The sequence below is a fragment of the Neisseria iguanae genome, assembly GCF_003013245.1.
In the GTDB taxonomy this organism is placed as follows: domain Bacteria; phylum Pseudomonadota; class Gammaproteobacteria; order Burkholderiales; family Neisseriaceae; genus Neisseria; species Neisseria iguanae.
In genome coordinates this window covers 1-41,521 of sequence record NZ_PXYY01000013.1, presented here as the reverse complement: position 1 = coordinate 41,521, position 41,521 = coordinate 1, and the positions used below count along the sequence as shown (strand labels likewise).

At 47.9% G+C, this 41,521-nt stretch carries 56 protein-coding genes and 2 pseudogenes; 12 read left to right on the top strand and 46 right to left on the bottom strand.

The window, feature by feature from the left end; translation table 11 throughout:
- Positions 1-26: 26 nt before the first annotated feature.
- The 37 genes and pseudogenes from C7N83_RS03770 to C7N83_RS03605 form a co-directional block, all read right to left on the bottom strand.
- Positions 27-983, bottom strand: a complete 957-nt coding sequence (locus C7N83_RS03770) for an IS110 family RNA-guided transposase (RefSeq protein WP_106740742.1) — start codon at positions 981-983, stop codon at positions 27-29.
- 18 nt (positions 984-1,001) lie between these two features.
- Positions 1,002-1,289, bottom strand: coding sequence for a hypothetical protein (locus C7N83_RS03765; protein ID WP_106740740.1), 288 nt, complete (start codon positions 1,287-1,289; stop codon positions 1,002-1,004).
- 68 nt (positions 1,290-1,357) lie between these two features.
- The gene (locus tag C7N83_RS03760) at positions 1,358-2,521 is read right to left on the bottom strand and encodes a zonular occludens toxin family protein (protein WP_106740739.1); all 1,164 of its coding nucleotides are present in this window, start codon (positions 2,519-2,521) and stop codon (positions 1,358-1,360) included.
- Positions 2,518-2,811, bottom strand: a complete 294-nt coding sequence (locus C7N83_RS03755; RefSeq protein ID WP_106740737.1) for a DUF2523 domain-containing protein — start codon at positions 2,809-2,811, stop codon at positions 2,518-2,520. Before C7N83_RS03755 ends, C7N83_RS03760 begins: the two co-directional genes overlap by 4 nt.
- Before the next feature lie 3 nt (positions 2,812-2,814).
- Positions 2,815-4,281, bottom strand: coding sequence for an IgG-binding virulence factor TspB family protein (locus C7N83_RS14170; RefSeq protein ID WP_146135088.1), 1,467 nt, complete (start codon positions 4,279-4,281; stop codon positions 2,815-2,817).
- Positions 4,226-4,546, bottom strand: a complete 321-nt coding sequence (locus tag C7N83_RS15155) for a hypothetical protein (RefSeq protein ID WP_070654866.1) — start codon at positions 4,544-4,546, stop codon at positions 4,226-4,228. The genes C7N83_RS14170 and C7N83_RS15155 overlap by 56 nt, the downstream gene beginning before the upstream one ends.
- 122 nt (positions 4,547-4,668) lie before the next feature.
- On the bottom strand, positions 4,669-4,947 hold the full coding sequence (locus C7N83_RS03740) for a hypothetical protein (RefSeq protein WP_106740735.1): 279 nt from the start codon (positions 4,945-4,947) through the stop codon (positions 4,669-4,671).
- Complete coding sequence (locus C7N83_RS03735; RefSeq protein WP_106740733.1) at positions 4,947-5,402, bottom strand: hypothetical protein; 456 nt, start codon at positions 5,400-5,402, stop codon at positions 4,947-4,949. The genes C7N83_RS03740 and C7N83_RS03735 overlap by 1 nt, the downstream gene beginning before the upstream one ends.
- Positions 5,403-5,458: 56 nt before the next feature.
- A complete protein-coding gene (locus C7N83_RS03730; protein ID WP_106740731.1) occupies positions 5,459-5,677 on the bottom strand; it encodes a major capsid protein in 219 nt (72 codons plus the stop codon).
- Positions 5,678-5,763: 86 nt separating this feature from the next.
- Complete coding sequence (locus C7N83_RS03725; RefSeq protein ID WP_002237227.1) at positions 5,764-5,967, bottom strand: hypothetical protein; 204 nt, start codon at positions 5,965-5,967, stop codon at positions 5,764-5,766.
- 13 nt (positions 5,968-5,980) lie between these two features.
- Positions 5,981-6,292, bottom strand: coding sequence for a hypothetical protein (locus C7N83_RS03720; protein ID WP_106740730.1), 312 nt, complete (start codon positions 6,290-6,292; stop codon positions 5,981-5,983).
- Between the two features lie 13 nt (positions 6,293-6,305).
- Positions 6,306-7,607, bottom strand: coding sequence for a replication initiation factor domain-containing protein (locus tag C7N83_RS03715; protein WP_245911117.1), 1,302 nt, complete (start codon positions 7,605-7,607; stop codon positions 6,306-6,308).
- A 22-nt stretch (positions 7,608-7,629) separates the two neighbouring features.
- On the bottom strand, positions 7,630-7,860 hold the full coding sequence (locus tag C7N83_RS03710; protein WP_106740726.1) for a hypothetical protein: 231 nt from the start codon (positions 7,858-7,860) through the stop codon (positions 7,630-7,632).
- Between the two features lie 310 nt (positions 7,861-8,170).
- A pseudogene (locus C7N83_RS03705) lies at positions 8,171-8,353 on the bottom strand (hypothetical protein); the annotation flags it as partial.
- On the bottom strand, positions 8,350-8,667 hold the full coding sequence (locus tag C7N83_RS16720) for a hypothetical protein (protein ID WP_211296567.1): 318 nt from the start codon (positions 8,665-8,667) through the stop codon (positions 8,350-8,352). The pseudogene C7N83_RS03705 and the gene C7N83_RS16720, both read right to left, overlap by 4 nt.
- On the bottom strand, positions 8,564-8,983 hold the full coding sequence (locus C7N83_RS03695; protein WP_106740722.1) for a hypothetical protein: 420 nt from the start codon (positions 8,981-8,983) through the stop codon (positions 8,564-8,566). The genes C7N83_RS16720 and C7N83_RS03695 overlap by 104 nt, the downstream gene beginning before the upstream one ends.
- Positions 8,955-9,191, bottom strand: coding sequence for a hypothetical protein (locus C7N83_RS03690; protein ID WP_004520462.1), 237 nt, complete (start codon positions 9,189-9,191; stop codon positions 8,955-8,957). Before C7N83_RS03690 ends, C7N83_RS03695 begins: the two co-directional genes overlap by 29 nt.
- 2 nt (positions 9,192-9,193) lie before the next feature.
- Positions 9,194-9,358: a hypothetical protein gene (locus tag C7N83_RS03685; protein WP_106740720.1), complete on the bottom strand. Its 165-nt coding sequence runs from the start codon at positions 9,356-9,358 to the stop codon at positions 9,194-9,196.
- A 2-nt stretch (positions 9,359-9,360) separates the two neighbouring features.
- Positions 9,361-9,564 (bottom strand): hypothetical protein, encoded by a 204-nt coding sequence (locus tag C7N83_RS03680; protein ID WP_106740718.1) that lies wholly within the window; start codon positions 9,562-9,564, stop codon positions 9,361-9,363.
- A complete protein-coding gene (locus C7N83_RS03675) occupies positions 9,561-10,106 on the bottom strand; it encodes an N-acetylmuramoyl-L-alanine amidase (RefSeq protein ID WP_106740716.1) in 546 nt (181 codons plus the stop codon). The genes C7N83_RS03680 and C7N83_RS03675 overlap by 4 nt, the downstream gene beginning before the upstream one ends.
- A gap of 171 nt (positions 10,107-10,277) precedes the next feature.
- Positions 10,278-10,757, bottom strand: coding sequence for a Mor transcription activator family protein (locus C7N83_RS03670; RefSeq protein ID WP_106740715.1), 480 nt, complete (start codon positions 10,755-10,757; stop codon positions 10,278-10,280).
- 2 nt (positions 10,758-10,759) lie between these two features.
- Complete coding sequence (locus C7N83_RS03665; protein ID WP_106740713.1) at positions 10,760-11,158, bottom strand: gp16 family protein; 399 nt, start codon at positions 11,156-11,158, stop codon at positions 10,760-10,762.
- A gap of 167 nt (positions 11,159-11,325) precedes the next feature.
- Positions 11,326-12,255 (bottom strand): LAPAL motif-containing putative phage structural protein, encoded by a 930-nt coding sequence (locus C7N83_RS03660; protein WP_146135087.1) that lies wholly within the window; start codon positions 12,253-12,255, stop codon positions 11,326-11,328.
- A gap of 220 nt (positions 12,256-12,475) precedes the next feature.
- Positions 12,476-12,994 (bottom strand): host-nuclease inhibitor Gam family protein, encoded by a 519-nt coding sequence (locus C7N83_RS03655; RefSeq protein ID WP_106740709.1) that lies wholly within the window; start codon positions 12,992-12,994, stop codon positions 12,476-12,478.
- An 18-nt stretch (positions 12,995-13,012) separates the two neighbouring features.
- On the bottom strand, positions 13,013-13,216 hold the full coding sequence (locus C7N83_RS03650; protein WP_106740707.1) for a hypothetical protein: 204 nt from the start codon (positions 13,214-13,216) through the stop codon (positions 13,013-13,015).
- A 24-nt stretch (positions 13,217-13,240) separates the two neighbouring features.
- Positions 13,241-13,729, bottom strand: coding sequence for a hypothetical protein (locus C7N83_RS03645; RefSeq protein ID WP_106740706.1), 489 nt, complete (start codon positions 13,727-13,729; stop codon positions 13,241-13,243).
- Positions 13,726-14,229 (bottom strand): hypothetical protein, encoded by a 504-nt coding sequence (locus C7N83_RS03640; protein WP_245911115.1) that lies wholly within the window; start codon positions 14,227-14,229, stop codon positions 13,726-13,728. The genes C7N83_RS03645 and C7N83_RS03640 overlap by 4 nt, the downstream gene beginning before the upstream one ends.
- Entirely contained in the window at positions 14,211-14,651 is a 441-nt protein-coding gene (locus C7N83_RS03635) for a hypothetical protein (protein WP_106740702.1), read from the bottom strand. Before C7N83_RS03635 ends, C7N83_RS03640 begins: the two co-directional genes overlap by 19 nt.
- Entirely contained in the window at positions 14,648-14,980 is a 333-nt protein-coding gene (locus tag C7N83_RS15700) for a hypothetical protein (RefSeq protein WP_245911114.1), read from the bottom strand. The genes C7N83_RS03635 and C7N83_RS15700 overlap by 4 nt, the downstream gene beginning before the upstream one ends.
- Complete coding sequence (locus C7N83_RS14550; RefSeq protein ID WP_170064790.1) at positions 14,980-15,147, bottom strand: hypothetical protein; 168 nt, start codon at positions 15,145-15,147, stop codon at positions 14,980-14,982. Before C7N83_RS14550 ends, C7N83_RS15700 begins: the two co-directional genes overlap by 1 nt.
- A gap of 79 nt (positions 15,148-15,226) precedes the next feature.
- Positions 15,227-15,349: a hypothetical protein gene (locus C7N83_RS16530; protein WP_281256729.1), complete on the bottom strand. Its 123-nt coding sequence runs from the start codon at positions 15,347-15,349 to the stop codon at positions 15,227-15,229.
- The gene (locus C7N83_RS14545) at positions 15,346-15,501 is read right to left on the bottom strand and encodes a hypothetical protein (protein WP_170064789.1); all 156 of its coding nucleotides are present in this window, start codon (positions 15,499-15,501) and stop codon (positions 15,346-15,348) included. The genes C7N83_RS16530 and C7N83_RS14545 overlap by 4 nt, the downstream gene beginning before the upstream one ends.
- Before the next feature lie 99 nt (positions 15,502-15,600).
- A complete protein-coding gene (locus C7N83_RS03625; RefSeq protein WP_049343822.1) occupies positions 15,601-15,840 on the bottom strand; it encodes a hypothetical protein in 240 nt (79 codons plus the stop codon).
- A 27-nt stretch (positions 15,841-15,867) separates the two neighbouring features.
- The gene (locus C7N83_RS03620) at positions 15,868-16,110 is read right to left on the bottom strand and encodes an Arm DNA-binding domain-containing protein (RefSeq protein WP_106740701.1); all 243 of its coding nucleotides are present in this window, start codon (positions 16,108-16,110) and stop codon (positions 15,868-15,870) included.
- 15 nt (positions 16,111-16,125) lie between these two features.
- Complete coding sequence (locus tag C7N83_RS03615; RefSeq protein ID WP_106740699.1) at positions 16,126-17,040, bottom strand: AAA family ATPase; 915 nt, start codon at positions 17,038-17,040, stop codon at positions 16,126-16,128.
- A gap of 35 nt (positions 17,041-17,075) precedes the next feature.
- A complete protein-coding gene (locus C7N83_RS03610) occupies positions 17,076-19,073 on the bottom strand; it encodes a Mu transposase C-terminal domain-containing protein (RefSeq protein ID WP_106740697.1) in 1,998 nt (665 codons plus the stop codon).
- A 43-nt stretch (positions 19,074-19,116) separates the two neighbouring features.
- The gene (locus tag C7N83_RS03605) at positions 19,117-19,380 is read right to left on the bottom strand and encodes a helix-turn-helix domain-containing protein (protein WP_079453753.1); all 264 of its coding nucleotides are present in this window, start codon (positions 19,378-19,380) and stop codon (positions 19,117-19,119) included.
- 202 nt (positions 19,381-19,582) lie between these two features.
- Here C7N83_RS03605 and C7N83_RS03600 point away from each other — a divergent pair, with 202 nt between their 5' ends.
- From C7N83_RS03600 to C7N83_RS03580, 5 genes are all read left to right on the top strand, one after another.
- Complete coding sequence (locus C7N83_RS03600) at positions 19,583-20,296, top strand: S24 family peptidase (protein ID WP_106740748.1); 714 nt, start codon at positions 19,583-19,585, stop codon at positions 20,294-20,296.
- Positions 20,297-20,732: 436 nt separating this feature from the next.
- Positions 20,733-22,088 (top strand): prephenate-dependent tRNA uridine(34) hydroxylase TrhP, encoded by a 1,356-nt coding sequence (gene trhP / locus C7N83_RS03595; RefSeq protein WP_106740695.1) that lies wholly within the window; start codon positions 20,733-20,735, stop codon positions 22,086-22,088.
- Between the two features lie 222 nt (positions 22,089-22,310).
- Positions 22,311-23,048: a methionine ABC transporter ATP-binding protein gene (locus C7N83_RS03590; RefSeq protein WP_106740747.1), complete on the top strand. Its 738-nt coding sequence runs from the start codon at positions 22,311-22,313 to the stop codon at positions 23,046-23,048.
- Position 23,049: 1 nt separating this feature from the next.
- Positions 23,050-23,736 carry a methionine ABC transporter permease gene (locus C7N83_RS03585; RefSeq protein WP_106740694.1) on the top strand — a complete coding sequence of 229 codons (687 nt, stop codon included), beginning with the start codon at positions 23,050-23,052 and terminating at the stop codon, positions 23,734-23,736.
- 91 nt (positions 23,737-23,827) lie between these two features.
- Positions 23,828-24,778 carry a MetQ/NlpA family ABC transporter substrate-binding protein gene (locus tag C7N83_RS03580; RefSeq protein WP_170064788.1) on the top strand — a complete coding sequence of 317 codons (951 nt, stop codon included), beginning with the start codon at positions 23,828-23,830 and terminating at the stop codon, positions 24,776-24,778.
- A gap of 139 nt (positions 24,779-24,917) precedes the next feature.
- Here the strand turns inward: C7N83_RS03580 and C7N83_RS03575 are convergent.
- Positions 24,918-25,575 (bottom strand): annotated as a pseudogene (locus tag C7N83_RS03575) (IS1595 family transposase).
- 110 nt (positions 25,576-25,685) lie between these two features.
- Here C7N83_RS03575 and C7N83_RS03570 point away from each other — a divergent pair.
- On the top strand, positions 25,686-26,066 hold the full coding sequence (locus C7N83_RS03570; RefSeq protein ID WP_106740692.1) for a hypothetical protein: 381 nt from the start codon (positions 25,686-25,688) through the stop codon (positions 26,064-26,066).
- Between the two features lie 580 nt (positions 26,067-26,646).
- Here C7N83_RS03570 and C7N83_RS03565 read toward each other — a convergent pair.
- Complete coding sequence (locus C7N83_RS03565; protein WP_106740690.1) at positions 26,647-28,104, bottom strand: DEAD/DEAH box helicase; 1,458 nt, start codon at positions 28,102-28,104, stop codon at positions 26,647-26,649.
- A 317-nt stretch (positions 28,105-28,421) separates the two neighbouring features.
- Between C7N83_RS03565 and C7N83_RS03560 the strand changes: the two genes are divergently transcribed.
- The 3 genes from C7N83_RS03560 (at position 28,422) to C7N83_RS03550 (ending at position 31,141) form a co-directional block, all read left to right on the top strand.
- Positions 28,422-29,393: a class I SAM-dependent methyltransferase gene (locus tag C7N83_RS03560; RefSeq protein WP_106740689.1), complete on the top strand. Its 972-nt coding sequence runs from the start codon at positions 28,422-28,424 to the stop codon at positions 29,391-29,393.
- Positions 29,394-29,435: 42 nt separating this feature from the next.
- The gene (gene fghA / locus C7N83_RS03555; protein WP_106740687.1) at positions 29,436-30,278 is read left to right on the top strand and encodes an S-formylglutathione hydrolase; all 843 of its coding nucleotides are present in this window, start codon (positions 29,436-29,438) and stop codon (positions 30,276-30,278) included.
- Between the two features lie 305 nt (positions 30,279-30,583).
- Positions 30,584-31,141, top strand: coding sequence for a YagU family protein (locus C7N83_RS03550; protein WP_106740685.1), 558 nt, complete (start codon positions 30,584-30,586; stop codon positions 31,139-31,141).
- Positions 31,142-31,407: 266 nt separating this feature from the next.
- Here C7N83_RS03550 and C7N83_RS03545 read toward each other — a convergent pair whose 3' ends face one another.
- Positions 31,408-31,674: a hypothetical protein gene (locus C7N83_RS03545; RefSeq protein ID WP_106740684.1), complete on the bottom strand. Its 267-nt coding sequence runs from the start codon at positions 31,672-31,674 to the stop codon at positions 31,408-31,410.
- Here C7N83_RS03545 and C7N83_RS03540 point away from each other — a divergent pair.
- Both C7N83_RS03540 and mutL read left to right on the top strand, forming a co-directional pair.
- Positions 31,636-31,902, top strand: coding sequence for a transposase (locus tag C7N83_RS03540; RefSeq protein ID WP_106740682.1), 267 nt, complete (start codon positions 31,636-31,638; stop codon positions 31,900-31,902). The genes C7N83_RS03545 and C7N83_RS03540 overlap by 39 nt on opposite strands.
- A 126-nt stretch (positions 31,903-32,028) precedes the next feature.
- The gene (gene mutL, locus C7N83_RS03535) at positions 32,029-34,047 is read left to right on the top strand and encodes a DNA mismatch repair endonuclease MutL (protein ID WP_106740681.1); all 2,019 of its coding nucleotides are present in this window, start codon (positions 32,029-32,031) and stop codon (positions 34,045-34,047) included.
- Positions 34,048-34,142: 95 nt separating this feature from the next.
- Here mutL and C7N83_RS03530 read toward each other — a convergent pair whose 3' ends face one another.
- Genes C7N83_RS03530 through dndC form a run of 4 tightly spaced genes read right to left on the bottom strand, consistent with a single transcriptional unit; the run spans position 34,143 to position 39,098 of the window.
- Positions 34,143-35,708 (bottom strand): FtsK/SpoIIIE domain-containing protein, encoded by a 1,566-nt coding sequence (locus tag C7N83_RS03530; protein WP_106740679.1) that lies wholly within the window; start codon positions 35,706-35,708, stop codon positions 34,143-34,145.
- A gap of 10 nt (positions 35,709-35,718) precedes the next feature.
- Positions 35,719-37,761, bottom strand: a complete 2,043-nt coding sequence (locus C7N83_RS03525) for an AAA family ATPase (protein ID WP_106740677.1) — start codon at positions 37,759-37,761, stop codon at positions 35,719-35,721.
- A 3-nt stretch (positions 37,762-37,764) separates the two neighbouring features.
- Positions 37,765-37,983, bottom strand: a complete 219-nt coding sequence (locus tag C7N83_RS03520) for a DNA modification system-associated small protein (protein WP_106740676.1) — start codon at positions 37,981-37,983, stop codon at positions 37,765-37,767.
- The gene (dndC, locus tag C7N83_RS03515) at positions 37,980-39,098 is read right to left on the bottom strand and encodes a DNA phosphorothioation system sulfurtransferase DndC (protein ID WP_106740743.1); all 1,119 of its coding nucleotides are present in this window, start codon (positions 39,096-39,098) and stop codon (positions 37,980-37,982) included. The genes C7N83_RS03520 and dndC overlap by 4 nt, the downstream gene beginning before the upstream one ends.
- A gap of 75 nt (positions 39,099-39,173) precedes the next feature.
- Between dndC and C7N83_RS03510 the strand changes: the two genes are divergently transcribed.
- Positions 39,174-39,443, top strand: coding sequence for a helix-turn-helix domain-containing protein (locus C7N83_RS03510; protein ID WP_106740674.1), 270 nt, complete (start codon positions 39,174-39,176; stop codon positions 39,441-39,443).
- Between the two features lie 54 nt (positions 39,444-39,497).
- Here C7N83_RS03510 and alr read toward each other — a convergent pair whose 3' ends face one another.
- Both alr and C7N83_RS03500 read right to left on the bottom strand, forming a co-directional pair.
- Entirely contained in the window at positions 39,498-40,556 is a 1,059-nt protein-coding gene (gene alr / locus C7N83_RS03505) for an alanine racemase (RefSeq protein ID WP_106740673.1), read from the bottom strand.
- A gap of 201 nt (positions 40,557-40,757) precedes the next feature.
- The gene (locus tag C7N83_RS03500) at positions 40,758-41,159 is read right to left on the bottom strand and encodes a hypothetical protein (RefSeq protein WP_146135086.1); all 402 of its coding nucleotides are present in this window, start codon (positions 41,157-41,159) and stop codon (positions 40,758-40,760) included.
- Positions 41,160-41,521 lie beyond the last annotated feature (362 nt).

Below are 41,521 nucleotides of genomic sequence, written 5' to 3'. Positions count from 1 at the left end.
CAGCCGTTTTGTTTTGTATGTTTATGTTAAACCGTCTGATGACGCGCTTTGTTAAACGGTGTTTTTGCCTTATGGATATAAAAAGCAATTTTTGCGAGTTTACGCATCAAAGCGACAATAACGACCATTTTCGGTTTTTTGGCCGCTTCCAAGTTTTTGACCAGTTGCGGAAATGCGTTTATCCGATAAGCAACCAAAGCAGGCATAAACAAGGCGCGTTTTAATTGTCTGTGTCCGTATCGGCTTAATCGGCCTTTTTTATTGACACTTGTCCCTGATTGTTCAATTTTGGGACTTAATCCGGCGAATGATACAAATTGGTTTGCGGTTTCAAACGTTTTATCCGTCAGGTGTCTAAGCAGGATTGCAGCGGTATCTTTGCCTATGGCGGGTATGGTTTGCAGGTTCTTATATTCGGCATTCAGGCTTTTTTGCTGCTTAATCACGCTGTCTATGCGTTTTGAGGTTTCGTCTATTTTCTTTGAGAGCAGCAGGATGATTGATTCGTGAGTTGACCTTATAAACGGATCTTTAGCGGCATGTAGCCTGTTTTGGCTTTCGTGCTTCTGTTGCTTGAGCTGCTGAAGCAGGTTTATCAGTTTGTACAACGTTGGATTTTCAGACGGACTAAACGATTTCAATTTATCTAAATGTCGTTTTGTGTAATCGGCTATCAACTTTGAATCTGCTTTGTCTGTTTTGGTATGACTGAACTGGCTTTTTGCGTAATCTTTAATTTTGAGGGGATTGATGACGTAAACGGTATAGACTGCGCTCAAATGTTCGGCAGCTTTTTCGTAATAAACGCCTGTTGCTTCCATGCTTATAGCAATTTTTCTAACTCTCTTAGTTTTTATCCAGCCAATCAGTTTTTCAAAACCTTCATGACTGTTTCCGATTTTTATATAGTCTATTTCGCCTTTGGCCGTAATCAATGTTACGTCTATGGTGTCTTTTGAAATATCCAATCCTATTACGTTCATTGCATTTTCCTTATTTATTCAGCCTGCTATGCGGCTATGATGATATTCAATCTTTAGGATGGTCAGACGATTCGGCATTTCTTTTGTCCAGTTTTTAACTTTGGTCGATTTGCTGCCTAAACCGCCCGGGTCTTTGTTTTGCGCATAAACAAAAACCCGCAAACCGTCTTTTTTAAAACGGTTTGCGGGTTTTGGCTTTAGCATTTTATTGCGTCCGGTTGCGCTGATTTTTGCCTGTTTTTGAATTTTTAGACATCGCTGGAAGACATAAAATTGCTGAAATTCAAAAAGCGGGAGTTCCCGCACCCCGTGGATGCTTATTTACCTATTAATTCCGCCTTTGGCTTCATTAACAGATAAATAAGCATCTTTGTTTATGGCGAACCTACGACCCCGCCGCGTTGTGCAAATTGCTGACCTGCTTCGACATAGCCGTCATACATGAGGTTTTTAGGGCTTTGACCGCCCATTGCGACGACTTGGCTGTTTTCAGGCTCATAGGCGGTCTGCGGGGCTGTTTGTGACTGTTGTGCTGCCTGTTGTTGTTCGTCCTTATACGGATTGAAAGGCAAGCCGTTTTTTGCGTAGTCTTTGCACATGGCTTTTGTGATTTCTTTCAGCGGTGTGCCCTGGCTTGAATAACAGGTACATCCGCTTTTGCCGCCATCAACGCAGCCGACAGGGTACTCAAATGTTTTAACTTGGCGGACGTTGTTATAGATGGGTTTGCTTTCGGGCTTTTCGGCGAGTGTAGGTACAAAATCTTCAGGTTTGAGATTTTGCCCTATATCGGCAGTCGCAGGGCTGGTTTTCGGTTCTGCGCCATCTACATCGGATGCGGCAGTTGTTGACGTTGTTTGCTGTTCGTCCGCGCTGAACCGTTTGCTCATTTTGTTTATCGTGTAAAGCGTAAAGCCTATTAAAAGGGGAATAAACAGGACAACGAATATCAAGCTTTTGGGAATGCGACGTTTGGGCTTGGTGTGTACTTCGGCAGATTTGTACATACCGAAGGACTTTTTAGGCACAACAAACGTCCGTTCAATGGCTTTGGCAATGTTTACACTGCTATCGGGCTGGTCGACGCATTCGTTCCATTCGTATAGTTTGCGTCCGACGGGCTTAATGGAAACGTGCATATGCCGTTGAACGAGCCGGCGGACGAAACTGTCAAGAAAGCTGGGATGTTGAGTAATCAACACTATGTCTAAACCGTGATGGCGGTGTGTTGCCAAGGCTTCGATGAATGGCGGTACTTTTGAAGCGGCGGAACGTGTACCCATCAGCCGTTGCGCTTCGTCTATGATGACAAGCGAACCATAAGGGAGGAAGTCTTGAAACGGCTGTGATTTGATTTGCTCGTCTGAAAGTTCTTCATGTTCTATTTTGAGTTCGGGAATACCGTTGACAAAGAGCGGGCGTTTTTTCTTGACGCCGTCTTTGTCAGTGAAGTGGGTGTAGCTTTCATCGGTCATCAACATATTAACGACAGAACTGGTTTTTCCGCTGCCCGGAACGCCTGTTTGCAGAATAATCATTTATCTTTACCCCCTGGAATGAACGACAATTTGCTTATACTTTGCATGGCGACATTAAAGGCGAATGCGCCGAATATCAGCCCTAATGCGTGTCCGAAACCTGCCATCATGATGATTTGCAGAATATCGGACGGCATGGAATTAAATTGATTGCTGATGTAATCCTTGACGAATCCTAGACCCACTGTAAAGCCTGTAAAGGTCACGAAACTGATACCCAGTGCTATAAATACTTTTACGACGATATAGGTCAGCAGCCTTTGTAATATGGCGAAAAACGCGGCTTGCATGCTTTAGTCCTTTCTACTTGAGAACATGATAAATGCGGCTACAACGGCAGCTATACCGATAACGAGAAAACGTATCATTTCAGCAAAACGGCAAATCAGGTCATATTTGAATTCCAATGTTATGCCTAAATAGGTTGCTGTTCTGGGAGCAGGACAAACGCCGTTGTCAGGCAGAAAGAAATCAGGTCTAAAGGTTGTTTCGTTTTGGGTATGCGGTATTTTGAATGGTTCTTCCTGTTCTTCAATATTGCCTTTTTCAGCACAGGCTAGAATATTCGGGAACACTTCACACAATAAACCGCCACTTTCTTTGGGCTTGTCATCCTCTTTAGGCTTGCCGTCAGGATTGGGGTCGGGTTGTGAACCCGGCTTGCCATTTTCGCCCGGTGTCGGGGTTGGGTTGGTTTTTGGCGCGGCAGGGCTGCCCGGTGTGAGGTTGGGGCGCGGGGCTGTGGTGACGGTTGCGGTTGTGTTGCCGTCTGATGTTGTTGTGAAGCTGATGGTTATCTGAAAGAGTCTGCCGTCTTGCCCTGTTGCCGGACCAAGTGTAATGACTGTTCCGTTAGGCACGGTCGGCGTGCTTACTGATGCACCCGGAATGCTGCCGTCTTCATTTGCTGTTGCATTTACATAGGACGTAGGATTTCGGTCTGCATTCGGACCTACTATTCTGTCGAATTCTGACTGCGAAATAGGCTGTTTCTTATTTGGCTCAATACGCCAAAATGCTTTAATGGCTTCTCCATAAGCCGTTATAGCTTTACAACCACCAGTTAAAGTAGAACCTTTATACTCTTTAGCTATATGACCTTCATCGCCCTTACTCTTTGCATAATCATCTACGTTTTTTGACGCTCTATCACATAACCCGTCTAACGTTGATTTATAGCTCTTATAACCATAATCATAAGAATCTTTAGATAATCCAAAACGTGCTAATTCAAATTCGTTTTTACCTCCGTTACGTTCATCGTTTGGAGTTATGATAATTACGTATTCTTTATCGGTTACAAAATCGCCTAAAGTTACATCGTATTTATAACCTTCGTCTGCAAGCATTTGCTCTACGAGATAAAAAGCAGCGGTCGAAACTACAAAACCGACAGGACCGCCTCCTACTCTTGCGAATTTGCCGCCTGCTTTGGCTTTTGAGAGCAGGTTTTTTAGGACGGTAGAGCGGGATACTTTTTGTTCTATGGTTACGGGAACTGTTGAGGCAGAGCGGAGGCCGGTAGAGGCTTCACGGACGGCTAATGATTTACTGGATGTTTCATGATAGAACATATTCCCCCCCATACCGCCACGACCATTATCTAAATAACGCCAAGTTCTAACGCCATTTTGATTAAAACCGCCAGTCGAAACACGAACTCTTCCATTTGGCTCAACAACTAATTCAGCGTTAGCTTTAAAATTACATCCTAATAGAATAACGGCCATAATAATAAGCCGTTGAAATTTGACCATCATAGAACTCTTTGCATTCAAAGCCATGTTCTAAAAACTGAAATTTCAAATACGAGCCATCTTCAAAAAAAACTAACATATCATCAAGATATGTTCTATTTAAAAAATATTGGGCTGCACTTTTTACCATGTTCTTAAAATCAGAAATTGGATAAATTTCTTTAAGTCTGAACATTTCAGCTATAAACACATGACACAGTTTTTCATTTAAATAATCGGGATTCGTGTCCTTTTTGAATCTCAATTCTTCTTCTGAAATGTAAAACATAATCCTAACTTTCGTAACGGTTGCAGAAAGTCGGGATTATATCGCTTCGTCATTTAAAAATCATCCAGCCCACCACGACCGGAACAAATACGCCAAGATAGAAATAAAAGTCCATCATGCGACTACCTCAATTTCTGCCATAAAAGCTTCATCCCCCAAACGGCAGCCATGATGGCGACCACAGACCAGCCTATGTATGAACCGTCCCTCATGCTGTCTATCGGGTTGCATTCGGGCAATTCGGCTTTGACGATCTGACCGTTAAGTATCCAACCGAGCTTAGACGCCTGAAGCTGTATCAACTTGCCGTCTTCGCCAATCTTCGGAGGAACTAGGCTGAAATAGACATTTTCAGCGTCTTGGCGGGTTGCATAACAGTTGTTTCCGACTTGGTAGCCCATTAGCAGTCCTTATAGATATAAACGCCGTCGTCGTCTTCATCTTCGCCTATACCGTTTGCAATCGTTTCGAACTCTTGTTCCTGTGCTTCAAGTTCCTGCTCTTCTGCTACGAGTTCTTCATAAACGGCTAAGGCTTCTTCCTGCGTTCGGCGTCTGTCTTCACATTCTTCGTCTTCCTCGGAGGATTCTTCTGATTCATTGGCTTTAATTTCGGCTTCTGCCTTTTCCAACCTGATTTCAGCAAGCCTCAATCTGATTTCATCCAGCCTTTCCCGAATTTCTTCACGACGTTCTTTGCGTTCTGCGGCTGCTTTAGCCTTTCTGCCGTCGATAACCGAACGTATCAGGGCGATGCCTAAAAGTCCGCCATATGCAGACAGGACATAGCCGCCGATTTCTTTTATATCGGCAAGGCTGTATCCAAACTCTTTCAATAACGTTTCTATAATCGACATTTCTATGCCCCTTTAAAATTCAGACGACCTTTGTCGGGTCGTCTGAAACTTTCGGATTAGCGCAATACGCGACGAATCAAAGTGATTGCGAAGATTGAAGCGATAATACCCAGTACGATTGCCGCAACTGACATAGCATCGGTTTTAGCGGTAGCCAAGTCGGTTTTGACGCTTTCAGGTACTTCAGCCCATGCTTGAGTAGCGAGAGCCAGAGGAGCGGCGGCAACAACAGCCAGTTTTACGCCGTATTTACGGCAAGTGTTCATCAATTTCATGATGTTTTCCTTTACGAAATGTTGATAAAAAATAGTTTTGCGGGCTTTGTGAAGGTTTTAGAGACCGCCCGCCGAGCCTCTTAAACTTAATCTTCTTTTTCGTAGAATCCGAAAATTACAAATTCCCCGCCAATCTCTTCCAATGCCGAGCTGAAAGCGTCTTCATAGCTGTCATACTTACCGGCTGATTTGATGTTCGGCGTAAAGCCAATATCGCCAAATGGATCGGGATAGATGAATTCGTGATTTTCCAATTCCTGTACGATAAATTTCTGTTGGTATCTGCTCATGATTCAGCCTTTCTTAGGCTTTAGATGCTGCGCCCTTTACTTGGAAATCCAACAATTTCGGCACTAAGCCTTTGCCTGTTGATTCCATCGCAACGGTTACATCAACGGCACAGGGGAATTTAAGGTTTTTCAATTTTTCAAAATTATGACTGTCACCAAACTTCATGCTTGCCGCGGTAAAGCCCACGGCATTGCCGTTTGACGGCATGGGACTGGCTACCAAGACGGTGCATGAATCGATTTTGTTACCGTCGATTTCGCCTTTGAATTGTTTTGCGCCCAATAAAGTGGCTGGATATGTGGTTACTTGGCTTGTTTCAAACATTTTTCAATTTCCTTCAGTTGTTTAAAAAATCGGATATTTGACGTTCCTCGTACTCAATATCCTTGATGTGTTGCCTTTCCCTGTCTTGTGGGAATGCGGTTTCTTTCTCTTCATTCAAATCATCAAACAGTGTTTCAATGTTCAATGCGTTAATGGCTTTCTGTTCTTCGTGGATATACTGGAATTTCTGCGTTTGGTTTCTGCAATCGTATTGCTCAGGCTGTAAACCTTTGGGATAACCTTCAACGCCTTTCACCAGCTCATCAACTATCCTGCTATCGTCCCACCCTATATCTCGAAGGAAATTAACCATCTTGCCGACCTGATTCCTTGCATGGAAAAGCTTATGGTCGAATGTCAAATTAACGGTTTCTACTTTTGCTTCCATCCGCTTGGCTTCGGTCTTGAAAATCGCTTTGCAAATCGGATATGCACCGCCTAGATACGAACCGGGATAAAGAAGCATATCCAATGGGATTTCTATATCCCCCGCCCTGAATTCGGTTTCAAACCTGACCCAAGGGCTGTCAACATCTCCAAACTGTCTGCCTTTCTCGTAAACACGGGTAAATTTTGAGTTTCCGCGCTTGCCGATGTAAAAGGTTTTTCCGCTGCCGTCTTCATTGCGCCATGCCGTACCTCGACATTCGCTTTTTGGCCGCATATTGTGTACGTCGTAATGTCCGTTATCGTGGTCTAGCATTGCCTGATCGGGTGTGTACTCGCCGTTGAAAAAATCATGGGCTACATCGACACGGGTTATTTTCGGGCGGACGCATTTACTTAAGAATTCATGTAGGCGGTTTTCCCAACCGGGTAATGCCGCCATGCAGCCTGTTCCGTTCAATTCGACCAACATCGTTTCTCGCTGACCACCATAGTGAACCTTTCCGTATTCGACGTTGTCGGGTCCGAGTTGATAACAGCTTTTATAGAAAAACTTACCTTTGAACGGTAATTTTTGGGTAATGCCGAATCCCAATATTTCTTCCAACAGTTCGCTATACTGGACAACGAATTCCGTATCTGAAACCAATCCTTTTCCTGTTACTTTCGGCAAAGAATCTTCGTGAATCGTGAAAGTGATTTGGTCTATGAACGCTCCGTCATCCCTGCCACGCCTTAACGGTATTTCTATAAATCTGCCTTTGCCGTCCGATACAAAATGGCTGAAATATTCGAATTGAAATTCTTGGTTTTCTGTTTTTTCCGCACCCTTCGGATTTGGGGTTTTGTTTTGGTCCCCCCCTATTAGCCTAGGGGGGCAGCCTTCGGCGGTTGCCGCAGCCCCGCCGTCCGCTGGAGCGTCCGCCATGTCCGCGGCCGCCGCCACGGCTTTATCTTCCAAGGCTTTCACGGTTGCATTCCTTATCCATCAATTCTTTTACAAACAATCTGCCGTATTCATACGCTTCGTTTTCAATTTTTTGTTTCAAAGTCGGATTGCGGATAGGGAAACAAACTGTTTTGATGCATTGGGATTCGTTGTCTTTATCCCTGAACACTTTCAAGATGTATGCTTTCGGGAAAGATACGGGTTCGGGATTGACGGTATAGAAAATAAACATGATTAAGCCCCTTCACTGGCTAGAGTTAAGGGGCTTTACAAGAATTAAAAATATGCGCCCCTGATGGAGCGCAATATATAAAGAATTAAAAATATGCGCCCCTGATGGAGCGCAATATATAAGGGAAACAAACTGTTTTGATGCATTGGGATTCGTTGTCTTTATCCCTGAACACTTTCAAGATGTATGCTTTCGGGAAAGATACGGGTTCGGGATTGACGGTATAGAAAATAAACATGATTAAGCCCCTTCACTGGCTAGAGTTAAGGGGCTTTACAAGAATTAAAAATATGCGCCCCTGATGGAGCGCAATATATAAGGTCGTCTGAAAATCCTTATCCATACGCACTGCGTACTCAATGCCTGCCTTATCCAATAGGTCGGAAACATGGATGACAAACGGCTCTTGTTCGCGTGCGCGGCTTAAGCCCAATTCCAAGTCCGCATGGCGGCAGGCGACCGTGCGTTGCACCAAATCACGATAAGTCGTCATCGTGCGCCCTCCGAACCGTCAACTTCCGCTTGACTGTTGACCCAATCGCGCCAAGCCTGATTTTGGTTTTCCAGTTCCGAAACATAGCCGCCAAACTCAGCGGCGTGTTCCAACAGCGTGGCCGTCTTACCGTCTTTAGGCGCATTCGGTCGTACCGGCGCGACCATCAATGCGGCAGGCGGTGTCGGCATGACCGCCTTTTCGACAACCTTAATTTCCGTAGCCGAGGGCGCGCTTGTAGAGCTGCAGGCCGTGATGGCCAAAGCCGTCAATACAACCGCCGCTTGCATTTTTACGGTCTTGAGTAAGGACATTTTCGATTTCCTTTTTATTTTCCGTTTTCAGACGGCTGACTTCCGCCTGTTTTTTCGCCAAAGCCATGCCGACAGCGTGCGCCTTGACTTCATATTTTTTAGCTTCCGCACGCGCATTTTCCAGCTCGCGCGCATAGTTTTGAGCCGACAACAGCAGGGCTTGCGCTTTGTCTTTTCCCATCTTGTCGATGACCGCCTGCTGCTTCGCAAAAGCCGACTTGTAGCCTTGATGGTGCGACACCGCCAAACCCGTGCCGACAAGCGCGATGATGGCAATCGGTTGCCAGTTATTCGCCAGCAGTTTCACGAGATTCATTCTCGACCTCCTGACGTTTGACGCTGACCAACGAACGCGCCACGGCATAGCCGCCGACAATGCCCAAATACACCGCCCAGATCTCCGCCGAAGGGTCGGGCAACATCACAAACTTAAACGTCCCAGCCGCGCAGGCGACGTTTGCCCAGAGTTTCGAGTGCGACACATTGCCTGTCGCCGGGTTTTTAAAAATATCCAAAATACGCATTGCTATTCCACACTTTTGGTTTGCAGGTGCCGTTTCAGCATTTCCCGATAATTGGCAATTTCGCTCTCCGCAAATTCAAACGCAGCCAAATCTGCCTGTTCGCTTGCCTCGCGGCTTTTACGCGACCATTGCTCAATCATCTTTTCGTAAAACTCAATCTGTCCCATGATTAACGACGATTCTTGCGTTTACGCGCCGCGCGTTTGGCAGCTGCCACGCCCGACTTACCCAAGCGCAGGCTCGGATGTTGTTTTAAAGAGCCTATCCGAACAGGGCTTGACGTGATTTTGATTTCAGGTAACGGCGGGACGCCAAAACCGTTTTTCAACTTTGCACAATGGGCAACACATAAAGCAATCAAAGACTTTTTCATACCTTCGCCGCTCCCAATTCCATCGCAATCGCGTCCGCAATCGCGCGGCAAATGCCCCATTTTGTAGTTTTAAACAAAGCCAGATCAGTGTCGTTGCTGATAAAAAACGGCTCAAAAACAATGCCGCCGGCCTGCGCATAAGCCAGGCGCGAATGCTGCCCTGCGTTATCCGGCTTAAAGCCGTCTTCACCGCGCAGTTTCCAGCCTGTCGCCTTGGCAACAGCCTTGCTCAATACCTGACACCAACGTTTGTTTTTCGGCGTGGACAAGGCTTCGATGCCTGTCGCCGTTTTGTTCGCCGCCGCATTGGTGTGGAACTCAATCGCCACATCCGAGCCGCGAATCAGCTTAACTGCTTCGCGCAGCGGCATATTGCCTTTGCCTTCGCCGTCGGTGCGTACGGTCAGGCCGTAATCGTTACGCAGGATTGAAGCCACGATGTTGCGCATATCCTGCGCCAAGTCCGCCTCACGGTCGCTTCCGTTGACTGCGCCCGGGTCAGTATTGCTGTGTCCAGCGGTTAAGGTTACGGTTTTGCCCATTCATCATCTCCAAAAAAGGTTGATTGCATAACATTTGAAAACCCCATTAAACCTTTTCAGACGACCCCCAAGCCCCGTCAGGCTTGCATTCAGCGGAATGCAGGTAAAAAAAAATCCCTGCACGAAGCAGGGAAAAAAGGTCTACTCAAACACACAAGGAAAACAAAACCATCATGCCGCAAACAAATCAGCCTGCGCTCTTGCCGCCGCCTCGCGGTCGGCCTCTTTCAAAATGTATCGGATATTGCGCGTCGACAACTTATGCGCCAACACCAGCTCGCGCACAATAACCAAATCGCTCAAACCCTCCGCGCTCATCGCATCATATTGCCGGCGGATAAATCGGTTGCGCAGCTCACGCATCGCATCCCAGCAGCGCGGAATCGCCAAGAAAGGCTGACCGGCATAGGCTCGCTCCAATCGTCCCGCCGCCGCCTCGCCAATGTCCTCGACCAGTTGCGCGTGTAAGATTCGGCTCTGACGCGTATTGCGGCGACGATTGGAAATCGGGTAATTCGTCCCGCCCCAAACCTTAACCATGTGAAATGTCGCCTCCAGTCCGATGACCGTAATCATCGCCACCACACTATGCGGCAGCAGATGTTTCACATCCTCGAAATCCTGCTCTGTCATCTCCCAACTTACACTCATTCCTATTCCTCCTTTTTCTTTCGGTTCGCCGCAATCTGCAAAGCCGCCACCAACTTGTGCATATTGCCGTCGGACAACCATTCCACGCGGTCAACCTTAAACATCTTTTTCGCCGTGCCGTGCGCATAATTCCAAGTCCAGTCGTTATCCAGCAGCAGGGCTTCGATTTTCCGCATCATCGGATCGGCAGAGCTTCGGCGGTTCGGGCGATGGCCTGCCGTTTTCTTCGGCGCAAACCCATGCTGGCGCAAATCCTCGACCACACGCTCCAGCTCAGGGATGCTGCACTCGGTACACGACCGCTTGCCCGTCACACGCTCCAACACCGCGCGATACGTCGCATCATCCAAACCAAGCTCTTTTTGAGCAATTTTAATTTTTGCAATCAATGCCCGGCGCATTCTGAATTCCTAAAACACAATATATTGATTAATTAACGCATATTATACAGATAAAATACTATATGTTGTAGTAAGACGATGTTTTTTGCGAAACGGACAGGCATAAAAAAAGCCGTCTGAAACAGGTTTTAAACTGTTTTCAGACGACCTTTTGCCGGGCGTACTAGTTAGTTGTCTACAAAAGGAAGTTTCATTTGTGGTGCACCATGCCGGTGTTCCAATACTTCCAGAATTCGATACTCCGTTTTCATATTTTCCCCTTTGATATATTGTAGTTTATGCAAGCGCGCTTTGATGATATCCCCTTTAGCAAAAGCTACTTCTCCCGATTGCACAAGCCTGAGAAATCCTTCATCTTCGACATCCGCATTGAATATGGAATTACCATCAGAAAACCGCCATTTATAGTTACCCTCGAAAGACAGACTTACTACCTGAAGATTCATCTTTACTTCGTCATCGGCAAGGATTTCATCTTCTTCTTTCGGTGGCTCGAAAAAAGGCACTTCTGACTCCTTGATGACCATAAATCGGGAAGTTTGCTCTAAATCGGTAACAGCAAATTCATCAATACCTTCCTGCTCTAATGGGGATAATACATCTTTAAATGCTTCATGGATTTTGTGGTTTTGGTAAAGCCATAATACCTGCTTCTCAGTTTCGTAATATTCATCACCGACATACACCTTAAAGGTTTCATCACCAACCGTTTCGATCTTAGAAATCTTACGGTTTCTCAGCCATTTTATCAGCCCAATTAAACCTTTTCCCGTATATTTAGTTATTCCCGCCGTACCCCATACCAAACCAAGCCATTCAAGCAGGTTTTTGGCTGTGGCAATATTCTCAGAAGTAAATAACGACTTACTTAAATCCACTAGTGAAACAAACGTATTCAACTCAATGCCGAAGCAACCTGTTTTAAATGAAGCTTTTACATTAACGCTTACTTTGGCACGGCTCCCGTTGATTGCTGCATTAGCTTCTTCCAATAATGTACCGAATGCATAAAGCGCAGGAGCAAGGGTTTGCACATTCATTTCATTGTTGCGCAATGCTTCGCCATCATACAGTACATTGAATTTTTCGTGGCTCATACGGATCTTCATCTTCTTCTTCCTAATCCGACGATTTTAGCCTATTTTAAACACATCTCCTATCAAAAATATACTGTATTTCGAATAAAAAAAGCCGTCTGAAACAGGTTTTAAACCCCATTTCAGACGGCCTTTAACATTGTTTTAAATCATCACATCAACTCCTGCTCCGTAGGCTCAATCACGTTTCAACACACTGAACTGAATCAGACTGTTGATTTTATAGAATTTGTTCGCTCGGCTCAATTACAAAATCCTCAAGCCCCGACACAATCTTAATCCCTGGCACTTGGCCGTCTGAAAAACGCTCTTTTTGATTCAGGATGGCGTCTTTGTCGATTTCCTTTTTCGTGCGGACAAACTCGGCAAAGGCGGATTTCTCCGAGAGCCACGCCAAGACGGCGGCCACGCCTGTTACCTTGACGGATGGCGGACGGATGCGCCATTTAATCAGGCCGGTGGTAAAGTCCACGGTTTTGGTTTTACCGTTTTCCGTCAACTCGTCCTTATGCGCTTCGCAGTAGGCGGCCACACGTTCGGTCAGGCTCATGATTTCGGCACACATCGGCGCGGCTTTGGCGGCATATTCTTCTTCGATGACTGCTTTTTTGTCTCCGGCTTCGGTTTCCAAGCGTTTGACTTCGCGCTGCAAGTCGCCGATTTTGCGGATAAACGCAGTGACTTCCGCTTTGTCTTGTGCCGCTTCAATAGCGGGTTGTTTGATTCGGGTTTTAGCCATTTTCCTTTCGGGTTTACTCTAAAAATCTTGATCTGATAAGTCTCGTAAAATTTGACTTAAAAATTTCTCGTGGAGGGCTGTTTGTCTTCTTCTCAGATAGCCTGCTGCAGCATGTCCGGCCAAGATTGCAGGAGTTTCTTCACATTCGTCTTCTAAACCTTTTATTTCAAACTCAAATAAGCTTTTGGTACTATCTTTAATAACAAGAACGACTTTAGCCATTTTCTCTTTCCTTTCAGGTTGGGTTTAACATTTCGGCTTGCTCAAGCCTTGTTCGCGTTCGCGCTTGGCAAGTGCCTCAACTTTCGCGCGGTGTCTCAAAATCTGCTCGGTGGCGGTTTCAGCCGGAGGCGGCATCAGCGACCTGCCTTTTAATACCTCTTTAATCACGCCCTGTATGCGGTTTAAAGCCGATTTCCCCTTCGCTTTTTCCTCCTCCGTAGGGTGGTAGTGGTACTCCAGCTTCAACGGCTCCGGCGGTGGCGGCAGATTGTCCAAAAAATCTTTCGGACTCGGCCAGCGGCTCATTTCATTGGCCAACGCCATAAAGGCCGTCTGAAACCGCTTCACATCGCGCACCTCATCCCACGCCCGGCCGTGCGCCAATACACGGCTCCATGTTTGCGCAGTGGCGGCCACAGTGTCGGCAGCCGGCGAACCGCTCAGACGCAGAGTCAAAAGCATGGTCAGGCCGTCGATCATGGCGTTATGCAGTTGGGTAGGCAGTTCTTTCATTTTTTCAGTCCTTGCAGCGACGCGGCTGCGGTAAGGGTTTGGCTGGGGTTGGCCGGCAGTGCGGCTCGGCGGTTTGGTTGGTTTACTGTTTGATTCCCTGCGCTTGGCTGGCCAACCCAGCCTGCAAGGATTTCGTATAAGTATCTATGCGACTTCAGCGGCGTTTTCAGACGGCCTTGGTCGCGTGCATTAACGGTTTCATTAAATCCGTGAATCCAAGCCTCGGTAGGGGCAGGAAAACAAACCCCGTCACGCGCCGCCTCCTGCGCCTTAATCATCGGCAGCAACTCATTCAGCAGTTTCGCGGTACGCGCCCAAGAGAGCTGGGACTTGGCGGGGCGGAATAAACCGATATACCGTATCGCCGCCTTGCCCAATTCCGCATCCATTTCCAAAACAGCCCGCAATACAGACGATGCGTCGGCATCGTTGATTAAGCTGTCTAGGCTATGCACCGCACCACAGTTCGGGCATTTCACGTTCATGACTCGCTCTCCCATAATGTTCGCCGTTCAACCGTCTTAACGGTCTTGACGACTTTCCGTTCCCATATTCCGCAGTGGCGGCATTTGCGTGATCGTTTATTGGCATAGACCCATTTGTGATGCCATTTAGTTAATGCACACCCTCCGACACGTTCGTATTCATTCCATTTGACTTCGGCGACAACATCCGCTTCAGTGGTTTTAACAAAACAAAAAGTCTCAACTTTTTCGGAGCCGTAACAAATCCTGCTGCCAATAAAGTCTCCAAGACCGTCATCAATAAACCAGCCGATATACCAGCCAAATCCATCTTTAAACTTAACAATTCGTGGATAAGCTCCTAAAGTTTCAATCAGTTTGGATTTTTTCTTCAAAAATCGAAAAATATAGTCAATGTATTTAGGGTCTTTTTTCGGGTTGAATTTTTCGATGTTCATTGTTTATCCTTCCAAACATCGCCACCAGCCTGTACATTTCCATTGCCTTTTACGATCTGAACATTGCCTGCCAAGTGATTTTCAAGTTCAGCTTGTTTATCGATCCATGCTTTAAACTCTGACCAAGTTTCAAACTTAGTTTGCTTGTCACGCATCAACCTGCCCAACTTAATGCCTAGATAAGACAAAAACATACCGCAGGCATCCAAAACAACCGCTTTAGTCTGCTGCTTAAACCAGTTTTCAATCAGGCTCATCAGTGAATCAACCACCAACGCCAAACCAACAATCCCGCAGACCAATAGATAAATCATCATTCCGGTAGTCATCACACTTCCTCCCATAAAGTTATCGCCCGCGCCAAAGTTTCCGCCTCGGCAGTCTTCCACATCCCGTCCGGCGACCGCGCAGCGATTACAAAGCCTTCGCCGTCCTTCTTCATCAACATCAGCTCGCCACGGTCTTCGATCCATTCTGCAATTTCTTTTGCATTCATTTTTAAATTCCTTTTAAATCAATACCTTATATTTCCAATAAGGCAAAAAAATATAGAGCAACATCAACGGTTTACCGTTTTAATTGTCGTCATACCCGTCATGGCATTTTCCTATCATGTGCAACACGACGATTCGGGCCAGCAGTTCAAGCCAAATCCCCAGTACCACCAACACAGCCAATCCGACAACAAACCAAATCATTTTTTCTCCTCCTTCTTCTCAAGAGGCCGTTTAAAACGCGCCTGATATTCCTCGATTTCTCGCTCTCGGCTTTTTTGCGCCATCCGCGCCGTCGCACGCCTGCGGTGTTGTCCCCAAGCCTGCCAATCCGTATTACGTCGTCCGAAACTCATTTCACACATCCTTTCACAATCGCCTTATCGCCATATTTCGCGCGGATTTCCTTAAGCGCACGTTCCAAAGCCTCTTTTTTTGCCGTAGGGCTCAATGGCTTATCGCTCATAAACAATCCCTTTCATTTTTTCTTCCGTACTCATCGACTCGTATTGCTCGCCCAAGGCTTTTGCCTCCAAATCCGCCAGACGCTCGCGGCGCGACATTTCCAACTTCGCCGCCGACACCACCGGCTTAGAGCAGCTGTGCAGCATCGTTCCCACCAAAACCGCCCAAAACAACAACCAAAAAGCCAAACCGATCCACTTGGTTTTTCGTTCGCAAAACAAATTAGACATTTTCCTATTTCCTTATAAATCAATTACTTAATATTTTCTTAAGGCAAAAAAATTATTGCATACCCAATCCGCCTTCACTTGAGCAGCCCATTCCTTGGCTTCCTCTTTGCTTTCAAATCGTTTCCGCAGTCGGCGGATTTGCAACCATGCAAAGCCTTCTTTGCGCTTGCCGCGCACATCCGCCCGCCAAATCTTGCGACGTTTATGGGTTTCGTAATCGTGCCAAGTGTCCTCATAGACTCCGGCGTGTACCGCATATTCGTGTCTCATTTCAGACGGCCTTTCTTATCGGATAATCAGGGAGCTGTATTTCTTAACGATACCGGCCTGCATCTTGATACCGTTCTTGTTTGCCGTGCGTACCGCGCCGCGCATCAATTTGCTCATCCGGCGCGTATTGCCGTTACTATGTTTAACCAATTCAAAAAGCGTCTCCTCGTCCGCATCAGGCAAAGCTGATTTTGCAATCTCAAAGAGTTCGTCATCCGGCAAAGATTCGCCCAAATTCAGCGCGACAGACACTCGGCTATAAAGCTGTACCAGCTCGCCATGCTTACCGCGCAGGTTGGCCACCAGTCGGGGCATACCGCTCAACACCAAGCCGCAGCCCGTCTCATCGTGCAGACGGCGTACAATTTCAAGGGCGCGTAAAGGCAGGTTTTCCGCTTCATCGACCACAATCAGACGGCCCGAATCGCGCAGGCGGTCAGATACAGACTCAAACAAATCATTCAAGCTGCCCATCGCCGATACCTTCGCCGCTGCTGCCAGCTTGCGCATCAAGACCAAAGCCGTAAAGCTAGGATTAGCCTCAATCAGGATGGCGGCGGGATTCTTTTCGCAGTAGTTTTTGACCGCCTGAGTCTTGCCCAAACCCGCCTGACCGTAGATCACCACCGTTTCGCCGCCTTCGTGCGCATCGCGCATCACTTCAGCAATTCGGCGGGTCGTCTTGGTCGATACAAAACCCAACACCAGCTCTTCGCGTCGCGCTTTGCTGTCCTGCATCTCCAAAAACGCCTCGATTTTCGGCTCGATGGTTTCATAATTACCGCCTTTTTCCGCATAAGTGCCATTCAGATACATACTGATGGATGCCGGCGAAGTACCGATACCGCGTGCCAGTTGGGTTTGGTTCATGCCTGACTTGGCTTTAAATTCAGCCAGTTTTTGTTGCAATGTATGATTGATTTGTTTCATTTTTTTAGTCCTTTTAAAAGAGGTTTAAAACTGTTTTAACTTCTATCCGCCTCAAACAGCACAAAATCGTCTGTGCCCGTTTTCGGCAATACCGCATACTCCGCCTCGATGACGTTTCCGCCCAAATGTCCCAGCTCGTCCCAAGCTGCCGCCTGTTCCAGTGCCGGATTGACTTCCGCATTCGCGAGCTTGATTGCATTTTCCGCCCGCTTGATTTTGCCTTTTCGGCGTTTTTCCGCCAGTTGGTCGATACGTGCCGTCGGGAAAGCCTCGCTGGTATTGCCGTTGGCCTGCGCCTTAGTAATAAACTTGCCGTCCATATCAAACACATTGACCGCCGACGCATCGCTCAAATCGTAGCTGACCCGTACCTCGTCTTTGTGATACTCCGCCAGCTCAGTTGAGAAATAAGAGTTGTTGAACAAATCCAGCCAACCGCGCTGCACTTTTCGCACCTCCTGCGGCATAAACATCGTCGCCAGCTCTTCCGCCGACAACATATCCGGCGCGATACCGTCCTGAACCAGCCTCATTTCCCGATAATCCTTCGGCGTGTAATGCCCGCCGTCAGGATGTCGGGGCAGCTCGCCGTGCGGACGGTTGTTGTAATCATCGATACACTTGACCACATCCGCAATAAATTGCGACCAGCTCGGCAGTTTTTTCAAATATTTCTGTTGTTCCTCCGTTAAATCCTTGCCTTTTTCCAAAGCATTAAAAGCACTTTCCATCTTGCGGTACATCAGATTCTTCGTGCTGCTGTCCATCCCCGCGCCCGCAAACGTCTCATACTGGCGCGCCATCTCAATCAGATTGTCTTTCCACCATCGCTCGATGATGCCTCGACCTTGCGGATTGCCCGCGATACCCGTTTCATGGCGGATACCCAATCGGGACGTAATACCCGTAATTTCATGGTCAATCGTCTTGCCTGTCTGGCCGCCGCCGTTATCCGAGTAGTAGATAATCGGTAAACCAAAGTGCTTGACCCCGATACGCAGAGCGTCCGATACCGCCACACAACTTTCCGCGAGAGATACCGAAAATCCGACCACAAACCGCGTACAACCATCAATAATCACCGTCACTTCAGGCTTAAACGGTCTGCCGTGTACAGGGTGCGCCACCTTCGCCTTAAAGCTGTGGCCGTCGCCGATCCAAACATCGTTCGGCTTCAAAGCCCCCCAATCACGTTTCACATAAGGCAGCAGCGATTTATAAGCCGCCCCCGTTTTCCTGCCGCGCTCCTGCATAATCAGCGGGAGCTTTTCCCAAACGCGTCGCACCATACTCAGATTAGGCACATCATTGACCGGCATATTTTCCGCTTCCGCCCACTGCACAAACCGGCGGTAGCTGTGTGCCAGCTTCGGAGCCGACGGAATATTGTGCAACTGCATAAACATCGGCAACCAACCGTAGCTCTCAATCGGCTTGACCGCCTTCGTCGTCTTCGGAGCCAAAGCAACCAACCGCTCCGTCGCGTTTTCCGCTTTCAAATAAGCAGATATCCAGCCATCTAAAGTACGTTCGCCAACCTTCGCCGACCGACTGCGGTCATTGGCCTTTTCCAAGTTCCCAAGCGTGACCGCGTCCAATTTACCTTCTGCCAGCAAGCCCAAAAACTGAGCCACCGCAGCCTTCGCAGAGCAACCGTATTGATATTTGATACCCAACACCGCCGCCACCACCGCACATCGCGCATCCGCCACCGACCGTTGTTTCTCGTTCAACAGCTTGGCCGCTTCAGCCAGTGCTTGAGCCGACATCGCCGTCCCCGGTCTGATTTGGGGCAGCATTTTCGGCATCTTCTCCGCCAGCTCGTCCGACTGCCGTTTCATGATGGCTGCTCGGATTTCGGCAGGGAGGGAAGCGATTAAGTATTTTTTCAGACGGCCTCCACGCGCTTTGCCAACTTCTTCGATGTACGGCCAGTCCTGAGTTTTGGCACGATATCTAATGCTTTCTAGGTTCTTGGGAAGACAGGGCAAACTTAAATTTTTCAGCTCCTCTAAGGATATGGTGTTGCTCATTTACTGCTCCTGATATAAACTTTTGTTTACTCTTTTGAGTAAGTTAAACCTGTTTGGGATAACGGCTAGGCCAAATCTCTTGAGGTGGGATGCCGAGAAAGTCTGAAATAATTCGTTCGCCTTTTGGATATTTAAATTGCAACGCGCTTTTTAATGTATTCGCGCTTAACCCGGATTCGATTGATAGTGCAGTAATTGTTTTCCCGCGTTTACGAACTGCTGCCACAATTTCCGCACGATGCCAATCTTGTTTTTGTCTTTCCGCATCTTCAATTTTTACCATTAATCTTTCTTTTAGGGTTTCCATACGCATTCCTTTTGGGTTTGTTTGCTAAGTCATATGACTTAATGAAACGAATAATACTAACCAAAAGGATAGTTGTAAACCCTTTTGGTTAGTCAATTTACAAACAAATGGCGGTTATTTTATAAACTTTTGTTTTTGATTAAGATTATTTCTAACCAAAAGGGAAGGTTTTTTGGTTAGTCTTTTTGTTAGAGAGAAACACATGACTTTTAAAAGCAGACTTCAGCTTTTATGGCCGGATTCGACATTGGAGGATATAGCCTCCAAGATAGATATGTCCTACATGGGACTGAATAAGGTATTTGCTAAAGATGGTTTGCCAAAGGCTGAAACACTTATAAAAATTCAAGAAGTTACCGGATGTGATTTAAACTGGTTACTGACCGGCAAAGGTTTGCCGTTTGCTGACAAATCAAGACCGGAGAACGTTGGAGCATTCCCGGTATCCAATACCGGCTCAGGCGCGGTGGATACCTTGGGCAATCCGGTTGATCTACGTGAGTTTGTCTTTATCCCGCGATACAGCGTAGAAGCGGCAGCAGGGCATGGACAAGCAGTGAATGATGAAAAACCATTATTCTGCATGGCTTTCCGGAGATACTGGATAGAAAACTACGTTACCCGGCAGACAGACAAGCTCTCTGTAATCGCCGTCAAAGGCGACAGCATGGAAGGCATCCTGAACCACGGCGACAACATCCTAATCAACCACGCCGAAACCGAGCCGCGCGACGGCCTGTACGTCCTACGCATAGGAAACGACCTGTTCGTCAAAAATATCCAACGCCTGCCCGGCCGGCTCTTGGTTAAATCCGCCAATCCCCTCTACGAGCCTTTTGAAATCGACCTCACAGCCGACAACACCGATATAGCCATCATCGGCCGGGTAGAATGGTTCGGCCGTACCGTAAACTGATTTTAAAACCCTCTTAAAATAGTTTTAAAAAATTCCCAATCCCGTCAACTTCAAACAAAAAACCGCGCATTCCGGCGCGGTTTTGTGAAAAAGCTGGCGTAACTTTTCCAGATACAAAAAAAACGCCGAAATCCACGTCTTTCCAAGATTTCAGCGTTTTTTACTCTATTTGTTCCTTGTGCAAAAACTAACAGTCCCCCACATACATAGGCCGTCTGAAACATTTGTTTCCATGATTGCCGCCGCAAAGCCGCCAAATCACACACACATCGTTTTATCGATAAAAACCAAGCAAAACAACGCTAAAGCCGGCGGTGAAAATTGACCCTCCCTACAAAAAAGCGGATAATCCGCCTATGTCCGATTAATTTCATTTCAGACGGCCTAAATGCATCTCAAGGCCGTCTGAAAACATTTATAAAACAAAGAACATAAGATGAAAGCACCTGAATTACTCCTTCCAGCCGGCGGTTTGGAACGCATGCGCGCCGCTTACGATTTCGGCGCTGATGCCGTGTATGCCGGTTCGCCGCGCTACTCGCTGCGCGCGCGCAACAACGAATTTGCCAAACCGGACGTGTTGGCGCAGGGCATTAAAGAAGCACACGAACGCAATAAAAAATTCTTCCTGACCGTTAACACCCTGCCCCACAATTCCAAGCTGAAAACCTTTGTGACCGACATGGAACCCTTAATCGCGATGAATCCCGACGCACTGATTATGGCCGACCCCGGCTTGATAATGACCGTGCGCGAAAAATGGCCGGACATGCCGGTTCACTTGTCGGTTCAGGCCAACACCACCAATTATTGGGGCGTAAAATTCTGGGAAAAAATCGGTGTCGAACGCATCATTCTATCGCGCGAATTGAGTATGGACGAAATTGCCGAAATCCGCCAAGAATGCCCTGACATAGAATTGGAAGTGTTCATTCACGGCGCATTGTGTATTGCCTATTCAGGCCGTTGTTTATTATCGGGTTATTTCAACCACCGCGACCCCAACCAAGGCACCTGCACCAACTCCTGCCGTTGGGGTTACAAAGTGCATGATTCCGAAACCGACGACATGGGCGATGCCAAGCTGCTGCAAGACTTCAATTTTGAAAAAGCACAGGAAGGAGCCGACCAAAATTTCGAAGGCATCAACAGCCAGCAACGCCACCCTGCCGCCGATAAAGTGTTCCTGATTGAAGAAAGCAACCGCCCGGGCGAATTCATGCCGATTATGGAAGACCAGCACGGCACTTACATCATGAATTCCAAAGACTTACGCGGCATCGAAGTAGTCGACAAACTCACCCGAATCGGCGTGGACAGCCTCAAAGTCGAAGGCCGCACCAAATCGCTGTATTACGTTGCCCGCGTTGCCCAAAGCTACCGCAAAGCGATTGACGATGCCCTCGCCGGCCGCCCGTTTGACTTAAGCCTGTTAAGCGAACTTGAAGGCTTGGCCAACCGCGGTTATACTTCCGGATTCTTAGAGCGCCACAAAACGCAAGATTATCAAAACTACCTCAACGGCCATTCCGTGGCCAAACAAAGCCAATACGTCGGCCACGTGACCGAGGTTGACAAAGAAGGCTGGGCAACCATTGAAGTCAAAAACCGCTTTGCCGTCGGCGATACCGTCGAAATCATCCATCCGACCGGCAACCAAACCATCAAGCTGGAACAAATGACCCGCAAAGGCGAAGCCGTTGATGTCGCACCGGGCAACGGCATTCGGGTGAAAATCCCGAACATGCAAGGCAAGGAAAAAGCCTTGGTCGCACGGATTATGAATCCTTGATTGTGTTTTGATTGGATTACAGGCTGTCTGAAACATTCAGACAGCCCTGATTCTTGACACTATTTCACGTTTTCGCTACTATTTCCTATTCGCACTTTAATATGCCGATTTGACACAGCTTGCGGGCACAAACAGCTAAAGCGTTTGCAGATGGCATTTTATTTTACTGCAAAATCAGCCCGTTGTGTCAGACATCGGGCTTTTGTTGTATTTGAGAACATTATGATTATTTTAGACAAGGTTTCCAAACGCTACCAAACGCGCAATAAATCGTGGTTTACGGCGGTGGAGCCGACCAGTTTGGAAATTAAAGCCGGCGAAATTTTCGGCTTGATGGGCTATTCCGGTGCGGGCAAATCGACTTTGCTGCGGCTGATTAATCTGTTGGAGCGTCCGGATTCCGGCAAGGTTTTGGTCGGCAATCAGGATTTGATGGCGCTCAATGGCGCTCAATTGCGCCAAGCGCGGCAGAATATCGGCATGGTGTTTCAACAGTTTAACCTGTTGAGCAACCGTACGGTGGCGGATAATGTGGCTTTTCCTTTGGAAATCGCGGGTTGGCCGTCTGAAAAAATACGTGCGCGGGTGATGGAATGTTTGGAAATTGTCGGTTTGCAGGAACGTGCCAGTCATTTTCCCGCCCAACTTTCGGGCGGACAAAAGCAGCGTGTCGGCATTGCCCGCGCGTTGGCACCCAATCCGCAGGTGATTTTGGCAGACGAGCCGACTTCTGCGCTTGATCCGGCTACCACCCGCAGTGTGTTGGAATGCTTGGAAGATATCAACAAACGTTTCAACGTGACCATCATCATCGTCACCCACGAAATGAGCGTTATCCGCCGTTTGTGCGACCGTGCTGCTTTACTGGACAACGGCCGCCTGCTGGAAGTAGTAGAGGTGAACAACAACCAAATTCATGCCCAATCGGAAATCGGGCGCGAACTGATTCGGGAGGATTGAGATGGCTGATTTGACTTTTTCCAAAGCCCTCGCCACCATCAGCGGCATGAAAGGCGAGATTTACCAAGCCTTGGGCGAAACTTTTATCATGGTCGGTTTGTCCACGCTGTTTGCCGTGGTGTTCGGCACATTATTGGGCGTATTGCTGTTTGTCACTGCCAACCGCCAGCTGCATTACAACAAGCCGCTGAATTTTGTGCTGGATAATTTGGTCAACTTAATGCGCGCGTTTCCGTTTGTGATTTTGATGATCGCGCTGATTCCAGCCACCCGCGCCATCATCGGCAGCACCATCGGCCCTTATGCCGCCTCGTTGGTGTTGAGCGTATCCGGTCTGTTTTATTTTGCCCGTTTGGTTGAGCAAAACCTGCGCGAAGTGCCGCGCGGCGTGATTGAAGCGTCTATCAGCATGGGCGCGACACCACTCACCATTATCCGCAAAGTGCTGCTCAACGAAGCACGTGCCGGCATGGTTTCCAGCATTACCGTATTGTCCATCGGCCTGCTCTCTTACAGCGCGGCGGCCGGCATGATCGGCGGCGGCGGTTTGGGCGATTTGGCCATCCGCTACGGCTATTACCGCTACCAAACCGAAGTCATCATCTTCATCGTGGCGATTTTAGTGCTGATGGTGATTGCCATGCAGGGGCTGGGCAACTGGATTTCGCGCCGCCTCGACAAACGATAGAAGGATTCTTTATAAAAGCTGTCTGAAAAATCATTAAGCTTTTTTCAAGCGGCATGTTATGATTTCTGCCACATACATTTGGAGTATTATTATGAATATAAACAGCGTATTGAAAACCTTTTCGGCCGCCGCGCTGGCCCTGGCTTTGGCCGCTTGCGGCGGTCAAAAACAAGAAGCCGCACCAGCCGCTTCTGCCGCTCCACCGGCTGCTGACAACACCACCGTCAAGAAAGAAATCGTCTTCGGCACCACCGTCGGCGACTTCGGCGACATGGTGAAAGAGCAAATCCGACCAGCTTTGGAAAAACAAGGCTACACCGTAAAATTAATCGAATTCACCGATTACGTGCGCCCTAACTTGGCCTTGGCCGAAGGTGAAATCGACATCAACGTCTTCCAACACAAGCCTTACTTGGAAGATTTCCGCAAAGAACATAAATTAGACATCGTCGAAGCCTTCCAAGTACCGACCGCACCATTGGGTCTGTATCCGGGCAAACTTGCCTCACTCGATGATGTGAAAGAAGGCAGCAGTGTTTCCGCACCGAACGACCCGTCCAACTTCGCCCGTGCATTGGTAATGTTGAACGAGTTGGGCTGGGTAAAACTGAAAGACGGCATCAACCCATTGACCGCCTCTAAAAACGACATCGCTGAAAACCTGAAAAAAATCAAAATTGTCGAGCTGGAGGCCGCACAATTGCCACGCAGCCGCGCCGATGTTGACTTTGCGGTAGTAAATGGCAACTACGCCATGAGCAGTGGCATGAAATTGACCGAAACCTTATTCCAAGAGCCAAGCTTTGCCTATGTAAACTGGGCAGCCGTGAAAACCGCCGACAAAGACGCACAATGGCTCAAAGACGTAGAAGCCGCCTACAATTCGGAAGCATTTAAATCCTACGCCAAACAACGTTTTGCCGGCTACAAATACCCTGCCGTATGGGGCAGCCAAGCGGATGACGAAGCCAAAATAGCAGCCGCTACCGCTGAAGCTGCTTCAAAAGCGTCAGCCGCATCTTCTGCTTCTGCCGCACAATAATTTGATATTCATGCTTAATTGAATATGAGATGAGTGAATAAAGGAAGGCCGTCTGAAAGATTGTACTTTCAGACGGCCTTGTTTATTGAGTAATACCTTTAGGCAATTCAGCCAAATTTAACTAAGGGGCTGACGCAGATTAGCCCCAAACACCACACCATTTCCGCAGCATTTCAAGCTGCCCGGACGGTACACCAAAGTTAAAGCGAAACCCGCATTCTTTCAAGGACAGCGGGAAAGGTTTACGGCCAACCCATTATATTTGCGCAAGACGCACTTCGCCCGGTTCCAACAATTTCCAATGCCGCCGATAGGGTTTTGACGGTCTGCAAAAAGCTGTGAACGGTTGAGCGTCGACGCGCGAACCTGCCCCGCATCAAACACGCCACAGTTCCTGTCACTACCGGTATAAACAATGCTGTCAGGTGTTGTTTGCTGTTTGACAACCGGAAATAAGGCATCCTTTCCGTTATTCCCCGCAACGGCGGTACCGACCTTTCCCTGCTGCTTTAAGATGCCGGATACAGCCGCTTTCCCTGCTGCCGCACGTCCGCGTTTACCCTTACGCCGACCGCCGAATAACCTTCGTCCGACCCGGTAGGGCCTCTGAAAACCCCGCCGGCTTCCTGCGCCAAATGACAGGCAGCCGCTTGGCGGGTTTTGCGATAGGCTAACATAGCCCAACCGGGTTGGATACCCAGAATATCAGCGGCTGCACGGGCTGTGGCTTCCGGTACGAAAAACCGGAGGAGTTTTCTTTGGGCATCCTTTGTTAATTTGCAATTGGTTATCTTTATTTTTGCAGTCTGACATGACTGCTAGTCTACTTCAGCCCCAATAATTAAGGAAAATCACATGAAAAGACCATTATGCGGACTATCTCTATTACTTTATAGCAGGTTGCACCATGTTGTTTTCCAGCTTTTATCAGCCACTTTCCGATAATGCCGCGGAATGGCGGTTGCATAAATGGACAAATAATTTAGATAAAAATTCCAATTTAAAAACTTATGCCATACAATATTATGCCATACAATATTTAGACAAACTGGATAACGATTTTCGTCAATATGGAATAGATCCTGTTGGAGGCTACTATAGTAAATATAGGGAAATAAACAGTCTTGCTGAAGGATTTCCCTGTTTAGAAGAAAAAGGCCGGCATCACACAGCAAGACCGATTTGTCTTGTCATGCGTTTGAAATTTGATGATCCGCTTTGCGTCAAATGGCGTGAAGAAAGAGGGTATCAAAATACCTTCTGCCCCAAAACACCGTATAATAAATAGTTTTCAGAATGAAATGAAAAAATTACTATACGGATGATCACCATTATTTTTAACTGGTTGCGCTATATTATTCCCTAGTTTTATCAAGAGATTGCATAAATGGGCTAATCCTATCAATATAAAAAAAAGCAGTTGGGTACTCAAATTTATTAAGAATAAACATAATGATTTCCGACAATGCGGTTTAGATCCTTTTGGGGGTTTCTCAAAACTAAACAGCTATGCAGAAGGAGTTCTCTGTTTGGAAGAAAAAGGCCAATATCACGTCGACGGCCCGACTTGTTTATACGATTGGACGCAATTTGATGGCCCGCCATGCGTCAAATGACGTGCGGAAAGAGGCCATTACAATGCCTCAAGACCAAATTAAATTAGCCATCAAGTCAAAATGATGCTGATTCATTACACCGGGTTATGAAAATAATAAAGCACCTCTCGGCAGTACCACCTACGCTATCTTAAGAGAAGGCAGCATTGAAAATAAATTACCCAAACCCAAAACAATAGTTATTAAGCAAAAAGGAATGCAGTCAATTGCATTCCTTTATCTTTCGGACCGGCTTTGTCAGGTCACCATCTATTAAGCACGTTTGCCGGCCGCAAGGTTTAATTTACCATAGCCGTTTTTGCTGCTGAAATCACTGCCTGATTTGTGTTTGCCTTTGAAATTTGGGCCGCTATTCTTGAAGCCGTCGGATTTTTTAAAGCCTTCGCTGCGCGATTTGAAACCGTCTTCACTGCGTTCGCTGCGCACTTTTCCGCCGAAACTGCCTTCATTGCGTGATTTAGATTTGCTACCTTTGCGATCGCCGAATTTTCGGTCATGGTCGCCATAGCCGCCTTTAACGTTTCTGCCTCCGTGGCCTTTCGGTTTGCTGCCGAAAGATTTTCGCTTACGGGTCGGCTCCATGCCTTCCACAGTTACTTCGTTTAATTTGCGGTCGATGTATTTTTCGATTTTATGAACTTTGATGTATTCGTTCACTTCGGCAAACGTTAGGGCAATACCCGTGCGGCCTGCTCGACCGGTACGTCCGATTCGGTGCACATAGTCTTCAGCCTGTTTCGGCAAGTCGTAGTTAATCACATGGGTAATCGTCGGTACATCGATACCGCGTGCAGCCACATCGGTTGCCACCAGAATTTTGCAACGGCCTTTACGCAAATCCATCAAAGTGCGGTTACGCCAGCCTTGCGGCATATCGCCGTGCAAGCAGTTGGCCGAAAAGCCTTTTTCATATAACTCATCAGCCAATACTTCGGTCATGGCTTTGGTTGAAGTGAAAATCACGCATTGGTCGATATTGGCGTCACGCAAAATATGGTCGAGCAAGCGGTTTTTGTGGCGCATATCGTCGCAATACAATAACTGCTCTTCAATTTTACCCTGATCATCAACACGTTCTACTTCAATTACTTCCGGATTTTTGGTTAATTTACGCGCCAATTTACCGACTGCACCATCCCAAGTCGCGGAAAATAACAAAGTTTGACGATCTTCAGGTGTGGCTTCAACAATGGTTTCGATGTCGTCAATGAAACCCATGTCGAGCATACGGTCTGCCTCATCAAGGATCAGTACTTCCAAGCGGTCGAAGTCGATTTTGCCGCTGCTCATCAAATCCATCAGACGGCCGGGAGTGGCTACCACCAAATCGACAGGTTTGCTCAAGGCTCGGGTTTGGTAACCGAAAGATGCACCGCCAACGATGCTCACCGTGCGGAACCAGCGCATGTTTTGCGCATAGGTCAATGCATTTTTCTCAACTTGAGCCGCCAGTTCTCGGGTTGGTGTTAACACCAAAGCTCGGGGGCCTTTGCCGGTTTTCCCGCTGCGTTTGGTCAGGCGTTGCAAGGATGGCAGCAAAAATGCGGCAGTTTTACCCGAACCGGTTTGTGCCGAAGCCATAATGTCGCGGCCTTCCAAAGCCACCGGTACAGACTGCGCCTGAATCGGCGTCGGCAATTCGTAGCCGGCACTTTGCAGCGCGGACAAAATATTTTTATCGAGATTCAAATCAGCAAATTTGATAGACATAATTATCCTAAAAACACAACAACAACTTCCGACTGAATCAATCAGACGGCCTGAAGCAAAGGATAAGTAACGAAAATGAAGTTACAAGGTTGTCGCAAGCCTCTGGCTTGTAAGTTAACATCGACGACAACCTGCAAATATGCCTGAAAGAAAGCAAAAAGATATAAAACGCGGCAGAAAAACCGGTTAGTTAGGTTTGAAGACGATGGCTTCATAAATAAACGAATGGCGGATAATACAGACTTCGCCATATCCGGTCAAGCACGAATACGTTAATCGGCGTAAAATGGCTTTTTTGTTAGCAGGCCGTCTGAAAAATGACCGATATCACACCATTCGCTAACCGCTTGGGCAAAAACATCAAACACCTGATAAAATGGGCCAAACGGAACCATATTGAGGCATGGCGTATTTATGACCGCGACATTCCGCAATTTCCCTTTGCCATCGACGTATATGGCAGCCATGTCCATTTACAGGAATACGACACCGGCTGGCTGATGCAGCCGGAAGAATACGAAACATGGTTGTGTGGCGTTTTGGAAGCAGTTGGCTTTGTTACCGGTTTTGCGCCCGAACAAATCCACCTCAAGCGCCGCGAACGCCAAAAAGGTACACTTCAATACGAGAAAACCGGCAAATCAGGCAAAGACTTTACCGTCAGCGAACACGGCCGCCGCTTTTGGGTTAATCTCGACAAATACTTGGATACCGGTTTGTTTCTCGACCACCGCAACACACGAAAAAAAATCGGCGACAGCGCACGGGGCAAACGCTTTTTAAACCTGTTTTCCTATACCGGCAGCTTTACGGTTTATGCGGCAACAGGGGGCGCAGTCAGCAGCGAAACCGTCGATTTATCCAATACGTACCTTGATTGGGCGAAACGTAATTTCGAATTGAACGGTGTCGATTCGGCGGCACACCGAATCGTGCGCGCCGACGTGTTCCAATACTTGAAAACCGCCGAAGCCGAAAACAAAAAGTTTGACCTGATTGTGATGGATCCGCCGAGCTTTTCAAACAGCAAAAAAATGCTCGATGTCCTCGACATCCAACGTGACCAAATGACCTTGATTCATGGTGCCATGAAGCTGCTCGCTTCAGACGGCGTGATGTATTTTTCGAATAATCTGCGCAGCTTTGAATTAAACCCGGAAGCGGGTGAAAAATATGCCGTGAAGGATGCGAGCAAACAATCCGTCCCCGATGATTTTCGCAACAAAAAAATCCACCAATGTTGGGAAATTCGCCACAAACAAGCATTCAGACGGCCTGACAAACCATAGGCCGTCTGAAAAAAAAACAGTTTACTGATTCAGGAGGATAGCATGCCCGAACTCGGATTGATTTCCCGCAATAAAATGTTCAACGGCTACCAAGAGCGCTACCGTCATACTTCGAGCGTAAACGGCTGCGACATGACGTTCAGCATTTATCTGCCGCCGCAAGCGCTGCAAGGCTATCGCGTGCCGGTTGCATACTGGCTCTCCGGCCTGACCTGCAACGACGAAAACTTCACCCAAAAATCCGGCGCACAACGTTTCGCCGCCCAATGGGGCATTGCCTTGGTGATGCCCGATACGTCGCCACGCGGCGACAACGTGGCTGATGACGAAGGCGACGACTTAGGCAAAGGCGCAGGTTTTTATGTGAATGCTACGCAAGCCCCTTGGGCAGAGCATTACCGAATGTACGATTACATTACAGAAGAATTACCTGCTTTAATTGAAACCCACTTCCCCGTAACCGACAAACGCAGCATTTTCGGCCATAGTATGGGCGGCCATGGTGCCCTGCAAATCGCTTTGAAAAACCCCGGGCGATACGCCGCCGTTTCCGCATTCGCACCGATTGTGAATCCGAGCGAAATACCGTGGGGACAAAAAGCCTTTACCGCCTATTTGGGTAATGACCAAACCGCATGGAAAGCCTATGACAGCACCGCCCTTATTCAGGCGGCCGCAAAAAAATTACCGATTCTGATCGACCAAGGCGATGCCGACCCGTTTTATCCGAAAGAATTACAGCCGGAAAATTTTGTCAACGCAGCACGCGGCAACGGATTTAACGTTCAATTCAAAAAACGTGATGGTTATGACCACAGCTGTTTCTTCATCGCCAGCTTTATCGACAGCCATATCGAATTTCACGCCGAAGCACTAGGGCTGTAACCCGCCGCTCCAACCTTTTGCAAAGGCCGCCTGAGAAGTCCAGATAACTTTTCAGACGGTTTTTTCTAATTGCAACTACATCTTAATTTATTTTAAATGCATAACCATTTTTAACTTTCAAACAGCCCGTATTTGTCCGAATGTTAAGAAAAATAGGCAACTCATTGTAATAACAATACTAATATGATAATATACGTTTATAATTTAATTGATTTAAATCAATAATTATTCTTATATAAATCGACAAAACCACCTGACCGAAATAAAGTTACATTACTGCCCACGTTAACTTGAAGGAAAGCAAAATGAGTACTCAGTGCAATACCAACGGTAAAGTGATTTTATGGACAACCTTAATCGGCGGTTTCATCAGTTCCTTAGTCAAATGGGGTTCTGAAGTCAATATGCCACCACGTATGCCGGGAGAAATTTCGCCTCCTGGTGCCAATATCGATGCTTGGCTCGGCTGGCTGGGCGTCAATCAGTATTCTTTGGATTATATGTTCCAAGGCAACAGCATTTTAGGTGCGGTTACGCTTTATCACTGGCTCTTCAGCTTTGTGTTTGCGTTTGTTTATGTGGTCGGTTCGATGTATTGGTTGAAAATGCGCGCGTGGTACGGCGCGTTATACGGCATCATCATCACCGTAGTCATGCACGGCGCCTTGATTCCGATGTTCGGCTTCCGCTACCCCGCGTATGCGTCCGAAGGGGTCAACGGCTGGCTGTGGAACTTGAATGCAGCCGAATTATGGAGCGAATTTTTAGGCCATATTTACTGGTCGGTTTCAATTGAGATTTGTATGATTGCCGTATTGGCACACTTCGCCCGTCCTATTTACGGCGTATGGTGGAAAGATTAATGATTTGATTTAACGGATTGAAGGCCGTATGAAAAACCAACAGAGCTTTTCAGACGGCCTTTATATACCAGATTAAGTTGAAAACCCAAAATCCTATAAATCCCCTCCGACGTACCCCGCCGGATTTAAGACAAGTAGACAGCACATTCCCTTGAGCTCAGCCAAAGCGCCATGAATGGGCGGAAACGATGTGGAGACATTCATAAAGTTACCGAAGCACACAAAAACACCGCCCAACCTTGTCTGCTTGGAAAAAACGGCAAGCATTAACCGGAAGGCCTGCCACCTAAAGCGATGATCAAAGTCCAATGACTGCCAACAAGTTTATCTTGACGGAACCGGTACAGATACTTATCCGTACCGATCACATGGCAGGGCCTTAAGAGACCGACAAGTCTAAAATACCATTGACGGCAGACGCCATGAAAGACCATTGCTTGCTGCCGCCCAAGCAGAGGCAATAAGCCCATTGCTCCGATGCCCGGCAGAACACCATAATCAATACATTCTTTGAAGCATGCTTTAAAGAACATCTTTTACCGTCACAGAATGAACAGTCCGTCACCATCATGGGCAATGCCCGCTTTCCCCGCATGGGCAGCTTGCAAGAACCGGCCCAATCGTTCGGACACATCATTCTTCCCCTGCCACCTTATTCTCCTGATTTAAATCCGATTGAAAAGACATGGGGAAATATCAAAAAACACTTGCGTAAAGCCTTACCGGTTTATGAGACATTTTGGGCGGCTTTGTTGTCTTAGTTTTGGATTTAATTAACTATATATTGCGATATATTGCGCCCCATGAAAGGGTATTTTTAACCAACGTAAATCCCCTTTTGTTATAATCGGCATTCTGATTTAAATTTGATCACACGGAAAGTTGCCATGTCCCGAATTGCCGTCCTGTCCGACCACCTTGTCAATCAAATCGCTGCCGGCGAAGTGGTCGAACGGCCTGCCAATGCGCTGAAAGAAATTGTCGAAAACAGTATCGATGCCGGCGCGACAGTTATTGATGTCGAGCTTTCCGGAGGCGGCATCCGCCTGATTCGCGTCACTGATAACGGCTCAGGCATTCCCGCTGACGACATCGAATTAGCCTTACACCGCCACGCCACCAGTAAAATCAAAAGTTTAAACGATTTGGAACACGTTTCCAGCATGGGTTTCCGCGGCGAAGGCTTGGCCAGCATTGCATCCGTATCGCGCTTGACCTTAACCAGCCGCCAAGCCGACAGTACACATGCCAATCAAGTAAAAGCAGAGGACGGCAATGTCAGCGAACCGGGCTTTGCCGCACATCCTGTCGGCACCACCATCGAAGTTGCCGAACTTTTCTTCAACACGCCCGCGCGGCGCAAATTTCTCAAATCGGAAAACACCGAATACGCTCATTGCGCCACTATGCTGGAACGCTTGGCTTTGGCACATCCGCATATCGCATTCTCACTCAAGCGTGACAGTAAAACCATCTTCCACTATCCGAGTCAAAACCTGAACCAGCGTATCGCCGCCATTGTCGGCGATGATTTTCAGGCGGCTTCGCTGGAAATCGACAGCGGCAACAGCACATTGCGTTTATACGGCTCGATTGCCAAACCGACCTTTGCCAAGGGCAAAACCGACAAACAATATTGCTTCGTCAACCACCGCTTTGTCAAAGACAAAGTCGTTATGCATGCGGTGAAACAAGCTTACCGTGATGTGCTGCATAATGCGCTGACACCGGCTTTTGTATTGTTTCTGGATTTGCCACCGGAAGCAGTGGATGTCAACGTGCATCCGACCAAAACCGAAATCCGTTTCCGCGACAGCCGGCAGGTTCATCAATTAGTGTTCCACACGCTCAACAAAGCCTTGGCCAACACCCGCGCCGACCAAACGGAAAGTGTGACCAACGCAGGCGGTATTCTGCACGATATGCTCGGTGCAAACAGGCCGTCTGAACAGCAGAACGGTAACGGTATCGGCAAGGCATTGCCTGAAAGCCTGAATCATTCTGAAAAGCAAGTTATGAACGGAAATTATACCGATATTGTACGCTCGAATGTTTCAGACGGCCCCGGTCATTTCCCAGGCAAAACCGCACCTATGCCCTATCATGCCACAAGCACACCGCAGCAGCGTTCCTTATCCTTGCGCGAAAGCCAGGCCGCGATGAACACCTACGCTGAATTGTTCAGACCCACAGATCCCGACGGCGACATCGAGCTGGCACAATTTGAGCAGGCCCGTTTCGGCAACGCTGCCGACATCGGCTACCCACTTGCTACACCAACGCAAAACCACCTTTCAGACGGCCTGTCCCGCACTGAAACGCCACCGCTGGGCTTTGCCATCGCCCAATTACTGGGTATTTACATTCTGGCCCAAGCCGAAGACAGCTTACTGCTGGTCGATATGCACGCCGCCGCCGAACGTGTGAATTACGAAAAAATGAAAAGCCAACGCAATAATTCGGGCAGCCTGCAAAGCCAGAGGCTGCTGATTCCCGTTACCTTTAACGCCAGCCGTGAAGAGTGCGCCACACTCGCCGACCACGCCGGAACATTACAGGCATTCGGTTTGGATATGTCCGACATGGGCGGTAATACCATCGCCGTACGCGCCGTACCGAATATGCTGGGTAAAGCCGATGTCGCCGCACTGGCCAAAGACGTATTGCACGAATTGGCGCAAACCGGCGCGAGCCAAACCATTTCTGCGCAAGAAAACCAAATTCTGGCTACCATGTCGTGCCACGGTTCCGTCCGCGCAGGCCGCCGGCTCACTGTTCCCGAAATGAACGCCCTGTTGCGCGACATGGAAAACACGCCGCGCAGCAACCAATGCAACCATGGCCGCCCGACTTGGGTGAAACTGACTTTGAGAGAATTGGACGCGTTGTTTTTACGCGGGCAGTAATGAATTGATTGTGAATGAAGAAAGGCCGTCTGAAAGCTGCTGCAAATCTTATGCAACATTATTCAGACGGCCTAAAAGGTTAACAATTTCAGCTATTAGACATCAAACCCATGCAGGAAATATGGCACACCGCCGTTCCATTTCACCAAATGGTCGCCTTTACCCAGCAGTTTTTCCGCACCGGTTTCGTCCAAAATAATTTTCGATTCGGTTGATTTCTGAACGCTCAAGGCAATGCGTACCGGCAGATTGCTGCGCAGCGTACCGTCTAAGGTTTGCGCATCGGGGCGTTGGGTCGATAAAACCAGATGAATGCCCGATGCCCGCGCTTTTTCGGGCAGCATCATCAGCTGTTTTTCAATACCGTCATGCTGTTTTTTCAGGTTGGCCAATTCATCGACCACAATTACGCGGTAACGCGGTCTATCCAAATCGGGCAGTTGCTCAAGTTTCTGTACGCCGTGTTTTTTCATCAAGGCGTAACGCCGTTCTGATTCTTCTACTGATTCAATCAGAAATTGATACATCTCTTCATAATCGTCCAAAATCCGTTCTTCCCACAAATCTTCTTCATTTTCAAAGACCAGATAATCGACTTTTTTCGGGTCAAGAATTGCCACTTCCAGCTTGTCTTGCCCTTTGCACAAATCAAACAGGCTGCGCAGCAAGGTGCGGACAAATACCGACTTGCCCGAACCGGTCGTGCCGCCGATTAAGATATGCGGCGCGGCGGCCAAATCGGTAAAACGCGCCTTTCCGTATTCATCCACGCCCAAACACAGCGGCAGGATAAAATCTTCCTGATAAGACTGCATCGCTTCGGCAAATTTCTGCACACCGAGTTTCTGCCATTGCTGCTCAGGCCGCAACAACTTCACATCATAGGCATGACTTTCGTTGTTGTAGCACGGCACAATATGCAGTGCGGTTTCCTTAATGCCCAATTCGGAACACAAACCCTGATGGTATTTATCTAAATCAACATATTTCGCCAGCCGCATCCGGTAAATATCGTAACGTGCACCCTGATGGGTAAATTTCAGCTCCGCCAACGGAATATTCAAACGTTGGAACGCACCGCGCAACCGTTGTTCCTGATGTTCAGACAGCATCGCCTCATCTGCACTCAGGCCGTCTGGAAGCACATTGCCCTTACCCGCATTCTTCACTGCCAAATCAGTCAATTCGTTCAAAAACGCCTGCCGCGCTTCCAAATCCGAATCGGGTTTAAAGCGTTTGCATCCTTCCCAGAGCCTATCCAACTCCACCGCGCCGGTGTGCCATAAAGAAGCAATCAGCGTGTATAAATCGTCTTTGGTGACGGCTTTATCAGGATGGTGTTTAAACAAAATATCGCTCAGCAACACCAACCACAAACGTGAGTAGCCTGGAAAACAAATTTCAAAAGACGGGATTTCCGTACCGCGTGCATCAGGTGCTTTATAGAGTTTGTGCGGACTTTCGGCAAACCCTTTGGCAAAACAATAGCCGATACAGAGCATTGCCCAATCGAAATTATTATCCAACGGCGGCAATGCGCCTGCTGCTGTCAGCTTGTTGCGGATATTTTTGGCTTCCGAACTGGAAATTACCCGCTTGTCGCCCATCAACTTGTGGAAATAATCGGTATCCCACAGTTTGTTGTCATCCAACTGATACATTGTTTTCCCCTTATTCAAAGTAAACGTCAGCGTGAACCCGCGAACAGGCACCTGCACTCTCAAGCGATTCTGCTTCAACCAGGTAAGTACGGCTGATATGCGGCTCTAAGCGGCGGTACACTTCAGGCGTGATTTCGGTATCTTGCGACAACACCACCACCTGTTGTTGCAAGCAGCTCCAGTGATTGAACAAGCCTTCGCGATGTCCTTCGTCCAAACGAGCCAGCGGTGTATCAATCACAAACGGTGCGTTATACCGCGTTACCTCGGCCAAGGCCGACACCAGCGACATAATCAGAATCTGCATCTGGCCTGCCGACAAATCAACGTGCGATTCATAACCGTCACGCCCGAACAAACCCATTCTGCCGCCTGCATCAATACGGATTTTGTCAATCCGCTCATCGTGGGCAATCGTACGATTGATGCGCGTTGCCGCTTCACCGACCTCGTTGACTTTTTGTTTCAACAGCTCTTCCACCAAACGGATAATGACCTTATCCACCATTCCGGCACGTTTGGATTTCAACATCAGCGGATTGCTGTTGCTGATTTGATCCTGCCGGTCTGACACTTCTTTTTGCAGCCGCTGGTATTTCAATTCCTGCTGCTGCACGCTGTTTTTCAGACTGCCTATTTGCCCTGAATATTTTTCAGTTTTTTCATTGGCTTCCTGCAATCTGTTGACCAATTCATCTTTATTCGTCCCTTTCAGCAGCTCAATTTCTGCCGCCACCTGTTTGCGCTCGGTCTCGCGCTTTTCCATTTCAGCCAGCAGATTGCCGAGCAGCTGTTGCGGCATACCGCTCAGGCGGCCGATTTCGTTGCGGATTTCGGCATGGGCATTGACCGACAGATAATTATGCTCTACCGTTTCGGCGCAATCTTTAGGCAGCGGGTAAAACAGTTCTTCCCAGCAGTCTTTGACCGCTTCTTCCAATAACGGCTGCTTTAAAATCATATTGGCCATCTGCCCCAACGCCTGATTGACTTTTTCGCTGCTGACAAAAGCAGTCCAAAAATCATCGACTTTTTCGGCAATCTGATTCTTACCGGCCTCGTGGTGTAAACGGTTTTGCTCTTTTGCCAACTGCTCCTGCAATTCTTTCAGACGGCCTCTGGGCAGAAACGCCAACGGCATGGCTTTTACTGCGGATTTAACCTTATTTTCAAACTCAGCCATTTCTTTTTCCAGCTTTTCGCGCTGGCGCAATAAATCTTCCGATGTGCGGATGTCGCCGCCGCCGAGCTGCACCATCAGGCCGTCCCGCTCCTGCGTCCATGTTTCCCACTGGCTTTGTACCTCGGCAAGTTTCTCCTGTATCTCATGCAAATCCGCTTCGGCAGAAGCCAACTCCCTTTCCGCTTTTTCCAAGTCTTCCTGCATTTTGCGGCTGGCATTTTCCGAAATACATTTTTTGCGGTAATCGCCCAAACTGATACGCAGCTTTTCCAACAAGGTAACGCCCAACAAACCTTTCAGCGCAGTATTCAGCCATAAACCCGTGCCACTTTGTTGTGCCGTCTGAACGATTTTTTCGCCGTCAAAAAAGAAAAACGGCGCGTAATCGATGGGCACGGCAAAAGCATTCAGATATTGCCCGACCAAATCTTCATCAATCACATCGTAATAACCGTTTTTGCTGATTTCAATATGCACTTCGTTTTCATACGGCTTCAGCTTACGGTCATAATCAAAATGCCATTTTCGGCGCACCCGCAAACCTCGCTCGCTATCGCGGTAATGCTGGCGGATTTCAACTTCCAATTCCATCACATACTGGCCGTATTTGATTTCGGCATGATGGTGCAAGGCTGATTTCAAAAATTCGGCATAGCCGCTTTCCTTGGTATTCAGCCCTGCCCGCTGCAAATGGCTGACCGCGTCTTTATCGTAAAGACACAGATACAGGGCTTCGAGTAAAGTGGTTTTACCATGGCCGTTTTGCGCGCCGATTAAAACGATATTTCTGCCGTTTTCAGGCTTGGGAAAACTGAAAAACGCTTGGTCGTAAGATTTGAAATTCCGTAACCGGATTGAGTGAATCCACATAAGTTATTTCCAATATTTATCATTATTAAAAATGCCGTCAAACACCTCGGTCATGCCACGCCTGCGGATACGCTCCTGCTGCTCGCGTTCCCACGCCACCAGTTCGGCCAAAACATCCACCGACACCCCCTGTTCGGCGGCGATTTCCGCCATCAGCTTCTGCGCCTTGGTATCCTGCCACAGCAGCAAATCGGCTACTTCGTCTTGTATGTCATTATTCATGCTTTTTTCCTTGTGTAAGTCTGAATCAGGTCTTCTGCCCAAATCCGTTTGATTAATTCGATTTCTTCTTCACTGATCAATTCATCGCCATAGGCCGTCTGAACGTCCAGCAGTTTCTGCAAAATCATCTGTCGCGCTTCAACCGTAAACGGACCTGGGATGTGTTTGCCGCCTTTGATGGTAATCGTGCCGTTGCGCCGCTCGGCCTGCCGGTATTCTGGTTTATTGCGGATTTCCACCAGCCAGTCACGAAAATCAATCAGCGGCTGGTATTCGGTTTTGCCGACATCGACAAAGCCCTGCAAGCTCTTATCCTTATTGACTACGGTACATGTCCAGCAGCCGAAACGGCTGGAATTGGTGCCGCAACCGGGGGCTTCGTCTTGCGACAATACAATCGGGCATTCTCCACCGGCGGCTTCGCGGTAGAGTTTGATTAAATTGTCGTGCGTACCGCCCCACGGCGGATTGTGGCTCGCTAAAAATTCCCACACATCATCGGTGGTCAAATCGACAATCGGCCGGTACACAAAGGCATTGGCCAAACTGCCGTGCGGGGTCAGGTTGGAATCGGCAATGTTTTGATGGCTTTCAATGCTGGCTTTACGGGCAGAGGATTCGTCTTTGCGTACGCCCAAAATAATGATGGCTGCGCCGTTTTCATTGACTTTTTGCAGAATAAAGCCACTGGTCGGCTGGATTTTCAGACGGTCGGTACACCAGCGCATACTGCGGTTGGGCGACGGGTAACCTTTGCCGATGAGTAATGTCCAAAAGGTTTCATTTAATTTAGGTACAGTCACTTTGCCACTGACGGGCAGCTTGTAAATTTCGGCAGCTTTTAAAATCTTAGCCAGTGTGTTACGCATGTGTTTGACTACCAACGGGCTTTCAACCAAGGTATCGTTTGATACAAAGTGCACCTGCCGTTTACGCATTGACGGCGGCAGTTCGAACAAGGCTTCAAATACCAAATGGGCAACTAAAGTACTATCTTTACCGCCGGAAAAAGTAACTACCCAAGGGTATTGTTGGGCTCCACTCAGGTATTCTTCAATAATGCCTTGGCGTATGGTGTCGGTTGGATTTTCGGTATGAATGGGAATGGCGGTCATAATATCTGATTGCATTATATTTTCTTATTTGAACCTAAAATAAGTTCAAGTTACATTGAACCTAAAATCGGAGCAATGGGAAATTTACGCCAATCCGTCCATTCGACCGAACACACTTGTCTGCGCCATCTCTTTGCCCATCGCCGCTTGGAGCTGGGTTTGACACAGCGTGCGTTGGCAAAACGGTTGGGGGTGGTATCGTCTTTTGTCGGCAAAGTGGAAACGGGTGACCGGCGTTTGGATGTGTTTGAGTTTGTGCAGTATTGCAATGGTTTGGAATGGGAAGCTCCCGAGGTATTACGGGAATTGATTGAAAAATGCACCCAACCGCAGGTTTGGTTTTGAATAAAAATAAAAAAATGCCGTCTGAACATTTCAGACGGCATTTTTTCCGTAGCATTATTCGTAATAAGTAAACTTCGCCCGTTTCACATTACACAAAATCTCGTAGGCAATCGTACCCGCAGCTTCGGCAACTTCATTAATATTGACGGTATCGCCCCATAACTCGACCTCGCAGCCCAAGCCCTCTTGCGCGGCATCGAGTTCGACCGTCATCATATCCATTGACACGCGGCCGATGACGCGGCTGCGTTTGCCCTCAATGGCAACCGGCGAGCCGGTAGAGGCGCGGCGCGGGTAACCGTCGGCATAACCGCAGGCAATCAGACCGACACGAGTGGATTTGCTGGTATAGAAAGTTGCACCGTAGCCGATGGGCGAATGCGGCTGCAACACGCGCTCGCCAAATACGCGCGAAGTCAGGCGCATCACCGGTTTCAAACGCTCATCCGTGCTGCCAAACGGCGACACGCCGTATAAAGCCAGTCCCACCCTGCCCCAATCACGGTACGCTTCGGGTACGTTCAAAACTGCTGGTGAGTTGGCCAGGCTTTCTTCACCTACCAAGCCTTCGCAACCCAAGTCAAAGGCTTCGACCTGCATTTCAGTCATGCCGTTTTCCGGCTCGTCGGCACAGGCAAAATGACTGAATTTGACGATGTCGGCCACATGTTTGCATTGTCTCAATGCAGTGTAGGCGGCGGCGTAATTATGCGGAAAAAAACCGGCGCGGTGCATACCTGAATCCATTTTCAGCCACACGGTGACCGGATTCCGCCATTCATGATGAACCAAACCTTCCAGCTGCCATTGGTTACCCACAGCAGGCCACAATTTATATTTGTCGATATGGGCATATTCGGCCACATCAAATACGCCTTCCAACAAAACGATCGGGTTGCCGATACCGCTTTCACGCAACTCAACCGCTTCTTCCAAAGCCGCTACGGCAAAACCGTCGGCCAAATCTGCCAAGGCATGGGCGCACCGCACCGCACCGTGACCATAGGCGTTGGCTTTAATGACTGCCAAGAGCTTGTTGCCATGAATGTTTTTAAGGGTTTGGTAGTTGTATCTCAAGTAATCTAAGCGGATTTCGGCTTGTAAGGGGCGCATGTTTAGTCCTTTTAATTGAAGAAGTCCAATCGGGAAAATTCGCAGATAAATCTGATTGGATTTCCCAATCCTGCAGCCTTTTCAGCGGTTCTTCGTGCCGATGGCCGATTTTATTATAGGCTGATTAGGCTGTTTTTCAAACACGATAAAATAAATCAAGGCCGTCTGAAAACGGAATGAAATGTTCAGACGGCCTGACCTTCAAGTATAACGTGACAATCCCAAGTCATCGGTGCAGATTTTGGGAAAATGGCCGCCACCGAATCGGCGGTAATGCGGCCTGAACCAAGTGACATGGCCCAGTCCAAGGCGCCATGGCCCGTGTTGGAGAAGAGATTTTTGTATCTGGTCGCCCAATAACAATAATAAGAGGCTGTCAGGCGTCGTCGGACGCAAACCGCTCCAGAATGCCGCTTTAGCCGTATCGCCGCCTTGCAGATACAAATCCTGCACGACCAATGCCAAAGTTTCGCGCCGCTTTTTCGGCAACGTAATTTTATAACCCGACAATTCCGCCATGCAGCCGACACAGATGCGGTTGTTGAAACGGATGATGGCAACCTTGATAGGTTTCGTCCAAAATGTTGGGAAATGGTACCTCATCGCTGGTGGTAATCGGTATAGTGAGCGAATAAACAATAGGCAGATTCAAGCTTAATTTTACCATCATACCGCATCTAAGAGTTGCCCAAGCAGCATATAAAACTGTTGGCCTCAAAATGCTATCTGTTGGCGATACCGGTGGTAATGGTTTGGCCGCGGTGCTTGACACGCTCAATATTGTGCCAGAATTTACACACCGCGCCTTTGCACGCGCATATAATAGTCAAAGAAATTAAAAAAACAGTACAAATCCGCATAAAGTAAAAGAAAAGGGTATCGATGCAGTCAAGCCGCCAATCCTGACGTATTTTCTTAATCCGAGCCCAATATTTTTCAACAGGGTTAAAGTCAGGACGATAAGG

Excerpts from the sequence above, each read along its gene's own strand:
- C7N83_RS03730 (WP_106740731.1), bottom strand. The coding sequence starts at position 5,677 with ATGAAATTGATGAACACTTGCCGTAAATACGGCGTAAAACTGGCTGTT.
- C7N83_RS15700 (WP_245911114.1), bottom strand. The coding sequence starts at position 14,980 with ATGACTACCGGAATGATGATTTATCTATTGGTCTGCGGGATTGTTGGT.
- C7N83_RS03550 (WP_106740685.1), top strand. The coding sequence starts at position 30,584 with ATGAGTACTCAGTGCAATACCAACGGTAAAGTGATTTTATGGACAACC.
- C7N83_RS03670 (WP_106740715.1), bottom strand. The coding sequence starts at position 10,757 with ATGAGTGTAAGTTGGGAGATGACAGAGCAGGATTTCGAGGATGTGAAA.
- C7N83_RS16720 (WP_211296567.1), bottom strand. The coding sequence starts at position 8,667 with ATGTCCTTACTCAAGACCGTAAAAATGCAAGCGGCGGTTGTATTGACG.
- C7N83_RS03660 (WP_146135087.1), bottom strand. The coding sequence starts at position 12,255 with ATGAGCCACGAAAAATTCAATGTACTGTATGATGGCGAAGCATTGCGC.
- C7N83_RS03500 (WP_146135086.1), bottom strand. The coding sequence starts at position 41,159 with ATGAGGTACCATTTCCCAACATTTTGGACGAAACCTATCAAGGTTGCC.
- C7N83_RS03725 (WP_002237227.1), bottom strand. The coding sequence starts at position 5,967 with ATGAGCAGATACCAACAGAAATTTATCGTACAGGAATTGGAAAATCAC.
- C7N83_RS15155 (WP_070654866.1), bottom strand. The coding sequence starts at position 4,546 with ATGTTTTACATTTCAGAAGAAGAATTGAGATTCAAAAAGGACACGAAT.
- C7N83_RS03715 (WP_245911117.1), bottom strand. The coding sequence starts at position 7,607 with ATGGCGGACGCTCCAGCGGACGGCGGGGCTGCGGCAACCGCCGAAGGC.
- C7N83_RS03620 (WP_106740701.1), bottom strand. The coding sequence starts at position 16,110 with ATGAGACACGAATATGCGGTACACGCCGGAGTCTATGAGGACACTTGG.
- C7N83_RS03720 (WP_106740730.1), bottom strand. The coding sequence starts at position 6,292 with ATGTTTGAAACAAGCCAAGTAACCACATATCCAGCCACTTTATTGGGC.
- C7N83_RS03570 (WP_106740692.1), top strand. The coding sequence starts at position 25,686 with ATGTTGTTTTCCAGCTTTTATCAGCCACTTTCCGATAATGCCGCGGAA.
- C7N83_RS03760 (WP_106740739.1), bottom strand. The coding sequence starts at position 2,521 with ATGATTATTCTGCAAACAGGCGTTCCGGGCAGCGGAAAAACCAGTTCT.
- C7N83_RS03580 (WP_170064788.1), top strand. The coding sequence starts at position 23,828 with ATGAATATAAACAGCGTATTGAAAACCTTTTCGGCCGCCGCGCTGGCC.
- C7N83_RS03585 (WP_106740694.1), top strand. The coding sequence starts at position 23,050 with ATGGCTGATTTGACTTTTTCCAAAGCCCTCGCCACCATCAGCGGCATG.
- C7N83_RS03695 (WP_106740722.1), bottom strand. The coding sequence starts at position 8,983 with ATGAATCTCGTGAAACTGCTGGCGAATAACTGGCAACCGATTGCCATC.
- alr (WP_106740673.1), bottom strand. The coding sequence starts at position 40,556 with ATGCGCCCCTTACAAGCCGAAATCCGCTTAGATTACTTGAGATACAAC.
- C7N83_RS03755 (WP_106740737.1), bottom strand. The coding sequence starts at position 2,811 with ATGCAAGCCGCGTTTTTCGCCATATTACAAAGGCTGCTGACCTATATC.
- C7N83_RS03675 (WP_106740716.1), bottom strand. The coding sequence starts at position 10,106 with ATGGGCAAAACCGTAACCTTAACCGCTGGACACAGCAATACTGACCCG.
- C7N83_RS03735 (WP_106740733.1), bottom strand. The coding sequence starts at position 5,402 with ATGTCGATTATAGAAACGTTATTGAAAGAGTTTGGATACAGCCTTGCC.
- C7N83_RS03635 (WP_106740702.1), bottom strand. The coding sequence starts at position 14,651 with ATGAACATCGAAAAATTCAACCCGAAAAAAGACCCTAAATACATTGAC.
- C7N83_RS03605 (WP_079453753.1), bottom strand. The coding sequence starts at position 19,380 with ATGGAAACCCTAAAAGAAAGATTAATGGTAAAAATTGAAGATGCGGAA.
- C7N83_RS03560 (WP_106740689.1), top strand. The coding sequence starts at position 28,422 with ATGACCGATATCACACCATTCGCTAACCGCTTGGGCAAAAACATCAAA.
- C7N83_RS03545 (WP_106740684.1), bottom strand. The coding sequence starts at position 31,674 with ATGTTCTTTAAAGCATGCTTCAAAGAATGTATTGATTATGGTGTTCTG.
- C7N83_RS03665 (WP_106740713.1), bottom strand. The coding sequence starts at position 11,158 with ATGCGCCGGGCATTGATTGCAAAAATTAAAATTGCTCAAAAAGAGCTT.
- C7N83_RS03655 (WP_106740709.1), bottom strand. The coding sequence starts at position 12,994 with ATGGCTAAAACCCGAATCAAACAACCCGCTATTGAAGCGGCACAAGAC.
- C7N83_RS03615 (WP_106740699.1), bottom strand. The coding sequence starts at position 17,040 with ATGAAACAAATCAATCATACATTGCAACAAAAACTGGCTGAATTTAAA.
- trhP (WP_106740695.1), top strand. The coding sequence starts at position 20,733 with ATGAAAGCACCTGAATTACTCCTTCCAGCCGGCGGTTTGGAACGCATG.
- C7N83_RS14545 (WP_170064789.1), bottom strand. The coding sequence starts at position 15,501 with ATGAGTTTCGGACGACGTAATACGGATTGGCAGGCTTGGGGACAACAC.
- C7N83_RS03640 (WP_245911115.1), bottom strand. The coding sequence starts at position 14,229 with ATGGGAGAGCGAGTCATGAACGTGAAATGCCCGAACTGTGGTGCGGTG.
- fghA (WP_106740687.1), top strand. The coding sequence starts at position 29,436 with ATGCCCGAACTCGGATTGATTTCCCGCAATAAAATGTTCAACGGCTAC.
- C7N83_RS03510 (WP_106740674.1), top strand. The coding sequence starts at position 39,174 with ATGGGAAATTTACGCCAATCCGTCCATTCGACCGAACACACTTGTCTG.
- C7N83_RS03650 (WP_106740707.1), bottom strand. The coding sequence starts at position 13,216 with ATGGCTAAAGTCGTTCTTGTTATTAAAGATAGTACCAAAAGCTTATTT.
- C7N83_RS03685 (WP_106740720.1), bottom strand. The coding sequence starts at position 9,358 with ATGGGACAGATTGAGTTTTACGAAAAGATGATTGAGCAATGGTCGCGT.
- C7N83_RS03520 (WP_106740676.1), bottom strand. The coding sequence starts at position 37,983 with ATGAATAATGACATACAAGACGAAGTAGCCGATTTGCTGCTGTGGCAG.
- C7N83_RS03530 (WP_106740679.1), bottom strand. The coding sequence starts at position 35,708 with ATGTATCAGTTGGATGACAACAAACTGTGGGATACCGATTATTTCCAC.
- C7N83_RS03600 (WP_106740748.1), top strand. The coding sequence starts at position 19,583 with ATGACTTTTAAAAGCAGACTTCAGCTTTTATGGCCGGATTCGACATTG.
- C7N83_RS03645 (WP_106740706.1), bottom strand. The coding sequence starts at position 13,729 with ATGAAAGAACTGCCTACCCAACTGCATAACGCCATGATCGACGGCCTG.
- C7N83_RS03710 (WP_106740726.1), bottom strand. The coding sequence starts at position 7,860 with ATGTTTATTTTCTATACCGTCAATCCCGAACCCGTATCTTTCCCGAAA.
- C7N83_RS03610 (WP_106740697.1), bottom strand. The coding sequence starts at position 19,073 with ATGAGCAACACCATATCCTTAGAGGAGCTGAAAAATTTAAGTTTGCCC.
- C7N83_RS14170 (WP_146135088.1), bottom strand. The coding sequence starts at position 4,281 with ATGATGGTCAAATTTCAACGGCTTATTATTATGGCCGTTATTCTATTA.
- dndC (WP_106740743.1), bottom strand. The coding sequence starts at position 39,098 with ATGACCGCCATTCCCATTCATACCGAAAATCCAACCGACACCATACGC.
- C7N83_RS03690 (WP_004520462.1), bottom strand. The coding sequence starts at position 9,191 with ATGCGTATTTTGGATATTTTTAAAAACCCGGCGACAGGCAATGTGTCG.
- C7N83_RS03770 (WP_106740742.1), bottom strand. The coding sequence starts at position 983 with ATGAACGTAATAGGATTGGATATTTCAAAAGACACCATAGACGTAACA.
- mutL (WP_106740681.1), top strand. The coding sequence starts at position 32,029 with ATGTCCCGAATTGCCGTCCTGTCCGACCACCTTGTCAATCAAATCGCT.
- C7N83_RS03590 (WP_106740747.1), top strand. The coding sequence starts at position 22,311 with ATGATTATTTTAGACAAGGTTTCCAAACGCTACCAAACGCGCAATAAA.
- C7N83_RS14550 (WP_170064790.1), bottom strand. The coding sequence starts at position 15,147 with ATGAATGCAAAAGAAATTGCAGAATGGATCGAAGACCGTGGCGAGCTG.
- C7N83_RS03565 (WP_106740690.1), bottom strand. The coding sequence starts at position 28,104 with ATGTCTATCAAATTTGCTGATTTGAATCTCGATAAAAATATTTTGTCC.
- C7N83_RS03680 (WP_106740718.1), bottom strand. The coding sequence starts at position 9,564 with ATGAAAAAGTCTTTGATTGCTTTATGTGTTGCCCATTGTGCAAAGTTG.
- C7N83_RS03625 (WP_049343822.1), bottom strand. The coding sequence starts at position 15,840 with ATGTCTAATTTGTTTTGCGAACGAAAAACCAAGTGGATCGGTTTGGCT.
- C7N83_RS03740 (WP_106740735.1), bottom strand. The coding sequence starts at position 4,947 with ATGGGCTACCAAGTCGGAAACAACTGTTATGCAACCCGCCAAGACGCT.
- C7N83_RS03525 (WP_106740677.1), bottom strand. The coding sequence starts at position 37,761 with ATGTGGATTCACTCAATCCGGTTACGGAATTTCAAATCTTACGACCAA.
- C7N83_RS16530 (WP_281256729.1), bottom strand. The coding sequence starts at position 15,349 with ATGATTTGGTTTGTTGTCGGATTGGCTGTGTTGGTGGTACTGGGGATT.